Annotated in this window: 51 protein-coding genes and 1 pseudogene; 27 read left to right on the top strand and 25 right to left on the bottom strand. The window is 72.0% G+C overall.

Translation table 11 applies throughout. The features are described from left to right. Nucleotides 1–63 precede the first annotated feature (63 nt). Nucleotides 64–1,758, bottom strand: coding sequence for a bifunctional 3'-5' exonuclease/DNA polymerase (locus ACFWBF_RS04305; protein ID WP_385594924.1), 1,695 nt, complete (start codon nt 1,756–1,758; stop codon nt 64–66). A gap of 231 nt (nt 1,759–1,989) precedes the next feature. Here ACFWBF_RS04305 and ACFWBF_RS04300 point away from each other — a divergent pair, with 231 nt between their 5' ends. Continuing rightward, complete coding sequence (locus ACFWBF_RS04300; RefSeq protein ID WP_385594921.1) at nt 1,990–3,189, top strand: DUF2786 domain-containing protein; 1,200 nt, start codon at nt 1,990–1,992, stop codon at nt 3,187–3,189. A gap of 32 nt (nt 3,190–3,221) precedes the next feature. On the opposite strand, the gene tatA is transcribed toward ACFWBF_RS04300, so the two are convergent. Next, nucleotides 3,222–3,389, bottom strand: a complete 168-nt coding sequence (gene tatA / locus ACFWBF_RS04295) for a Sec-independent protein translocase subunit TatA (RefSeq protein ID WP_385222170.1) — start codon at nt 3,387–3,389, stop codon at nt 3,222–3,224. 122 nt (nt 3,390–3,511) lie between these two features. On the opposite strand from tatA, the gene ACFWBF_RS04290 reads away from it, so the two are divergent. Continuing rightward, complete coding sequence (locus tag ACFWBF_RS04290) at nt 3,512–5,581, top strand: FUSC family protein (RefSeq protein WP_385594918.1); 2,070 nt, start codon at nt 3,512–3,514, stop codon at nt 5,579–5,581. 119 nt (nt 5,582–5,700) lie between these two features. Further along, nucleotides 5,701–5,937 carry a DUF397 domain-containing protein gene (locus ACFWBF_RS04285; RefSeq protein ID WP_385594915.1) on the top strand — a complete coding sequence of 79 codons (237 nt, stop codon included), beginning with the start codon at nt 5,701–5,703 and terminating at the stop codon, nt 5,935–5,937. A 120-nt stretch (nt 5,938–6,057) separates the two neighbouring features. On the opposite strand, the gene ACFWBF_RS04280 is transcribed toward ACFWBF_RS04285, so the two are convergent. After that, complete coding sequence (locus ACFWBF_RS04280) at nt 6,058–6,567, bottom strand: ATP-binding protein (RefSeq protein ID WP_385594913.1); 510 nt, start codon at nt 6,565–6,567, stop codon at nt 6,058–6,060. A 343-nt stretch (nt 6,568–6,910) separates the two neighbouring features. Here ACFWBF_RS04280 and ACFWBF_RS04275 point away from each other — a divergent pair, with 343 nt between their 5' ends. The 6 genes and pseudogenes from ACFWBF_RS04275 to ACFWBF_RS04250 form a co-directional block, all read left to right on the top strand. Then, nucleotides 6,911–7,789: a helix-turn-helix domain-containing protein gene (locus ACFWBF_RS04275; protein ID WP_385594910.1), complete on the top strand. Its 879-nt coding sequence runs from the start codon at nt 6,911–6,913 to the stop codon at nt 7,787–7,789. An 89-nt stretch (nt 7,790–7,878) separates the two neighbouring features. Further along, nucleotides 7,879–9,336, top strand: a complete 1,458-nt coding sequence (locus tag ACFWBF_RS04270; RefSeq protein ID WP_385594907.1) for an aldehyde dehydrogenase family protein — start codon at nt 7,879–7,881, stop codon at nt 9,334–9,336. A 52-nt stretch (nt 9,337–9,388) separates the two neighbouring features. After that, nucleotides 9,389–11,476: a penicillin-binding protein 2 gene (mrdA, locus tag ACFWBF_RS04265; protein ID WP_385594904.1), complete on the top strand. Its 2,088-nt coding sequence runs from the start codon at nt 9,389–9,391 to the stop codon at nt 11,474–11,476. Nucleotides 11,477–11,590: 114 nt separating this feature from the next. Continuing rightward, nucleotides 11,591–12,103 carry a DinB family protein gene (locus tag ACFWBF_RS04260; protein WP_385594901.1) on the top strand — a complete coding sequence of 171 codons (513 nt, stop codon included), beginning with the start codon at nt 11,591–11,593 and terminating at the stop codon, nt 12,101–12,103. 76 nt (nt 12,104–12,179) lie between these two features. Beyond that, nucleotides 12,180–12,938: a MerR family transcriptional regulator gene (locus ACFWBF_RS04255; protein ID WP_385594897.1), complete on the top strand. Its 759-nt coding sequence runs from the start codon at nt 12,180–12,182 to the stop codon at nt 12,936–12,938. A gap of 131 nt (nt 12,939–13,069) precedes the next feature. After that, nucleotides 13,070–13,738: pseudogene (locus tag ACFWBF_RS04250) on the top strand (DedA family protein); the annotation flags it as partial. A 109-nt stretch (nt 13,739–13,847) separates the two neighbouring features. Here ACFWBF_RS04250 and ACFWBF_RS04245 read toward each other — a convergent pair. After that, complete coding sequence (locus ACFWBF_RS04245) at nt 13,848–15,479, bottom strand: threonine/serine exporter family protein (RefSeq protein WP_385594894.1); 1,632 nt, start codon at nt 15,477–15,479, stop codon at nt 13,848–13,850. A 191-nt stretch (nt 15,480–15,670) separates the two neighbouring features. After that, nucleotides 15,671–16,165 (bottom strand): inorganic diphosphatase, encoded by a 495-nt coding sequence (locus ACFWBF_RS04240; RefSeq protein WP_215011464.1) that lies wholly within the window; start codon nt 16,163–16,165, stop codon nt 15,671–15,673. A 173-nt stretch (nt 16,166–16,338) separates the two neighbouring features. On the opposite strand from ACFWBF_RS04240, the gene dacB reads away from it, so the two are divergent. The 7 genes from dacB (at nt 16,339) to ACFWBF_RS04205 (ending at nt 24,270) form a co-directional block, all read left to right on the top strand. Continuing rightward, entirely contained in the window at nt 16,339–17,772 is a 1,434-nt protein-coding gene (dacB, locus tag ACFWBF_RS04235; RefSeq protein ID WP_385594891.1) for a D-alanyl-D-alanine carboxypeptidase/D-alanyl-D-alanine-endopeptidase, read from the top strand. A 60-nt stretch (nt 17,773–17,832) separates the two neighbouring features. After that, the gene (locus ACFWBF_RS04230) at nt 17,833–18,978 is read left to right on the top strand and encodes a zinc-dependent metalloprotease (RefSeq protein WP_385594888.1); all 1,146 of its coding nucleotides are present in this window, start codon (nt 17,833–17,835) and stop codon (nt 18,976–18,978) included. Between the two features lie 244 nt (nt 18,979–19,222). Further along, entirely contained in the window at nt 19,223–20,311 is a 1,089-nt protein-coding gene (gene tilS, locus ACFWBF_RS04225; protein WP_385594885.1) for a tRNA lysidine(34) synthetase TilS, read from the top strand. Between the two features lie 65 nt (nt 20,312–20,376). After that, nucleotides 20,377–20,937: a hypoxanthine phosphoribosyltransferase gene (gene hpt, locus ACFWBF_RS04220; protein ID WP_385222208.1), complete on the top strand. Its 561-nt coding sequence runs from the start codon at nt 20,377–20,379 to the stop codon at nt 20,935–20,937. A gap of 212 nt (nt 20,938–21,149) precedes the next feature. Continuing rightward, nucleotides 21,150–23,180, top strand: coding sequence for an ATP-dependent zinc metalloprotease FtsH (ftsH, locus tag ACFWBF_RS04215; RefSeq protein WP_385594882.1), 2,031 nt, complete (start codon nt 21,150–21,152; stop codon nt 23,178–23,180). A 107-nt stretch (nt 23,181–23,287) separates the two neighbouring features. Beyond that, the gene (gene folE, locus ACFWBF_RS04210; RefSeq protein WP_385594880.1) at nt 23,288–23,896 is read left to right on the top strand and encodes a GTP cyclohydrolase I FolE; all 609 of its coding nucleotides are present in this window, start codon (nt 23,288–23,290) and stop codon (nt 23,894–23,896) included. Continuing rightward, nucleotides 23,893–24,270 carry a hypothetical protein gene (locus ACFWBF_RS04205; RefSeq protein ID WP_385594877.1) on the top strand — a complete coding sequence of 126 codons (378 nt, stop codon included), beginning with the start codon at nt 23,893–23,895 and terminating at the stop codon, nt 24,268–24,270. The genes folE and ACFWBF_RS04205 overlap by 4 nt, the downstream gene beginning before the upstream one ends. Nucleotides 24,271–24,289: 19 nt before the next feature. Here ACFWBF_RS04205 and ACFWBF_RS04200 read toward each other — a convergent pair whose 3' ends face one another. The 6 genes from ACFWBF_RS04200 to ACFWBF_RS04175 all read right to left on the bottom strand — a co-directional run bounded on the left by ACFWBF_RS04200 (nt 24,290) and on the right by ACFWBF_RS04175 (nt 29,209). Next, on the bottom strand, nt 24,290–24,775 hold the full coding sequence (locus tag ACFWBF_RS04200; protein ID WP_385594874.1) for a DUF3180 domain-containing protein: 486 nt from the start codon (nt 24,773–24,775) through the stop codon (nt 24,290–24,292). 52 nt (nt 24,776–24,827) lie between these two features. Then, complete coding sequence (gene folK / locus ACFWBF_RS04195; protein ID WP_385594871.1) at nt 24,828–25,436, bottom strand: 2-amino-4-hydroxy-6-hydroxymethyldihydropteridine diphosphokinase; 609 nt, start codon at nt 25,434–25,436, stop codon at nt 24,828–24,830. Beyond that, a complete protein-coding gene (gene folB, locus ACFWBF_RS04190; RefSeq protein ID WP_150209025.1) occupies nt 25,433–25,792 on the bottom strand; it encodes a dihydroneopterin aldolase in 360 nt (119 codons plus the stop codon). Before folB ends, folK begins: the two co-directional genes overlap by 4 nt. 132 nt (nt 25,793–25,924) lie before the next feature. Next, the gene (locus ACFWBF_RS04185) at nt 25,925–26,368 is read right to left on the bottom strand and encodes a nuclear transport factor 2 family protein (RefSeq protein WP_385594867.1); all 444 of its coding nucleotides are present in this window, start codon (nt 26,366–26,368) and stop codon (nt 25,925–25,927) included. Nucleotides 26,369–26,405: 37 nt separating this feature from the next. After that, nucleotides 26,406–27,278, bottom strand: coding sequence for a dihydropteroate synthase (gene folP / locus ACFWBF_RS04180; protein ID WP_385594864.1), 873 nt, complete (start codon nt 27,276–27,278; stop codon nt 26,406–26,408). 80 nt (nt 27,279–27,358) lie between these two features. Then, nucleotides 27,359–29,209: a phosphatidylglycerol lysyltransferase domain-containing protein gene (locus ACFWBF_RS04175; RefSeq protein WP_385594861.1), complete on the bottom strand. Its 1,851-nt coding sequence runs from the start codon at nt 29,207–29,209 to the stop codon at nt 27,359–27,361. 153 nt (nt 29,210–29,362) lie between these two features. Here ACFWBF_RS04175 and ACFWBF_RS04170 point away from each other — a divergent pair, with 153 nt between their 5' ends. Then, nucleotides 29,363–30,472, top strand: coding sequence for an alpha/beta hydrolase (locus tag ACFWBF_RS04170; protein ID WP_385594858.1), 1,110 nt, complete (start codon nt 29,363–29,365; stop codon nt 30,470–30,472). 158 nt (nt 30,473–30,630) lie between these two features. Here ACFWBF_RS04170 and ACFWBF_RS04165 read toward each other — a convergent pair whose 3' ends face one another. Continuing rightward, entirely contained in the window at nt 30,631–31,599 is a 969-nt protein-coding gene (locus ACFWBF_RS04165) for an ABC transporter ATP-binding protein (RefSeq protein ID WP_385594855.1), read from the bottom strand. A 175-nt stretch (nt 31,600–31,774) separates the two neighbouring features. Between ACFWBF_RS04165 and ACFWBF_RS04160 the strand changes: the two genes are divergently transcribed. From ACFWBF_RS04160 to ACFWBF_RS04145, 4 genes are all read left to right on the top strand, one after another. Continuing rightward, complete coding sequence (locus tag ACFWBF_RS04160) at nt 31,775–32,461, top strand: ABC transporter permease (protein ID WP_385594852.1); 687 nt, start codon at nt 31,775–31,777, stop codon at nt 32,459–32,461. Between the two features lie 2 nt (nt 32,462–32,463). Continuing rightward, on the top strand, nt 32,464–33,129 hold the full coding sequence (locus tag ACFWBF_RS04155) for an ABC transporter permease (RefSeq protein ID WP_385594849.1): 666 nt from the start codon (nt 32,464–32,466) through the stop codon (nt 33,127–33,129). 79 nt (nt 33,130–33,208) lie between these two features. Further along, on the top strand, nt 33,209–34,201 hold the full coding sequence (locus ACFWBF_RS04150; protein WP_385594846.1) for a glycine betaine ABC transporter substrate-binding protein: 993 nt from the start codon (nt 33,209–33,211) through the stop codon (nt 34,199–34,201). A gap of 98 nt (nt 34,202–34,299) precedes the next feature. After that, entirely contained in the window at nt 34,300–35,331 is a 1,032-nt protein-coding gene (locus ACFWBF_RS04145) for a hypothetical protein (protein ID WP_385594842.1), read from the top strand. Between the two features lie 39 nt (nt 35,332–35,370). Here the strand turns inward: ACFWBF_RS04145 and ACFWBF_RS04140 are convergent, their stop codons facing one another. From ACFWBF_RS04140 to ACFWBF_RS04130, 3 genes are read right to left on the bottom strand one after another with little or no spacing between them, the layout of a single operon-like run. Continuing rightward, entirely contained in the window at nt 35,371–35,535 is a 165-nt protein-coding gene (locus tag ACFWBF_RS04140; protein WP_385594838.1) for a hypothetical protein, read from the bottom strand. After that, nucleotides 35,532–36,482, bottom strand: a complete 951-nt coding sequence (locus ACFWBF_RS04135) for an arylamine N-acetyltransferase (protein ID WP_385594835.1) — start codon at nt 36,480–36,482, stop codon at nt 35,532–35,534. The genes ACFWBF_RS04140 and ACFWBF_RS04135 overlap by 4 nt, the downstream gene beginning before the upstream one ends. Beyond that, nucleotides 36,479–37,621: an NADH-quinone oxidoreductase subunit D gene (locus tag ACFWBF_RS04130; protein ID WP_385594832.1), complete on the bottom strand. Its 1,143-nt coding sequence runs from the start codon at nt 37,619–37,621 to the stop codon at nt 36,479–36,481. The genes ACFWBF_RS04135 and ACFWBF_RS04130 overlap by 4 nt, the downstream gene beginning before the upstream one ends. A gap of 31 nt (nt 37,622–37,652) precedes the next feature. Here ACFWBF_RS04130 and ACFWBF_RS04125 point away from each other — a divergent pair, with 31 nt between their 5' ends. Together ACFWBF_RS04125 and ACFWBF_RS04120 are read left to right on the top strand one after the other, a co-directional pair. Then, the gene (locus ACFWBF_RS04125; RefSeq protein ID WP_385594830.1) at nt 37,653–38,144 is read left to right on the top strand and encodes a PH domain-containing protein; all 492 of its coding nucleotides are present in this window, start codon (nt 37,653–37,655) and stop codon (nt 38,142–38,144) included. An 11-nt stretch (nt 38,145–38,155) separates the two neighbouring features. Beyond that, nucleotides 38,156–39,466: a PH domain-containing protein gene (locus tag ACFWBF_RS04120; RefSeq protein WP_385594827.1), complete on the top strand. Its 1,311-nt coding sequence runs from the start codon at nt 38,156–38,158 to the stop codon at nt 39,464–39,466. A gap of 7 nt (nt 39,467–39,473) precedes the next feature. Here the strand turns inward: ACFWBF_RS04120 and ACFWBF_RS04115 are convergent, their stop codons facing one another. Beyond that, nucleotides 39,474–40,004: an SRPBCC family protein gene (locus tag ACFWBF_RS04115; protein ID WP_385594822.1), complete on the bottom strand. Its 531-nt coding sequence runs from the start codon at nt 40,002–40,004 to the stop codon at nt 39,474–39,476. Nucleotides 40,005–40,068: 64 nt separating this feature from the next. Between ACFWBF_RS04115 and ACFWBF_RS04110 the strand changes: the two genes are divergently transcribed. Next, entirely contained in the window at nt 40,069–40,656 is a 588-nt protein-coding gene (locus ACFWBF_RS04110; protein WP_385594818.1) for a TetR/AcrR family transcriptional regulator, read from the top strand. 83 nt (nt 40,657–40,739) lie between these two features. Here ACFWBF_RS04110 and ACFWBF_RS04105 read toward each other — a convergent pair whose 3' ends face one another. Further along, a complete protein-coding gene (locus ACFWBF_RS04105; RefSeq protein WP_385594815.1) occupies nt 40,740–41,417 on the bottom strand; it encodes a response regulator in 678 nt (225 codons plus the stop codon). Nucleotides 41,418–41,450: 33 nt separating this feature from the next. After that, entirely contained in the window at nt 41,451–42,653 is a 1,203-nt protein-coding gene (locus tag ACFWBF_RS04100; protein ID WP_385594812.1) for a sensor histidine kinase, read from the bottom strand. Between the two features lie 106 nt (nt 42,654–42,759). On the opposite strand from ACFWBF_RS04100, the gene ACFWBF_RS04095 reads away from it, so the two are divergent. Further along, nucleotides 42,760–43,797, top strand: coding sequence for an SAM-dependent methyltransferase (locus ACFWBF_RS04095; protein WP_385594809.1), 1,038 nt, complete (start codon nt 42,760–42,762; stop codon nt 43,795–43,797). A 42-nt stretch (nt 43,798–43,839) separates the two neighbouring features. Here the strand turns inward: ACFWBF_RS04095 and ACFWBF_RS04090 are convergent, their stop codons facing one another. Continuing rightward, nucleotides 43,840–45,396: a M28 family metallopeptidase gene (locus tag ACFWBF_RS04090; protein WP_385594806.1), complete on the bottom strand. Its 1,557-nt coding sequence runs from the start codon at nt 45,394–45,396 to the stop codon at nt 43,840–43,842. 172 nt (nt 45,397–45,568) lie between these two features. Then, a complete protein-coding gene (locus tag ACFWBF_RS04085) occupies nt 45,569–46,693 on the bottom strand; it encodes a DUF5937 family protein (protein WP_385594803.1) in 1,125 nt (374 codons plus the stop codon). A 126-nt stretch (nt 46,694–46,819) separates the two neighbouring features. On the opposite strand from ACFWBF_RS04085, the gene ACFWBF_RS04080 reads away from it, so the two are divergent. Next, nucleotides 46,820–47,032, top strand: coding sequence for a hypothetical protein (locus ACFWBF_RS04080; RefSeq protein WP_385594800.1), 213 nt, complete (start codon nt 46,820–46,822; stop codon nt 47,030–47,032). A 12-nt stretch (nt 47,033–47,044) separates the two neighbouring features. Here ACFWBF_RS04080 and ACFWBF_RS04075 read toward each other — a convergent pair whose 3' ends face one another. Genes ACFWBF_RS04075 through ACFWBF_RS04055 form a run of 5 tightly spaced genes read right to left on the bottom strand, consistent with a single transcriptional unit; the run spans nt 47,045 to nt 52,507 of the window. Next, nucleotides 47,045–47,854, bottom strand: a complete 810-nt coding sequence (locus tag ACFWBF_RS04075) for a type III pantothenate kinase (protein WP_385594797.1) — start codon at nt 47,852–47,854, stop codon at nt 47,045–47,047. Nucleotides 47,855–47,857: 3 nt separating this feature from the next. Further along, on the bottom strand, nt 47,858–48,826 hold the full coding sequence (nadC, locus tag ACFWBF_RS04070; protein ID WP_385594795.1) for a carboxylating nicotinate-nucleotide diphosphorylase: 969 nt from the start codon (nt 48,824–48,826) through the stop codon (nt 47,858–47,860). A 2-nt stretch (nt 48,827–48,828) separates the two neighbouring features. Then, nucleotides 48,829–50,580, bottom strand: coding sequence for an L-aspartate oxidase (locus ACFWBF_RS04065; RefSeq protein ID WP_385594792.1), 1,752 nt, complete (start codon nt 50,578–50,580; stop codon nt 48,829–48,831). Then, nucleotides 50,577–51,569, bottom strand: coding sequence for a pantoate--beta-alanine ligase (gene panC, locus ACFWBF_RS04060; RefSeq protein ID WP_385594789.1), 993 nt, complete (start codon nt 51,567–51,569; stop codon nt 50,577–50,579). Before panC ends, ACFWBF_RS04065 begins: the two co-directional genes overlap by 4 nt. Next, nucleotides 51,566–52,507 carry a Rossmann-like and DUF2520 domain-containing protein gene (locus tag ACFWBF_RS04055; RefSeq protein WP_385594786.1) on the bottom strand — a complete coding sequence of 314 codons (942 nt, stop codon included), beginning with the start codon at nt 52,505–52,507 and terminating at the stop codon, nt 51,566–51,568. The genes panC and ACFWBF_RS04055 overlap by 4 nt, the downstream gene beginning before the upstream one ends. A gap of 98 nt (nt 52,508–52,605) precedes the next feature. Here ACFWBF_RS04055 and ACFWBF_RS04050 point away from each other — a divergent pair, with 98 nt between their 5' ends. After that, nucleotides 52,606–53,733 (top strand): threonine aldolase family protein, encoded by a 1,128-nt coding sequence (locus ACFWBF_RS04050; protein ID WP_385594783.1) that lies wholly within the window; start codon nt 52,606–52,608, stop codon nt 53,731–53,733. The last annotated feature ends 97 nt before the right edge of the window (nt 53,734–53,830 follow it).

Here is a 53,830-nt window from a genome sequence, read left to right as displayed (position 1 = left end):
AGATCGCGCTCGACCCGAAGTGGTTCGGCTGAGCGGGCGGGCGGCGGCCGCCGCCACCCCGGGTCACTTCGCGTCGGCGTAGCACTCCACGATCGCCGTCGTGAAGGGGAAGCGGACCGGGGTGTCGCCGAAAGCGATCCGGCCGGCCAGGTCGCCGGCGGTGCGGATGGCCTCGGCGACGGCTTCGGCCTCTTCCTGGGGGCAGTGCACGATCACCTCGTCGTGCTGGAAGAACACCAGCTCGGCCCGCATCCCGGCGGTGGCCTGGCGCAGGGCCGCGAGCAGCAGCAGGGCCCAGTCGGCCGCGCTGCCCTGGACCACGAAGTTACGGGTGAACCGGCCCCGGGCGCGGGTGTTGGTCGAGGCGTAGCTCGGGGTGTAGCCGGCGGTGTTGCCCGGGGTGTGGCCCTCGTCCCGTTCCTGCGGGATGCCCGCCTCGCCTTCCTCGGGGGCGTCGGCCGGCGGCGGGCAGGTCCGGCCCAGCCAGGTGCGTACGAGACGGCCCTCCTCGCCCGCCCTGGCCGCGTCGTCCACGTACGCGACGGCGAGCGGGAAGCGGCGGCGCAGCGCGGCCAGGTTCTTCAGGCCGTCGCCGGAGGTCTGCCCGTACACGGCGCCGAGCACGGCGAGCTTCGCCATGTCCCGGTCGCCGGAGAAGCCCTGGCGGGAGATGGCGGTGTACAGGTCCTCCGGGCGTCCGGCCACTTCCATGAACGCCGGGTCGCGGGAGATCGCGGCGAGGACCCGGGGCTCCATCTGGTCGGCGTCGGCGACGACGAGCCGCCAGCCGGGGTCGGCGACGACGGCCCGGCGGATCACCTTGGGGATCTGCAGGGCCCCGCCGCCATTGGTGACCCAGCGGCCGGTGAGGGTGCCGCCGGGGATGAACTCGGGGCGGAAGCGGCCCTCGTGGACCCAGTCCGCCAGCCAGGCCCAGCCGTGGGCGGTGTAGATGCGGTACAGCTTCTTGAACTCCAGGAGGGGTTCCACGGCCGGGTGGTCGAGGTCCTGGATCTCCCAGCGGCGGGTGGACTTCAGCTTGATGCCGGCCTCGGCGAAGGCCTTGACGACGTCGGCGGGGAGCTCGGGGCGCACCCGGCGCCCGAAGGCGTCGGAGATCCGGTCGGCCAGCTCCGCGAGCCGGCGGGGCTGCCCACCTCCCGCGTACCGCTCTCCGAGCAGGTCGGTGAGCAGGGAGCGGTGTACGTCGGCCCGCCAGGGCAGGCCGGCGCGGTTCATCTCGGCCGCGACGAGGAAGGCGGCGGATTCGGCGGCGGTGAGCAGCCGCATCCGGTCGGGGTGCGCGGTGGCGGCGAGCCGCTTCGCCTGGTCGGCGTGGACGGCGAGCAGCGCGTCGAGCGGCACCGGGGCGGGCCGGGGCTCGAACAGCGAGTCCTGGGTCCCGGGCGTGGCCGCGCGCTGCGGCGGGTCGGGAGGTACGGGCGCGCCGGTGAGGCGGGCCCAGGCGGCGGCGGCCGAGCGGGGCTCGCCGAAGCGGCCTTCGTGGCCGAGGAGCAGCAGCTCGGCGTCCTCGATGTCGTGGCACCGCTCGACGCGGGCGCCGGCGGCGAGCAGGCGGGGGTACACGGCGGCGGTGGACCGCCACACCCACCGCGTCCCGCCGGGTGCGGCGCGCACGGCCTCGGCGGGGTCCCGCACGCTGACGCGCGGGCCCGCGCCGTCCGCACCCAGGGGTGCGGCGTGCCAGGCCCCGTCGCCGTCCTCGGCGAGGGCCCACCGGGGGGTGTGCTCGCTCATGAGGGCGAGTCTCCCACCGGGGTACGACAGCCACCTTCCCGGCGCGGCTCAACCCCCTGGGGCCAGGCCCGGAACCCGCGCCTCAAACGCCGGCGGGGCTGGTTTCGGGCTGATGCCGCCCTGTGGCTCGCCGGCTCGCCGCCACGCCCGCAGGGCGATGTGAGGTTCCCGGTCCGCAGGTTCGACCTCGCGGATTTCCGGGGGGCGGCACACCGAGGCAAGCTGAGAGGCGTGACAGATCTTGCCGACATCGTCGACCGTGCGTGCGAAGCCGCCCTCTACAGCCAGGACGACTCCGCGCTGGATGCCGGGGCCTCGCTGCTCGCCGCCGACACCGGACGGTGGGCCGGCGTCGGGCAGGTGCTGCTCGCGCGCGGGGAGGGTTACGTACGGCAGGCCTGGGAGCGGGGGTGGCAGCCGGCCGACGTGCTGCGGCTCGTGCGGCGGGACCTCGGGCAGATCCACCTGGACGTCACCGGCGACCTGGTCGCCGGCGAGGCGCGGGCGTACGCGCGGCTGCCCGAGCGGTGGACCGACGCCGAGGTGTGGTGGGGGGACGACGAGCGGTACGGGGAGCGGCTCGCGGCCCGTGCGCGCGTCGACCGGTTCACCCTGGCGACGGCCGTCCTGGAGGTGTTCCGGCTGCTGATCCGGCTGCCCTCCATCGAGCCCGTCGGCCCGCTGCCGGGCGATCCTGTCCTCGCCCACGCCGCGCTGGAGCACGCGCACATCGAGCCGCGCATGCTCGGGCGGATCCGCGCGCTGCTCGCCAAGGCCGAGGCGACGACCTTCCCGGAGGAGGCGGAGGCGCTCAGCGCCAAGGCGCAGGAGCTGATGGCCCGGCACACGGTCGACGAGGCGCTGCTCGCCGCGAGCGGCAAGGGCCCGGCCCAGGTGCCCGGCGCATGCCGGATCGGGGTCGAGCCGCCGTACGAGGAGGCCAAGGCGGTGCTCCTCGACGCGGTGGCCGGCGCGAACCGGTGCCGGGCCGTGTGGAACAGCGGCTTCGAGTTCTCCACGGTGGTCGGCTTCGAGAGCGACCTGGAGGCGGTCGAGCTGCTGTACACCTCGCTGCTGGTGCAGGGCACGGCCGCGATGACGCGCGCCGAGGCCGGGCAGCGGGCGGGCGGACGCAAGCGGACGAAGACGTTCCGGCAGTCGTTCCTGTTGGCGTACGCGAGCCGGCTCGGCCAGCGTCTCGCCGAGACGGCCGAACACACCGCGGCCGAGGTCCCGGACAACCTGCCGGCGCTGGTGGCCCGGGACGTGGCCGTCACCTCGCGGGCGCAGGAGATGTTCCCGCGGACGACCACGACCCGGCTGCGCGGGGCCACCGACCTCGCGGGCTGGGAGGACGGCACGGCGGCCGCCGACCGCGCACACGTGGGCGGAAAGGCAAGCGCGAGCCGGCGTCCGCTGCCGGGGAGTTAGTCAGCCGGTTGCGCAGTTGGCTGGTCAGTTGGTCAGGGCTGGTTGTCCTCGCCCCGCAGCGCGCGGGACTCCGCCTTCAGGATGCGCGCCGACTTGCCGAGGGAGCGGGCCATGTCGGGCAGCTTCTTCGAGCCGAAGACGATGAGGCAGACGACGAGGAGGACGACCAGGTGCCAGGGCTGCAGGGCGTTGCGGAGCATGTGCGTACCCACCTTTTCGGGTGACCGTGGTGATCACCGTCCGATGATCGGCCTTATCGAAGCGCTTGTCACCAGACCTGTACAAATCTGAAGAAGTCCTGAAAACGGCTACGCTCGTCGCCATGAGCTGGCTGCGGGCGCTGAAGGACACCGCCCGCAGCGGCATGACCGTCGAGCGGACCCGCCTGGAGCCCCTCACCGCCCTGCGCGCCGCCGCCGGGCTCGCCATCGTGATCGCCGCCGGGCTGGCGTTCCTGGGGCCCGGTTCGGCGGCCAGTTCCGCCTTCGGTGCCTTCATGGCCGCCATCGCCACGTTCCAGAAGAGCTGGCGGCCGCGTCCCGTCCTGGCCCTGGCCGCCGGGCTGACGCTGGCCGTCTCCACCTTCATCGGCTACCTCGTCGGGTCCCGCGACACCGGCCTGTTCCTCGTCCTGCTCGCCGTCTGGGCCTTCGCCGCGAGCCTGATGTGGGCGGCCGGCCCCACCGCCGGGATGATCGCCTCCGGCAATGTCGCGATCATGCTCGTCACCGTCACCCTGCCGACCTCCGTGCCGCAGGCCGCCGGGCACGCCGCGATGATCGCCGCCGGCGGAGTGGTCCAGGCGCTGCTGATCGTCCTGTTCCCCGTCCGCCGCTGGGGCGCCCAGCGCGACGCCCTGGCCGACGCCCTCGCCGCCGAGGCCGACTACGCCCGGCGGCTGCGCCACGACCCCGTCGCGCACTTCGACCCGGAGCCGCTGATGCGGGCGCGGGCCGCCGCCACGGTCACCCGCCGCCAGGCCCGGCGGCGCCCGGCCGAGCTGCACGGGGCGCGCGGGCTCGCGGAGCGGATCCGCCCGGTGCTCGCCTCGCTCGCGGACCCCGCGGTCGGCGCCCCCGCCGAGGGGCCGGCGCGCGACCGGGTACGGGAACTGCTCGCGGCGGCCGGGTCGGTGCTGGACGCCGCCGCGCGGGCGATCCGGCACGGGGAGCCCGTACGCCTGCCCGGCCCGGACCTCGCGGTGCTGAAGTCCCCCGACACGGCGGACCTCCTCGACGGCGCGGCGCTGCGGGCCGCGCGCCGGCTCGCCGCGCTGCTGGACGACGTACTGGAGACGGCCGAGCCGGGCTTCGGGCGCACGGCCGACCCCGGCGAGTCGATGCTGCGGCCCACGCTGCTCGCGCTGGTGCCGGTGGTGCTGAAGGCCGTACGGGCCGAACTGCGGCCCGGCTCGCCCATCCTGCGGCACGCCCTGCGCGTCACCGCGGTGGCCTGCGCGGGCTACGTCATCGGCCACGCGCTGCCGCTGGGGCACGCCTACTGGGCCCCGATGGCCTCCGTCATGGTGATGCGGCCCGACTTCACCCAGACGTACTCCCGGGCCGTCGCCCGCTTCGGCGGCACCCTGGTCGGGGTGGCCGTGGCGACCGCCGTCGTACAGCTCGTGCAGCCGGGGATGTACCTGTCGGGCTTCCTCGCCGTGGTCAGCGCGGGCCTGATGTACGTACTGATGCGCACCGGGTACGCCGTCGCGCAGCTCTTCGTCTCCGCGTACGTGGTCTTCCTGCTCGGCATGGGCGGGGTCCGCTGGGACCAGACCGTGCCGGACCGGGTGGGCCTGACCCTGCTCGGCGGGCTCCTGGCGATGCTCGGGTACGCCCTCTACCCGGCCTGGGAGACCCCGCGGCTGCGCACCCGGCTGGCCGACTGGGTCGAGGCCCTCGGGGAGTACGCGGCCGCCGTGCTCGGGCAGTACGCCGACCCGGCCGGGGCCGCGCGCGGGGAGGTGCGCCGGGCGCTGCTGGCGTCCCGCGACGCCCGGATCGCCTGGCAGGACGCGCTGGACCGGGCCGCGGGGGAGCCGGTGCGCCACCGCGGCATCTCCCGCGCGGCCGCCGACGAGGCGGCCCACGCCCTGGCCGCGCTGGGCCAGAGCGTGATGCTGCTGGAGGCCCACCTCCCGGACCGCGCCCAGGCCCCGGTCCCGGGCGCGGCCGCCCTGGCCCGGGCGCTGCGCACGGCGACGCGGGAGGGCGCGAAGGCGGTGCGCGAGCGGCGGGTGCCGCGGTGGGACGGGGTCCGAGAGCTGTCGGGGGACTGGGGCGCCCCGGGGTCGGGGGTGCTGCGCGGGGCGGCCGAGCAGGTCCTGGAGTCGCTGGAGGAGGTCTCCCAGGCGCTGGGTCCGACCTCCCGCGCGGAGACCCGCCATTAGCAGTGCGCAGAGCTGTGATCAAGAGGGCACAGCGCGTGCACGTGCATCTGCCCATGCAGGCGCTTATGAACACAGCTATGATCCGGTGCAGTTGACATCTGCACTATCGGGGGCTTCCTGTGGACCACGCGTACAACGGGATGGCAGCTGCAGAACTCGACGGCGTGACCTGGCAGAAGAGCAGACACAGCAACTCGCAGGGTTCCTGCGTGGAGTTCGCGAAATTGCCTGGCGGTGACGTTGCCATGCGCAACTCGCGCTTTCCGGACGGTCCGGCGCTCGTGTACACGCCGGCCGAGATAGAGGCTCTGCTGCTGGGCGTCAAGGACGGCGAGTTCGACCACCTGACCGGCTGACAGGCCGGACCGGAACGGCGCCAAGATCAAGCCATGCACGTGCACTGGCCGGGACTGATCGAAATGATCAACCCCGGCCAGTTGTCGTATATATGGCTTCGTATATGGCTTTCGGTCTCGCTAGGCTTCCTGGAGCATGAACAGCGCCCAGACCACCTTGCCGGTCAGCCGTCCCGCGAGCGGGTGCCAGCCCCAGCTGTCGCTGTAGGAGTCCACGAGGAACAGCCCGCGCCCCGACTCCAGGTCGCAGTTCTCCTCGGTCCGCTCCGGCACGAACGCCCCGCCCGGCCGGTCCTCGCTGGGATCGCGCACCGCGCACACCAGCCGGGTGCTCCACCGCATCAGGTGCAGCCGTACGGGCGGCTCCGGCTCGCCGCCGCCGCGCGCGTCCTCAGGCAGGGCATGGCGGAGCGCGTTGGTGACGAGTTCGGAGACGACCAGGGCCACGTCGTCGAAGCGGTCGTCGAGGCCCCACTGGGCGAGCGTCGACCGGGTGAACGAACGGGCGCCCCGCACCGCCTCGTACCGGGCGGGCAGAGCGCAGGAGGCGGACCCGGAGACAGCCGTGGGGTCGACCGGGGGAAGCCCCTGCCGTAACGGCTCGAGCATGGTCGATCCATTCGTCCCCATGCGAGGCACTCCCGGGATTCGCGGACAGAGCGGCAACTCTGCCCAGAAAGAACTGCGGGGTGGGTCCCGCGCCGGCGCGAAGAGCACGCAGGTGCGCGGCACCATGGTTCCGAATGCGGAAGCCGGATGCAAGGGCAGATGCACGTGCACGCGCCGGACCTGTCCACTCCCGTGACGGTTCTTGCTCATTTCTTCCTACGCATACTTACGGACTTCTTTTCCGGGACGCCGGATTCCGTTACAGAACGAGTACGGACCGATGCGTTTTGGTGGCAGACTGCGGGCCCTGGGGCACGGGGGCCCCGCGACGCACACCACGCGCAGACCACGCGCAACCATTGCGATGGGGAGGGCAGGACTAGTGACCGCAGAAGCCAGCGGTTCTGTGGTGCGCCGCATCCTCCTGGGCTCACAGCTCAGGCGACTCCGAGAATCCCGCGGCATCACCCGTGAGGCGGCCGGCTACTCGATCCGCGCATCCGAATCGAAGATCAGCCGCTTGGAGTTGGGAAGGGTGAGCTTCAAGGCAAGAGACGTCGAGGACCTCCTCACGCTCTACGGAGTCACGGACAGCGCCGAGCGGGAGTCCCTCCTGGGGCTGGTCCGCGAGGCCAACGCGACCGGCTGGTGGCACAGTTACGGCGACGTGCTGCCCGGGTGGTTCCAGACGTACATCGGCCTGGAGGGCGCGGCCTCGCTCATCCGCATCTACGAAGTGCAGTTCGTGCACGGTCTGTTGCAGACGGAGGCCTACGCCCAGGCCGTCGTCAGCCGCGGCATGCCCGGCGCCACCCGCGCCGAGATCGACCGCCGCGTCGCACTGCGCCTGGAGCGCCAGAAGGTACTGGTCTCCGAGAACGCCCCGGTCTTCCACGCCGTGCTCGACGAGGCCGCACTGCGCCGCCCGTACGGCGACCGCGATGTGATGCGCGGCCAGCTCGAGCACCTCATCGAGGTCTCCCAGCGGCCGAACGTACAGCTCCAGGTCATGCCGTTCTCCTTCGGCGGCCACGCCGGCGAGAGCGGCGCCTTCACCCTGCTGCGCTTCCCGGAGTCCGATCTCCAGGACATCGTCTATCTGGAACAGCTCACCAGCGCCCTCTACCTCGACAAAGACGAGGAAGTGGGGCAGTACGGAAGGGCGATGGAGCGGTTGCAGGCAGACTGCCCCGACCCCGACAGGACCCGGGATCTCCTCCGTGGCCTGCTCCAACTGTCTTGAACCGCACGTAGTATGACGTCTGATCAGTGCATGACGACCGATCGGTCTCCGGTGCAGCGCACGGGTGCGCGCTCGCAGTAAGGGATGGCATGTCCATATTCGAGGACCTGGCTCACCAGTACATCGACGGCGAATGGCTGGCCGGCACCGGGTCGTGGGACATCATCGACGTCAACCCGTACAACGGGGAGAAGCTCGCGGCCATCACCGTGGCCACCGTCGAGCAGGTGGACCAGGCCTACCGCGGCGCCGAGCGGGCCCAGAAGGAATGGGCCGCCACCAGCCCCTTCACCAGACGTGCCGTCCTGGAGCGCGCCCTGCGGATCACCGAGGAGCGCGAGAAGGAGATCGTCGAGGCGATGATCGACGAGCTCGGCGGGACCCGTCCCAAGGCCGAGTACGAGGTCCACCTCGCCATGGAGTTCATCCGCGAGGCCATGCAGCTGGCCGTCCGCCCCGAGGGCCGCATCCTGCCCTCGCCGGTGGAGGGCAAGGAGAACCGGGTCCAGCGCCTTCCGGTCGGGGTCATCGCCGTGATCAGCCCCTTCAACTTCCCCTTCCTGGTCACCCTGAAGTCGGTCGCCCCGGCCCTCGCCCTGGGCAACGCGGTCGTCATCAAGCCGAACCAGAACGCCCCCGTCGTCGGCGGCGGGGTCATCGCCAAGATCTTCGAGGACGCCGGGCTCCCGGCCGGACTGCTCAACGTCCTGGTCACCGACATCGCCGAGATAGGCGACGCGATCCTGACCCACCCCGTCCCCAAGGTGATCTCCTTCGCGGGCTCCGACCGGGTCGGCCGGCACGTCGGAGCGGTCGCCGCCCGCCACTTCAAGCGCACGGTCCTGGAACTCAGCGGCAACAGCGCGCTCGTCGTCCTCGACGACGCCGACCTCGACTACGCGGTGGACGCGGCGGTCTTCAGCCGCTTCGTCTACCAGGGCCAGGTCTGCATGGCCGCCAACCGGATCCTGGTCGACGCGGCCGTGGCCGAGGAGTTCACCGAGAAGTTCACCGCGCGGGTGCGCGGCCTGAAGACCGGCGACCCGCACGAGGCCGACACCCACATCGGTCCGCTGATCAACTCCTTCCAGGCCGACGCCCTGACCGCCCTCGTGGACCGAGCGGTCGAGGAGGGCGCGCAGGCGCTCGTACGGGGATCTACGCGCGGCAACCTGGTCGAGCCGACCGTACTGGCCGGGCTCCCCGAGGACTCCCCGCTGCTGAGCCAGGAGATCTTCGGCCCGGTGGCGCTGCTGGTGGTCTTCGACGGCGAGGACGAGGCCGTACGCCTGACCAACGCGACCCCGTACGGGCTGAGCGGCGCCGTGCACACGCGGGACGTGGAGCGCGGGGTGCGCTTCGCGCAGCGGATCGAGACGGGGATGATCCACGTCAACGACTCCACGATCGGGGACGAGCCGCTGGCCGCCTTCGGCGGGGAGAAGGCCTCGGGCCTGGGCCGGCTCAACGGCGAGGCGACGGTGGAAGCCTTCACGACGCAGAAATGGATCTCCGTTCAGCACGGTCGGACCCGTTTCCCGTTCTAGACACCCCTAGACTCGGCCGGGTCAGGCAGGACGCGTCCCGGGGAGAGCCGAGTTGAGCAACATACCGGAGACCGGGCGGACGCCCCGGGTCCAGAACCGGCTCGTGATCATCCAGGTGGTCGCGTTCTCGCTGCTGCTGACCCTCGGCGGGCGCCTTTGGTTCCTGCAGATACGCAACGGCCAGGAATACACGGACGAGGCGAAGAACAACCACACCCAGCAGGTGGTCCAGCCCGCCGTGCGCGGCGCCATCCTCGACTCCCGCGGGGTCCCGCTCGCCGACAACGAGACCCGTCTCGTCGTCTCGGCCAGCCGCACCGACCTGTCGAAGATGCAGGACCGCGGCAAGGACGTCCTGACCCGGCTCGCCGGAGTCCTCGGCCTGAAGCCCGAGGACGTGGTCGACAGCGTCCGGCTGTGCGACGCCAAGACCCCCAAGCCCTGCTGGAACGGTTCCCCGTACCAGCCGATCCCCATCACCGCCGAGGCGACCACGGACCAGGTGCTGGAGATACGGGAGCACGCCGAGCAGTTCCCGGGGATCAGCGCGGAGCCCACCGCCCTGCGCCGCTACGCCGCCCCCGACCAGGCCAACACCTCGCAGGTGCTCGGCTACCTCTCGCCGGTCACCGACGCGGAGATCGCCAAGGCGAAGAACTCGGACTCGCCCTACCTGCGCTCCGACCAGGTGGGCCGCTCGGGCCTTGAGCGCACGTACGACAAGGAGCTGCGCGGCAAGGCGGGCATCACCCGCTACGAGGTGGACAACCTCGGGCGGGTCATCGGCCAGGCCCAGGCCGACAAGGCGCAGCCCGGCTCGAACATCGTGACCTCGATCGACGCGCGCGTGCAGGCGGTGGCCGAGCGCGAGCTGAACAACGCGATGCTCGAGGCGCGCGACACCTACGACAAGATCACGCACAAGAACTACGAGGCCGACTCGGGCGCGGTCGTCGTGATGGAGGCCAAGACCGGCCGGGTCGTCGCGATGGCGTCCAACCCGACGTACGACCCGAACGCCTGGGTGGGCGGCATCTCCGCCGAGGACTACGCGGGACTCACCGACAAGGAGTCCAACTACCCGTTGCTGAACCGGGCGATCCAGGGCCAGGCGGCCCCGGGCTCGATCTTCAAGGTGGTCTCCTCGACCGCGGCGGTCAATGCCGGGTACCCCTTCAACGCCCGCTACGGCTGCCCGAGCTCGTACTCGGTCGGCAGCCAGACCTTCACGAACTTCGAGTCCCAGGGCTACGGCGACATCACCATCGGCCGGGCGCTGGAGGTCTCCTGCGACACCGTCTACTACGGCATCGCGGACCGGGAGTGGAAGAAGGACGGCGGGATCAGCCCGAAGAAGGGCCCCGCCGACTGGTTCTTCAAGACGGCCCACGAGTTCGGCCTGGGCAAGCCCACGGGCATCGACCTGCCGAACGAGGTGACCGGCCGGGTCCCCGACCGGCAGTGGAAGAAGGACTTCTTCGAGGCGAACAAGGCCGCCTGGTGCCGGGACGGCAAGAAGGACGGCAGCTTCGCCGAGAAGATCGCCTACGAGAACTGCCGCCAGGGCAACCAGTTGCGCGAGGGCGACGCGATCAACTACTCGATCGGCCAGGGCGACACCCTCGTCACGCCGGTCCAGATGGCGTCGGTCTACGCGGCCATCGCCAACGGCGGCACCCTCCACCAGCCGAGCATCGGCAAGGCGGTCGTGAGCGCCGACGGCACCTCGGTCCGCGAGCTCGCGCCGAAGGAGCAGGGCCGGCTGCCGATGGACGCGAAGCTGCGCGACGACATCGACGGGGCCCTCGCGGCGGTCGCCACCACCGGCAGTGCCGCATGGCGCTTCGGCGGCTGGCCGCAGAAGCAGATCCCGATGCACGCGAAGACGGGCACGGCCGAGGTCCAGGGCAAGCAGACCACCTCGTGGTTCGCCTCCTACACCGAGGACTACGCGATCGTGATGACGATCTCCCAGGGCGGCACCGGCTCCGGGGCCTCCGGCCCGGCGGTCCGCAAGATCTACGAGGCGATGTACGGGCTGGACCCGACGGGCAGGCAGGACCTCTCCAAGGCCCTGCTCCCCAAGCCCGCCTCCGCGCTGCCCGCACTTCGCCCGGACGGGGAAAACGCCCCTCATTGAGGACAGGGGCTGACCGCAAGCCTGCGTAACGTGGTTCTTGTCAGCAGAGAGACACGCAAGCAGCACGCGAGCAGCACGCAAGCAGCGACACCGAAACAGAAGGTGGTTCAGGTCATGGCTCAGCTTTCCACTGAGGTTCCCGGCGACGAGCGCGGCACGCTCCTGTCCTTCGTCGAGGCCCAGCGCACGGCGATCCGCGAAACGCTGGAGGGGCTGACCGAGGAGCAGGCCGCGAGCCGCCCCAGCGCCAGCGAGCTCTCGCTGTCCGGCCTCGCCAAGCACGTGGCCGAGGTCGAGCTCAACTGGCTGCGGATGGCCCAGCAGCGGGAGAACGAGCGGCTGCGCACCCCGGAGACCCGGACCGAGGGCTTCCGGCTGGTCGGGGACGAGACCGTCCCGCAGGTCCTGGCCTTCTGGGACGAGGTCGCCCGCGAGACGGCGGAGTTCATCGCGGCCGCTCCCAGCCTCGACGACGTGTTCCCGCTCCCGCAGGCGCCCTGGTTCCCCAAGGACGGCAAGGTCTCCCTGCGCTGGATGCTCCTGCACCTGGTGGAGGAGTTCGCCCGCCACGCGGGGCACGCGGACATCGTCCGCGAGTCCCTCGACGGCACCCGCGCCATGGGCTGAAGGACGCCGGACTTGCACCTCACGCCACGTGAGGGACGACAGTGAGGGGCGTACCCGACCAGAGGAGCGGATGAAGATGGGCTACTCCGTGGGACAGGTCGCCCGATTCGCCGGAGTCACGGTGCGCACCCTGCACCACTACGACGAGATCGGGCTGCTCTCCCCGAGCGGCCGCAGCCACGCGGGACACCGGCGGTACGACGACGCCGACCTCGACCGGCTGCAGCAGATCCTGTTCTACCGGGAGCTCGGCTTCCCGCTCGAAGAGGTCTCGGTCCTGCTGGACGACCCGGACTCGGACCCGAGGGAGCACCTGCGCCGGCAGCACGCCCTCCTGTCCGACCGGATCGACCGGCTCCAGCAGATGGCCAAGGCCGTTGAGCACGCCGTGGAGGCAAGGAACATGGGCATCAACCTCACGCCCGAGGAGAAGTTCGAGGTCTTCGGGGAGTTCGACCCCGACCAGTACGCGGCCGAGGCCGAGCAGCGCTGGGGCGCCACCGACGCGTACAAGGAGTCCGCCCGCCGCGCGGCCTCGTACACGAAGGCGGACTGGCTGCGGATCCAGCACCAGGCGCAGGACGTCAACCGGCGGCTCGCCGCCCTGCTGGACTCCGGCGCGGCGGCCGACTCCGAGCAGGCCATGGACCTGGCCGAGGAGCACCGCGGCTGGATCAGCGGCAACCACTACGACTGCCCGTACGAGATGCACACCTGCCTGGGTGAGATGTACGTCGCCGACGAGCGCTTCACGGCGCACTACGACGCCGTCCGCCCCGGGCTGGCGGTCTTCCTCCGCGACGCGATCATGGCGAACGCGGTGCGCAAGGTGTAAGCGGAACGTTCCTCGCACGGCCCCCGCGGGTACCTGGAACCTGCCGGGGGCCGTATGCGTTCATAATTGGAACCACCCGTCGCGTTCGCCCGCACCGCCGACACCCCCCGATCCAGGAGATCCCGGAACTCGTGAATACGCTTGCGCTCGGCACTGAGTGGCTGTCCCCGGAGTATCTGATCGGGCAATTCGGTCTGATCGGCATCCTGGTCATCGTCTTCGCGGAGTCGGGTCTCTTCGCGTTCCTGCCCGGGGACTCGCTGCTGTTCACGGCGGGCCTGTTCGTCGCGAGCGGCACGATCTCACAGCCGCTGTGGCTCGTCTGCACGCTGATCGTGGCCGCGGCGATCCTCGGCGACCAGGTGGGCTACCTGATCGGCAAGCACTTCGGCCCGAAGATCTTCAACCGGCCGAACTCCAGGCTCTTCAAGCGCGAGAACCTCGACGCGGCGCACGACTTCATGGAGAAGCACGGTCCCAAGGCCATCGTGCTCGCGCGCTTCGTGCCGATCATCCGCACCTTCGCGCCGATGGTCGCGGGCGCGACGGCGATGAAGTACCGCACCTTCCTGACCTTCAACGTCATCGGCGGCGCCCTGTGGGGCGCGGGCGTCACGGTCCTGGGCTACCAGCTCGGCCAGTTCGAGATCATCAAGAACAACGTCGAGCCGATCTTCATCGTCATCGTCCTGATCTCCGTCATTCCGGTGATCTTCGAGGTGCTGAAGTCCCGCAAGGAGAAGAAGGCCGCGGCCGCCTCCGGCGGGCAGCCCGCGCCCGGCGACGACCCGCAGGCCCCGGGCCAGCGCGGCGGCCGCCACGCCAAGCGCTGAGCCCCGTACCGCCTGACCGTGAGCCCCGGAGACCCGCGAGGGTGTCCGGGGCTCACGCGTGTGTCCCCGCGGCGCGCTAGAAGCCGCGGGTGCGCTTGGCGGCCCGGCGCTTGGCGGCGCTCGTGGCCCCCGGGATCCGCATGAACAGCCGGGAGGTCTCCGAACCGAGGTTCACCCCGATCGCGATGGCCAGGGCGATCGCGGCGGCGTTCGTGAGGGAGCCGAGGCCTTCGTTGAGCCGGTTCTCGGCGATGAGCAGCAGCCCGTAGTACGTCGCCGAGCCCGGCAGCAGCGGGCCGATGGCCGCCGTCACGTACGGCAGGGCCGAGGCGAAGCGGTAGCGGGAGAAGAGCTGCCCGAAGAGGCCGACCAGCCCGGCCGCGACGGCGGTGGACGGCACCGGCGGGATGCCGCCGGCGTAGTGCAGGGCCCCGTACGTCACCCAGGCGACCCCGCCGTTCAGGGTCACGATCCACACGGTGGAGCGCTCCTGCTGGAGCAGGATCGCGAAGGTGAAGACCAGCACCATCGAGGCCGCGATCTGCAGCAGCGGCCGATGGGTGATCTGCAGGACCTCCTCCGGCCTCGGGGAGGCGTCGAACTGCAGGCCGACGTAGAGCACGACGAGGACGCCCATGATGATGCCGATGAAGAGGTACATCACCTCCAGCAGCCGGGCGGACGCGGTGATGTAGAAGCCGGTCAGGCCGTCCTGCACGGCCGCGACCAGGGCCCGCCCCGGCAGCAGCGCGAACAGCCCGCCGGTGATCACGGCGGAGGCGCGCACGTCGATCCCCGTCATGTTCAGCGCGACCCCGATCGCGGCGGGCGGCATGGCGGCGACCACGAACTGGTAGAACTCCGGCAGCCCGCGCCCCGCGCACAGCCAGGCGAGGCGGTCACCCAGGACCGCGCCGATCGCCGCTGCGAAGAAGACGAGGACCCCGCCGCCGACGAGCGTGGAGGCCGCCCCGGCGAGCAGTCCGGCGGCGGCCGTCAGCATCCAGCCGGGGTAGGGGTGGCGGTTGCGGCGGATCTCGGCGAGGCGGCGGTAGGCCTCCTCCAGCGAGATGTCGACCTCGTGGGCGCTGATGTCGTCCACCAGGCGGAACACGGCCGCGAGCCGGTTGTAGTCGGTACCGCGGCGGCGCACGGTCCGGTTCGCCGAGACCGGGTCGTCCACGAGCGAGGGCTGGTGGGTGATGGACAGCATGGTGAAGGTGACGGTGGGCTCGCAGCGGTCCAGCCCGTAGCTGCGGGCCACCGCGAACATCGCGGCCTCCACGTCCTCGGCGCCCTCGCCGCCCGCGAGCAGCAGCTCGCCGATGCGCAGGGTGAGGTCGAGTACGCGGCCCACGGCGGGCCCGGCCTCGGTCTGCTTCTGCACCGGCTCGGGCACGGGTCGTACGTCGACCGGCATGCGCAGCATCGTGCGCATGCGGTCCTGCCAGGGGGAGGCGACGGGGAGGCCCGGGCCGGGGGTGTAGGCGGGCGGGGACTGCGCGGCGCTGTAGGTGGCCGGGGTCGCGAAGGCGGAACCCTCCTCCGGCTCGGCGGGCAGCGCCGCCAGGCCGTCGGGGACGGCGAACTCCGAGGTCGGCTGGTCCTCCTCGGACGCGTCCGGCCCCATGCCCGGCGGAGGAGTGAAGGCGCTGTGTGCCTCGTCGGACGTGGGCTTCCTGTCCTCTGCCCCGTCGGCCTCCGCCACGCGTCCTCCACTCTTGCGACCACCAGCGGTATCAGTATGCGGAACCGTTTCCTCCCCAGCGTCCCGGGGCGGAGCCCCGGGGACGGAACGCGACAGCGGGCGGCACCCCCCGTCGGGGGTACCGCCCGCTGTCGCGCCCGTGCCGGAGGGGCCGGGGGGAAACCCCCGTCGGCCCCGCACACCGGCGGAGCCTAGTGGTGGCCGCCCTGGGCCTCGAGGCGCTTGTACGAGGCCTCGATCTCGGCCTCGGCCTCGGCGCGGCCGACCCAGTCCGCACCCTCGACCGACTTGCCCGGCTCCAGGTCCTTGTAGACCTCGAAGAAGTGCTGGATCTCCAGGCGGTCGAACTCGGACACGTGGTGGATGTCCCGCAGGTGCTCCACACGCGGGTCGGAGGCCGGCACGCACAGCAGCTTGTCGTCGCCGCCCGCCTCGTCCGTCATGCGGAACATGCCGATCGCGCGGCACTTGATGAGGCAGCCCGGGAAGGTCGGCTCGTCAAGGATGACCAGCGCGTCCAGCGGGTCGCCGTCCTCGCCGAGGGTGTTCTCGACGAAGCCGTAGTCGGCCGGGTAGCTGGTCGAGGTGAAGAGGCGACGGTCCAGACGGATCCGGCCGGTCTCGTGGTCGACCTCGTACTTGTTCCGCGAACCCTTGGGGATCTCGATGGTGACGTCGAACTCCACGTCCTGCTCCTCCATGATCAGCTTCAGCAGCCCGAATCGCTTCGAGACCGCATTTGATTCAATACGCGCGCGTCCGGCCCAGCCCTGCCGGGTGGGGTGCCATGCTCGCGGCAAGACGCAGTGGTTAAGTGTCCCTCACGCATATGTGTGATCGCGAAAGGGGCTGGTCCGAGGTGCCATTGGCCAAGACGTGGCAGCTCATCGCCGGGTCGGCCGTCGCCGGCCTCGCCCTTTCGGCGGTGGCGGTGGGCGCCGCCGGTCCTTGGGACTCCGGCCAGCGTAAGGCCGAGCGGGACAAGGCCGCCTCCTGGAGCCTCACGGGTGGCGCAGATCACGGCGCCGACGCGGCCGGAGCGCTCCCGCAGGCCGCCCCGAGCGCCCCCGGGGTGCTGGCCGCCGTCGGCCCCGGCGGCGCCGCGAAGGCCGGCGCGGTGGACCCCGGGGGGCTCGCCGCCGCGCTCCGGCCGCTGCTCGCGGACCCCGCGCTGGGGAACGTGCGCAGCGCCTCGGTGATCGACACCGCCACCGGGCAGGTCCTGTACGAGTCCGGGGCGCGGGAGGCCATGACCCCCGCCTCCACCATCAAGATCGCCACCGCCGCGGCCGCGCTCGCCGCCCTCGGGCCCGAGCACCGGATCCGGACCACCGTGACCCCCGGCGCCGGCCCCGGCCAGATCGTCCTGGTCGGCGGCGGCGACCCCTCGCTCACCGCGAAGAAGAAGGCCCCCGCCGGCCCCGGCGGCAGCCTCGTCGCCCTGGCCGCCGACACCGCGCAGGCCCTCAAGGCCGCCGGCACCGACACCGTGGGCCTCGGCTACGACGACTCCCTGTACACCGGCGCCGTCCGCCACCCGATCGGCCGCAACGACAACCTCGCCCCCGTCACCGCCCTGACGGCCGACGAGGGCCGCCCCGACGACTCCGCCTCCGGGCCGGTCGAACGCACCGAGGACCCCTCCGGGGACACCGCCCGCGCCTTCGCCGCCCTGCTCAAGGAACGCGGCATCAAGGTCACCGGCGAACCCGCCAGGGCCACCGCCCCGGCCGGCGCGGTCCCGCTCGCCACCACCCTCTCGACCCCGCTGGCCGGGCTCGTCGAGCGGATGCTGACCAACAGCGACAACGACATCGCCGAGGCGCTGGCACGCCAGACCGCCCTCGCCTCCGGCCGGCCCGCCGGCTTCGAGGGCGCCGAGCAGGCCGTCACCGACCGGCTCGCCTCGCTCGGCGTCGACGTCGCCGGCTGCCGCTTCGCCGACGGCAGCGGCCTGGCCCGTACCGACAAGGTCAGCGCCGGCCTGCTGACCGGCCTGCTCGCCAAGGCCGCCGACCCCCGGCGGCCCGAGCTGCGCCCCGTACTCACCGGGCTGCCCGTCGCAGGCTTCACCGGCACCCTGCGCACCCGCAATGCCGGCACCTCCCCGGCGGCCGGAGTGCTGCGGGCCAAGACGGGAACCCTGACCGGGGTCAACTCCCTCGCCGGAACCGTCGTGGACCCCTCCGGGCGACTGCTGGCCTTCGCCTTCCTCACGGCGAACAGCCCGGCCGCGGAAGGCGCCGAGAAGGCCCTCGACAAGCTGGCCGCCGCGGTCGCGACGACTCCCTGAGCACTGCCTGACGGCTTCCTGGGGGGTCCGCCCGGGGGCTGGTCCACGTACGGTTGACGCATGACGAGCATCGGTGGTGCGGAGATGGTCGACTGGAACCTCGCGGTGGCGACCGCGACCCGGCTCGTGCGCCCCGGCCCGGAGGTCAGCCGGGACGAGGCCCGGGCCGTCGTCGCGGAGCTGCGCAGGCACGCCAAGACCTCGGAACGGCACGTACGCGAGTTCACCCGGATGCTGCCCGAGAGCGGCGGCCTCCCCGACACCCCCGTCCTCGTCGTGGACCGGGCCGGCTGGGTCAAGGCCAATGTGGCCGGCTTCCGCGAGCTCCTGGCGCCCCTGCTCGGCAAGATGCAGGACCGCCGCGCAGGCACCCCCGGAGCGGCCGTGCTCGGCGCGGTCGGCGGCAAGGTCACCGGCGTCGAGCTGGGCATGCTGCTCAGCTTCCTGGCCTCCCGCGTACTGGGCCAGTACGAGACCTTCGCGCCGGTCACCCGCGAGCTGCCGGGCTCCCCGGCGGGCGGCGGCCGCCTGCTGCTCGTCGCGCCGAACATCGTGCACGTCGAGCGCGAGCTGGGGGTGAACCCGCACGACTTCCGGCTCTGGGTCTGCCTGCACGAGGAGACGCACCGTACCCAGTTCACGGCCGTCCCGTGGCTCCGCGAACACCTCGAGGGCGAAATCCAGACGTTCCTCGGCGCCACCGAGGTCGACCCGATGACCGTGCTGGAGCGCCTGCGCGAGGCCGCCCAGTCCTTCGCCGGCGCCCGGCCCGACGCCGAGCGGGGCGAGGACGGCCGCTCCCTGGTCGAGCTCGTGCAGACGCCCGAGCAGCGCGAGGTGCTGGCCCGCCTCACCGCCGTCATGTCCCTGCTGGAGGGCCACGCCGACTTCGTCATGGACGGGGTCGGCCCCGAGGTGGTGCCCTCGGTCGCCGAGATCCGGGAGAAGTTTCAGCAGCGCCGGGCCAGCGGCGCGGGCCGCCTCGACGCCGCCCTGCGCAAGCTGCTCGGACTCGACGCGAAGCTGCGCCAGTACCGCGACGGCGAGCGTTTCGTACGGGCCGTCGTCGGCCAGGTGGGCATGGACGGCTTCAACCGGGTCTGGACCTCCCCGAACACGCTGCCGACCAAGGCCGAGATCGCCAAGCCCGCGGACTGGGTCGCCCGTGTGCACCGCAAGGGGAGCGAAGAGAACTCAGGGAAGTGAAGTGGAGTGACACGAGGGGCGTAAACATGTCCCTCTGGGGGAAGCAGCGTCACCCGTCCGAGGGACCGTGGGCCGTGGAAGGGCGTGCGATGCTCGGGGAACGGCTCGGTTCTGTCACCATCGACGCACTCTGAGTGACAACCCCGCCCCGCGGCGGGGGCGTCGGACAGCACCCCCGGCACACCACCCGCATCACCCTCCCCAAGCCTCCGAGGCATCCGAACTCCACCGAAGGGCACCGGACATGGGTCCCCATCCTGCGGTCGCAGCGATACGCCTGGCGGTCCGCCGCGTACTCCACGACGTCCTGACCGACCTCACCGAGCTTCCCGCTCACGCATCCGCTTCCGCATCCACCGCCGCTTCCGGCGTCGCAGGCCGTGGCACCGACGGTCGCACCCCCGGCGGCACCCTGCCACTCGTGCTCGTCGCCTGCTCCGGCGGCGCCGACTCCATGGCGCTCGCCTCCGCCCTCGCCTTCGAGGCCCCCAAGCTCGGCATCCGGGCCGGCGGCATCACCGTCGACCACGGACTCCAGGCCGGCTCCGACCTGCGCGCCGCCGAGGTCGTCACCCGTATGACCGCGCTCCGCCTCGACCCGGTGGAGTCCGTCGCCGTGCGCGTCGGCCGCGACGGCGGACCCGAGGCCGCCGCCCGCGACGCCCGCTACGCGGCCCTGGACGAGGCCGCCGACCGGCTGGGCGCCGTCGCGGTGCTGCTCGGCCACACCCGCGACGACCAAGCCGAAACCGTCCTGCTGGGCCTCGCCCGCGGCTCCGGCATCCGCTCCCTCTCCGGCATGGCCGAGAAGTCCGGCGGCCCCGGCCGGACGAACCGCTACCGCCGCCCCTTCCTCCAGGTGGACCGCCAGACCGCCCGCAAGGCCTGCATGGTCCAGTCCCTGCCCGTCTGGGACGACCCGCACAACATCGACCCCGCCTACACGCGCTCCCGGCTGCGCCACGAGGGACTGCCCGCCCTCGAGAAGGCGCTCGGCAAGGGAGTCGTCGAAGCGCTCGCCCGCACCGCCCAGCTGTCCCGCGACGACGCCGACGCCCTGGACGCATGGGCCGCCGAGGCCGAGACCGGCGTACGGGACGAGGACGGCCGCCTGGAGTGCGCCAAGCTCTACGCCCTGCCCCCGGCCGTCCGGCGCCGCGTACTGCGCCGCGCCGTCGTCGCGGCGGGCTCCCCCGCAGGCTCCCTCTTCGCCCGCCACATCGAGGAAGTCGACCGGCTCATCACCGGATGGCGCGGCCAGGGCGCCATCAACCTGCCCGGCCGGGTCGAGGCCCAGCGGCAGGGTGGCAGACTTGTCATCCGGCAGGGCTGATTGGTGCTGAACACGGCTGAGTCCTCCGGGGGTACCCCCCGGAGCCCCGGCCGACAACGAAAGTGATGCGGGTGGACGAGAAGGACATGGGCAGCGACCTCCAGTCGGTGCTCATCACCAAGGAAGAGATCGACTCGAAGCTGGCCGAGCTGGCCGCGAAGATCGACGCGGAGTACGCGGGCAAGGACCTGCTCATCGTCGGTGTCCTCAAGGGCGCGGTGATGGTCATGGCGGACCTGGCGCGCGCCTTGTCCACCCCGCTCACCATGGACTGGATGGCGGTGTCCTCCTACGGCGCCGGGACCCAGTCCTCGGGAGTGGTCCGGATCCTGAAGGACCTGGACACCGACATCAAGGGCAAGCACGTCCTGATCGTCGAGGACATCATCGACTCGGGCCTGACGCTCTCCTGGCTGCTGTCGAACCTGGGCTCCCGCGAGCCCGCCTCCCTCGAGGTCGTCACGCTGCTGCGCAAGCCCGACGCCGCGAAGGTCGCCATCGACGTGAAGTGGGTCGGCTTCGACATCCCGAACGAGTTCGTCGTCGGCTACGGCCTCGACTACGCGGAGAAGTACCGCAACCTGCCGTTCGTCGGCACGCTCGCCCCGCACGTCTACGGCGGCTGAGGCGGCGGTACTCGGCGGGGGCGGCCGGACCGGCTGCCCCGGCAGGGGAACCCTGGAACGATTCCCGCCGTTGGAGCATGGGAAGGCGGGTCTGTCAGCCGTCCCACGAGGCCGCGGGTGACAATTCAGGGGTACATTCCGAAGAACAGTCTTTACTCACAGCAGCATTTACCTACGGGCAGGAGGGACGGGGTGCCTGGCGCCCCGTATGGATGGACGTGAAGCGATACTTCCGTGGGCCGGTCATGTGGATCGTGCTGGCCGTCCTCGCCGTGGTCGTGTTGATGAATGTCGTCGGCTCCGGCGGCGGCTACAAGACGGTGGACACCAGCGAGGTCGTCAAGGCGATCAACAGTGGCCAGGTGCAGAGCGCCGAGCTCACCACCGGCGACAGCCAGATGATCAAGGTCGAGCTGAAGAAGGACCAGAAGCTCGCCGACAATTCCGGCACCAAGTTCCAGGCCAACTACATCGGGGACCAGGGCGTCCAGCTCGCCCAGAACCTCCAGAGCAAGTACGAAGCCGGTCAGATCCCGGACGGCTACAAGGTCGCGCCGGACAAGACCAGCCCGTTCCTGAGCGTGCTGCTCTCGCTCCTGCCCTTCGTCCTCATCGTCGTCGTGTTCCTGTTCCTGATGAATCAGATGCAGGGCGGCGGCTCCCGAGTGATGAACTTCGGGAAGTCCAAGGCCAAGCTCATCACCAAGGACACCCCGAAGACGACGTTCGCCGATGTCGCGGGCTCGGACGAGGCCGTCGAGGAACTCCACGAGATCAAGGAGTTCCTCCAGGAGCCGGCGAAGTTCCAGGCCGTCGGCGCCAAGATCCCCAAGGGCGTGCTGCTCTACGGCCCGCCCGGCACCGGAAAGACCCTGCTCGCGCGTGCCGTCGCGGGCGAGGCCGGTGTTCCCTTCTACTCGATCTCCGGTTCCGACTTCGTCGAGATGTTCGTCGGTGTCGGTGCGTCGCGTGTGCGTGACCTGTTCGAGCAGGCCAAGGCCAACGCCCCGGCGATCGTCTTCGTCGACGAGATCGACGCCGTCGGCCGGCACCGTGGTGCGGGTCTCGGCGGCGGTCACGACGAGCGCGAGCAGACCCTCAACCAGCTGCTGGTCGAGATGGACGGCTTCGACGTGAAGGGCGGCGTCATCCTGATCGCCGCCACGAACCGTCCGGACATCCTCGACCCGGCACTCCTGCGCCCCGGCCGCTTCGACCGCCAGATCGCGGTCGACCGTCCGGACATGCAGGGCCGTCTGGAGATCCTCAAGGTCCACCAGAAGGGCAAGCCGGTCGCGCCGGACGTCGACCTCTCGGCCGTCGCCCGCCGCACCCCCGGCTTCACCGGTGCCGATCTCGCCAACGTCCTGAACGAGGCGGCGCTGCTGACCGCCCGCTCGGACCTGAAGCTGATCGACAACCACATGCTGGACGAGGCGATCGACCGCGTCGTGGCGGGCCCGCAGAAGCGGACCCGGATCATGTCGGACCGGGAAAAGAAGATCACCGCGTACCACGAGGGCGGACACGCCCTGGTCGCGGCGGCCTCCCCGAACTCCGACCCGGTCCACAAGATCACGATCCTGTCCCGCGGCCGGGCCCTGGGCTACACCATGGTCCTGCCCGACGAGGACAAGTACTCCACCACGCGCAACGAGATGCTCGACCAGCTGGCGTACATGCTGGGCGGGCGCGCGGCCGAGGAACTGGTCTTCCACGACCCGACCACGGGCGCGGCGAACGACATCGAGAAGGCCACCGCCACGGCGCGGGCCATGGTCACGCAGTACGGCATGACCGAGCGTCTCGGTGCGATCAAGTTCGGCGGCGACAACACCGAGCCGTTCCTCGGGCGCGAGATGTCGCACCCGCGGGACTACTCGGAAGAGGTCGCGGCGCTGGTCGACGAAGAGGTCAAGAAGCTCATCGAGACCGCGCACAACGAGGCCTGGGAGATCCTGGTCGAGAACCGCGACGTCCTCGACAACCTCGTCCTCGCCCTCCTCGAGAAGGAGACGCTGAACAAGGAGCAGATCGCCGAGGTCTTCTCGACGATCGTGAAGCGCCCGGCCCGCCCGGCGTGGACCGGCTCCTCGCACCGCACCCCGTCGACCCGCCCGCCGGTGCTCTCTCCCAAGGAGCTCCAGCTGACGAACTCGGCGAACGGAACCTCGGCCGCCACCCAGCCGACCGTCTCCGTGGAGAAGTCCCCGGAGCCCTCCCCGGAGGACCGCGCCGAGTAGGGCGACGGGCCGACGAGGTCCGGAATGGATGCCGCGCCCCCCGGGTTCTAGCCTGGGGGGCGCGGCACTTTCACGTGTCCGCGAGTGAACACAGGAACGAGGCAGAGATGACCGACCCAGTGACCCTGACCGGCGGCGAGGGCACGATCGGCGAGTTCGACGAGAAGCGTGCCGAGGCGGCCGTCCGAGAGCTCCTGATCGCGGTCGGCGAGGACCCGGACCGCGAAGGCCTGCTGGAGACGCCGGCGCGTGTGGCGCGGGCGTACAAGGAGATATTCGCCGGCCTCTACCAGAAGCCCGAAGAGGTCCTGACGACCACCTTCGACCTGGGCCACGACGAGATGGTCCTGGTCAAGGACATCGAGGTCATGTCGAACTGTGAGCACCACCTGGTGCCCTTCCACGGTGTGGCGCACGTCGGCTACATCCCGTCCACCGACGGCAAGATCACCGGCCTGTCGAAGCTGGCCCGCCTGGTGGACGTGTTCGCCCGCCGCCCGCAGGTGCAGGAGCGGCTGACCACGCAGATAGCGGACTCCCTGATGGAGATCCTCGACCCGCGCGGGGTCATCGTGGTCATCGAGTGCGAGCACATGTGCATGACCATGCGCGGCGTGCGCAAGCCCGGCGCGAAGACCATCACCTCGGCGGTCCGCGGCCAGCTCCGCGACCCCGCGACCCGCAACGAGGCCATGAGCCTGATCATCGCCCGTTGAGCCGCGTGCCGGGGGATACCGCCTGGGAGCCGCTGAGCGAGGACGTACGGCGGTGCCTGGAGGCGCTGCTGGCCGGGGACGCGCGGCGCGGCTACCGGGAGCAGCTTCCGTTCACGCTGATGAACCACGGAGCGTGCTCGTGCCCCTGCGTGTACCTGCGCGTGGACGCGGACGCCGTGGCGCCCGCGCCGGTGGCCGGGGGACAGGGCCCGGTGGTGGCGGACGGGGCACTGGTGACCGCCGAGGACGTCTACGTCGGCGAGGCGATGCTCTTCGCGTACGACGGCTTCCTCGCGGACCTGCAGTTCTGCCACTGGGAGGACCTGGGACCGCTGGAGCCGCCCCTGTGGGAGCGGCTGTCCGCCCGGGACTGACCCCGGCCCCGGCCTAGGCCTAGGCGCGGGCCGGGGCTTCCGGGGTGTCTTCGTCCTCCGGGAGCTTCAGAACGTGCTCCAGGAAGAGGGCGGCGGCGATGACGGCCGCGCCCGCCAGGACCGAGAAGCCGGCGTACCAGGCCTGGTCGCGGCGGGCGGGGACGTCGAGGGAGTCCGTCAGCAGGAAGACGCCCACCCCGCCGTACATCCCCGCCACGAGGGCCGCCACCAGGGCGCTGGCCTGCCCGAAGACCACGGCGCGGGCCGCCATCAGCGGCTCCACGCCCTTGGCGCCCGGTCGCCGCTCACGCTGGGCCCGCAGCCGGGCACGCAGGGACAGCGCGGTCGCGAAGAGCACCACCGCGATCACCGCGAGCACGATCGGCGCGGCCAGCGGCACCCCCGGCAGGCTGCCGTAGGCATTCCACAGCCGGGCACCCGCCCAGGACACGACCCCGGCGATCAAAAAGATGCCGGCCAGGACCGCCGGCCTCAGTTGCTTCACTTGCCCGTCCCCGCTCTTGGCACCACTCCGTCAGCAGTCCACAGGCTAACGACTACTCCGGCAGGCGGAGTTCCAGGTCGGGGCGCGTCGTGATGCCCGACAGGCCGATTTCGGCCAGGAGCGTGGAGACGGGGCCGTGGCCGGGGATCAGGGCCTCGGGGTCGATGTCGTGCCAGGGGGCCAGTACGAAGGCGCGCTGGTGGGCCCGGGGGTGCGGGAGGGTCAGGACCGGGTCGTCGGAGACCACGTCGGCGTACGAGACGATGTCGACGTCGATCGTGCGCGGGCCGTAGCGCTCCTCGCGGACGCGGTCGAAGGCCTCTTCGATGGCGTGGCCGCGCTCCAGGAGCGAGGACGGCGGCAGGGTGGTCTTGATGGCGACGACCGCGTTGAGGTACGAGGGCTGCGAGCCGGGGGCCACGCCCCAGGGCTCCGTCTCGTAGACGGGGGAGACGGCCTTGACCCGCAGGCCCGGGGTGTCACCGAGGGCGTCGATGGCGCCCTGGAGGGTCTCCAGGCGGTTGCCGAGGTTCGCGCCGAGCGCGACGACGGCCCATTTTGGGTTGGAGAGGGTGACATCCGCTGCGTCGACGGCCTCGACGACGGATGCGGGTACCGGCTGGACGGTGGGGTCGCTCTGGGCGTTCTGTCCGTTGTTCATGCGCGGCTCCGGGTGATCGTGATGGTCACGTCGTCGAAGGGGACGGTGATGGGCGCGTCCGGTTTGTGGACGACCACCTCCACCTGCGCCACCGCTTCGTGCTTGAGGCACTGCTGGGCGATCCGCTCGGCGAGGGTCTCGATCAGGTCGACGGGCTCTCCCTGGACCACGTCGACGACCTCTTCGGCGACGACCCCGTAGTGCACGGTCTTCGCCAGGTCGTCGTCTGCCGCCGCGGGGCGGGTGTCGATGTGCAGCACCAGGTCGACGATGAAGGTCTGGCCTTCCTCGCGCTCCCGGGGGAAGACGCCGTGGTGCCCGCGAGCCTTGAGGCCGCGCAGCGCGACACGATCCACGCGAATCACTCCTGCTTTCGTAAGTGCTTCCGGACCCGGGGCTTCCCCGGGGCCATGGGCCTGCGCCGAGTGCGGTCGGCGTCGTCCGTCCTCGAATTTACCTGCGAAACACCCCCGCCCCTGCCGGAGGGGTCAGGAGGGCTGCTCCTCGTCGTCCTCGTCGGAGTCCGTGAGGACGGGAGAACCGTGGTGGGACCAGAGCCGCCAGCCCTGCGATGTGCGTCGGAACACATTCGTGGCGACCACCAGCTGGCCGACCAGTGGGCCGAGCTCGCCCGCCTCCTCGGCGGGGCCGCCGCTGAGGATGTTCTCCGTGCAGGTCACCAGGGCGGTGTCACCGATGACCGTCACCTTGGTGTCGGTGAGGAAGAACTGGATGTAGTCGGTGTGGGACATGATCAGCGCGTACGAGCGCAGGACCTCGCCGCGGCCCGACAGGACGGGCCAGCCCGGGTGCACGCAGGAGATCTCGTCCTCCAGCCAGAGCGCCGACAGCGAGTCGAAGTCCCCCTGCTCCATGGCCTCGTAGAAGGCCGTGTTGACCTCTTCGACCGCTTCGATGTCGGTTTTGCTCACTGGGCTCCTTCGCGGTCGGGTTCTTGGTCGATGCGGCTCACAGAGCCCCTTCCACGGCGCGGGCCACCCGAACCGCGTCCGCGCTCGCCCGTACCTCGTGGACCCGTACCGCCCAGGCGCCCTGCTGGGCGGCGATCGCGGACACCGCGGCGGTGGCGGCGTCGCGCTCGCGGGCCGGCGGCGGCGCGGCGTCGGCGGCGCCGGCCAGGACCCGGCCGAGGAAACGCTTCCGCGAGGCGGCGACGAGCAGCGGGAAGCCGAGCGCGCGCAGCCGGGGCAGGTGGGCGACCAGGGCCAGGTCGTGCTCGGCGTTCTTGGCGAAGCCGAGGCCGGGGTCGACCAGGAGCCGCTCGGGGGCGATCCCGCCGCCGACCACGGCGTCGATACGGGCGCTCAGCTCGGCGGTGACCTCGCCGAGCACGTCGTCGTAGACGGCGAGGCTGTTCATGCCGTCGCTGAAGCCGCGCCAGTGCATGACCACGAACGGCACTTCGGCGGCGGCGACGGCCGGGATCATGCCGGGGTCGGCGAGGCCGCCGCTGACGTCGTTGACCAGCGTCGCGCCGGCGGCGACGGCCCGGGCGGCGACGGAGGCGCGCATGGTGTCCACGGAGACGACGACGCCCTCGGAGGCCAGGCCGCGCACCACGGGTACGACGCGGCGCAGCTCCTCTTCCTCGTCTACGCGGGAGGCGCCGGGGCGGGTGGACTCGCCGCCGACGTCCACGAGGTCGGCGCCCTGGACGACGAGGTCGAGTCCGCGCTTGACGGCCGCGGTGGTGTCGAACCAGCGGCCGCCGTCGGAGAAGGAGTCCGGGGTGACGTTGACGACGCCCATGACTCCGCAGCGGTCCCATTCCGGCAGACCTGTGACCCGGCCCCTGTCGGCGGCTCCGTGCTTCGTGTTCATGGGTCCAAGGGTAGGCCTGACCTGGATATGACAGGGCCCCGGAGCCTTTCGGCTGCCGGGGCCCCGGGATGGCTTTCCGCCTACGCGGCCTGCACCTCGCGCTCGGCCTGGACCGGGACCGGGCCCATGTGGGTGTGGGCGCAGGTACGGACCGGCTTGGGGCGGCGCCGGCTGGCGAACAGCCGGGGCAGGGCCAGCGACACGAAGCCCTCGGCCTGCATCACGGCGAAGCCGATGCGGGGCAGGTCGCGGGTCTGGCGGTAGACCATGAAGCGCGGCTCCCAGCGGGGGCGGAACTTCTCGTTGAACTTGTACAGCGACTCGATCTGGAACCAGCGGGAGAGGAAGACCAGCAGGCCGCGCCACATCCGCAGCACCGGGCCGGCGCCGATCTTCTCGCCGCGGGCGAGGGCCGCGCGGAACATCGCGAAGTTCAGCGAGACCTTCTCGATGCCCAGGGACGGGGCCTCCTGCAGGGAGGCCACGATCAGCAGCTCGTTCATGCCGGGGTCGGCGGCGCGGTCGCGGCGCATCAGCTCCAGCGACATGCCGTCGTTGCCCCACGGTACGAAGTGCAGGACGGCCTTCAGGTCGCCGTACGGGGAGGTGTCGCCCTCCTCGACGCGGTGCGCGGTGGCGATGTAGCAGTCGCCGTCGCCCTCGTCGCCGACCCGGCCCAGGGCCATGGAGAACCCGCGCTCGGTGTCGGTGCCGCGCCAGGCCTCGGCGGCGCCGCGCACCTGCTCCAGTTCGGTCGCGGTCAGCTCGCTGACGCGGCGGACCTTGGTGGTGTAGCCGTTGCGCTCGATGCGCTTGACCATCTGGCGGACGTTGCGCATGGGGCGGCCGGCGAGGGAGAAGTCCTTGACGTCGACGATGGCCTCGTCGCCGAGTTCCAGCGCGTCCAGACCGGTCTCGCGGGTCCAGACCTCGCCCCCGGTCTCGCTGCAGCCCACGACGGCCGGGGTCCAGGAGTGGGCCTTGGCCTCCTCCATGAACCGCTCGATGGCGCCGGGCCAGGCCTCGACGTCGCCGATGGGGTCGCCGGAGGCGAGCATCACACCGGAGACGACGCGGTAGGTGACCGCGGCCTTGCCGCTGGGGGAGAAGACGACGGCCTTGTCGCGGCGGAGCGCGAAGTGGCCGAGCGAGTCGCGGCCGCCGTGCTTGGCGAGCAGCTCGCGCAGCTTGGTCTCGTCGTCGGAGGTGAGCCGGGCCGCCGGGTGCTCGGGGCGGAAGGCCAGGTAGATGGTGGTCAGCGCGGTCAGCATGCCGAGGGCGCCCAGCGAGTAGCCGACGGTCCAGGACACCCGGCCGGCGTAGTCGACGGGTCCCTCGAAGCCGAAGAGCCCGTAGACGACGTGGCTGATCTGCTCGGAAATACCCGGATTGCCGACGACGCGGCCGGGGTGCGAGTTGACGATGACCAGACCGAGCCCGATGGAGCCGGCGCTCATCAGCACGAAGTTGGCCAGCGCCTTCCAGCGGCTGCGCGGGTCGGGCAGCGCCTTGAATTCACCCTGGTGGCGCAGGAGCAGCGTGAGGAGCACCGCCGCGATGACTACACCGAGGATCGAGTGCCGGTACGTAAACTGGGCCACGGCTCCGGCGGGCAGCAGGACCACTGCGGCCCGCCAGGCGCGGCGCTTGTGGCGCTTGAGGCCGTGCGCGAGCATCAGCAGCAGCACGCCCGCGCTGATGGAGAGGGCTGCGGCGAACGGCCCCAGAGAGCCGGGCAGCACCTCGGTGACCGCGTGGATTTTGCTGTGCCGGAATCGCGGGAAGACTCCCGCCGCGATGTCCAGCAGGCCGACGATCATGACGGCCGTACCTACCAGGCCCGGGACGGACTCCGGTCGTGGGCCGCGAAGGATTCGGCTGACCCGCTTCGGAACCTGTCCGGACTTATCGCCATCTATCCTGCTAGACATCGCTTCCCGTTGCTCCGCGAGAGATCATGTGGCCGAAGGCCGCGACAGCCTCCGGAGTGTGGTGCGTCCATTAGGACGACATCGAGGAGGAGCGGGTTCACTCTTCCGTCGAGAAAAAATCTAGTCCTGCCATAGAAAGTCGACTGACTGCTCATGGGTCTCACCAGTAATACGGTTCTGGCGCTGGCCATTGTCGCCGGTGTGCTGCTGTTCGCAGCCACGGTCTGGTTCTGGCCGCGGCTCTCGGGCCGCACCTGGCGCGCGCTGATCGGCCGTATCGGCCTCCTGCTGGCCACTCAGCTGGCGCTGTTCTCGGCGGTGGGGCTCGCGGCGAACAAGTCCTTCCTCTTCTACGGGTCCTGGGCCGACCTGCTCGGCCAGGAGACGTCCATCGGCAAGGTCATCGACCACTCGATGAGCAGCGAGGACATCAAGGTCGTCGACAAGCAGAAGCTGGACGTGCCCGGCGGCGGCAAGCCGCAGGTCGGGGGTCAGATCCTGAAGGTTGCCATAACCGGCCAGAAGTCGAAGATAACCAGCCCAGGCTACGTGTGGCTGCCGCCCGAGTACTTCCAGCCGCAGCACAAGGACAAGACGTTCCCCGCGTCCATCGTGCTGACCGGCTACCCGGGCACCGCCGAGAACCTGATCAAAGGGCTGAACTACCCGATGACGGCCTTCAAGCAGGCCAAGGCGGGCAAGATGAAGCCGATGATCCTGGTCATGCTGCGCCCCACCATCGCGCCGCCGCGTGACACCGAGTGCGTGGACATACCGGGCGGGCCGCAGACGGAGACCTTCTTCGCCGTGGACCTGCCGCAGGCCATCACGGACACCTTCCGGGTCGGCAAGAAGCCGCAGAACATGGGCTTCATCGGGAACTCGACGGGCGGCTACTGCGCCCTGAAGATCGCCGCGCACTACCCGCAGACCTTCGGTGCCGCCGCGGGCCTGTCGGCGTACTACGACGCGGCGGACGACCCGACGACCGGTGACCTGTTCCACGGGGACGACAAGCTGAAGAAGCGTGCGGACGTCCTGCAGAGCATCGATCACAAGACCCCGACCGGTACGTCCTTCCTCGTCACCAGCAGCGAGAAGGGCGAGCCGAACCTCTCCGACACCAGGAAGTTCATCAAGAAGGTCAAGAGCCCGGACCGGGTCTCGTCGATCATCCTCGACAGCGGTGGCCACAACTTCAACACGTGGCGCCGGGAGATCCCGCCGATGCTGGTGTGGATGAGCGGGCGCATCCAGGCCTGAGCCTGGGGGGCCGGCGGCGCTCCTGCGTCCTGTCGGTGGATCCCGATTCACCCCGATCCCCCGATCCGCCCCGATCCACCCCGTTTCGCCCAGGGCCGGCCCTCGTGGCCGGCCTTCGTGGTTTCCGGGGTCCCGCACTCCCGCTCCCGCTCCCGCGGTCAGGCCTCTTGCAACTGGGCCCGGCGCAGTGCCCGGTGCACGCCCTCCGGGGTGAGTACGCCGACCAGCGCGCCGGAGGCCGGGTCCGTGACCCCGATCCGCCCCGAGTCCTCCTGCAGCAGCGCGGCGAGCGCCTCGCGCAGCGAAGCCCCGAGCGCCACCGACACGGCGGGGTTCTTGTCCCGCGGCGCCGGAGCCGTCAGGTCGGCCGCCTCCACCGGGGTGACCGCGAGCCGCTTCAGGCCCCGGTCGGCGCCGACGAAGGAGGCCACGTACTCGGTGGCGGGGGCGGCGAGCACCACGGCCGGGCTCGCGAACTGCTCGATGGTGCCCGCCCCGTAGACCGCCATGCGGTCGCCGAGCCGGATCGCCTCCTCCAGGTCGTGCGTGACGAGCAGGATCGTCTTGCGCACCGTCTTCTGGAGCGTCAGGAACTCGTTCTGCAGCCGCTCGCGCACCACCGGGTCCACCGCGCCGAACGGCTCGTCCATCAGCAGCACCGGCGGGTCCGCCGCCAGCGCGCGGGCGACGCCGACGCGCTGGCGCTGCCCGCCGGAGAGCTGCTCCGGGTAGCGGCCCCCGTGGACGGCCGGGTCCAGCCCCACCAGTTCGAGCAACTCGGCGGCCCGCGCCCGGGCCTTGGCCTTCGGCGTGCCGAGGAGCTGCGGCACGGTCGCCGTGTTCTCCAACACCGTCTTGTGCGGGAACAGCCCGACCTGCTGGATCACGTACCCGATGCGGCGGCGCAGTTCGACCGGATCGGCCGCGGCGATGTCCTCGCCGTCCAGCAGGATGCGGCCGGAGGTCGGCTCGATGAGCCGGTTGACCATCTTCATCGTCGTGGTCTTGCCGCAGCCGGACGGGCCCACCAGCGTGACCAGCTCGCCCTCCGCCACCTCGAAGGACAGGTCCGCGACGGCCGTCGTCCCGTCGGGGTACCGCTTGGTCACTTGCTCGAATCGGATCACCTCGCCATCTTTCCCTACCCGCCCGCCCCCATGGGCGAAGGGTTTGTAAGGGGAGTGTTGCGTGCCTGCGAACGATTCCGGCCATTGTCGGTGGCGGGGGTTATGGTCACTCGTGGCCGCGCATGCGGCTACAACGTACGTTCGATGACAGGTCTGGCGACAGGGGGTGAGCGGCATGGCCGGGCAGAGCTGCCTGGTGGCGAACGACTGGATCTGCTGGGAGTACGTCACCTCCCGCTCCCAGGAACTCACCGATGCCACCGTCGAACACGTCTGGATCACCGGCCTGTCGGTGCTGATCGGCCTCGCCGTGTCCCTGCCGCTCGCGCTGCTGGCCCGCCGCGGCCGCCGCTGGGCGGCCCCCGTGCTCGGCGTCACGACGCTGCTCTACACGATCCCCTCGCTCGCCATGTTCTCCCTGCTGCTGCCCGTGTTCGGGCTTTCCGCGACGCTGGTGGTGACCGGCCTGGTGCTGTACTCGCTGACCATCCTGGTCCGCAATGTGCTGGCCGGCCTGGAAGCCGTCCCCGAGGAGGTACGGGAAGCCGCGCGCGGCATGGGATACGGCCCCGGACGGCTGCTGTGGCAGGTCGAACTGCCGCTGGCACTGCCCGCGCTGCTCGCCGGGGTGCGGATCGCCACCGTGTCCACGGTCGCGCTGACCACGGTGGGCTCCATCGTCGGCAAGGGCGGTCTCGGCAATCTCATCGCCCCGGCCGTGAACAGCTCCTTCAAGGCCCAGGTGCTCACCGCCTCGTTGCTGTGCGTACTGCTCGCGCTGGTGGCGGACCTGCTGCTGCTCGGCATACAGCGGCTGCTGACGCCGTGGACGCGGGTCGCCCGCAGCGCCGGGGGGTCCTGAGGATGGGTGTCGTGGGAGGGGCCTGGGACTGGCTGGCGAACGGCGCCAACTGGTCCGGCGAGAGCGGCGTCTGGCACCGGCTCGGCGAGCACGTGTACGTCAGCGGGATCGCCCTGGCCATCGCCTGCGCGGTGGCGCTGCCCGTCGGCCTGTGGCTCGGCCACCTCGGCAAGGGCGGGGCCCTCGCCGTCAACGTCTCCAACATCGGCCGGGCCGTCCCGGTGTTCGCGGTGCTGGCACTGTTCATGGTCTCGCCGTTGCGCAACGCGGGGTACGTGCCGACCATCTCCGCCCTCGTGCTCTTCGCCATCCCGCCGCTGCTGACCAACGCCTACGTCGGGATGCGCGAGGTGGACCGCTCCGTGGTGGAGGCCGCCCGGGGCATGGGGATGTCGGGCGGTCAGCTGTTCTGGCGGGTGGAACTGCCGCTCGCGCGCGGCCTGGTGATGACGGGGCTGCGCTCGGGGGCCGTCCAGGTCATCGCCACCGCCACGATCGCCGCGATGGTCGGGCAGGGCGGCCTCGGCCGGATCATCACGGCCGGCTTCAACACGTACAACACCGCGCAGGTCGTCGCGGGCGCCCTGCTGGTGGCGGCGCTGGCCCTGCTGGTGGAGGGCGCGCTGATCGCGGCGGACCGGCTGTTCCTCCGGCCGGCGGCCCGCTGACGTCGGGTCGTCCGGTCGTCCTCTTCCCCGTCCCCTCTCCTCTTACCTCCTCTTCTCTTCAGCCTGAAGGAGCACAAACATGAGCAAGTCCACGCGCGTCCTCGGCGTTGCCCTGTGCGCGGTGGCCCTGACCGTCTCGCTCGCCGCGTGCGGCGGCGACAGCCTGGAGAAGAGCAAGGACGGCGGCGCCCCGGCGCCCGCGTCCGGTTCCGCGGAGGGCGGCAAGGGCGGCAAGCTGGTGATCGGCGCGGCCGGGTTCACCGAGTCGGACGTGCTCGCCGAGCTGTACGCGCAGGTCCTGAAGGGTGCGGGCTACACCACCTCGATCACCACGGTCAGCAACCGTGAGCTGTACGAGCCGTCCCTGGAGAAGGGCGAGATCGACGTGGTCCCGGAGTACGCGGCCACGCTCGCGGAGTTCCTCAATGCCAAGGTGAACGGCTCGAAGGCGCCCACCGAGAAGCCGGTCGCGTCGAGCGACGTGGCGGCGACGGTGGCGGCCCTGGAGAAGCTGGCCGGTCCGCTGGGCCTGAAGGCGCTCCCGGCCGGTGAGGCGATCGACCAGAACGCCTTCGCGGTGAGCAGGGAATTCGCGCAGAAGAACAACCTCAAGACCCTTTCCGACCTGGGTAAGTCCGGTCTCAAGGTGAAGATCGCGGCGGCCGACGAATGCGCCGTCCGCCCCTTCTGCGCCCCCGGGTTGAAGAAGACATACGGAATCGACATTTCCGGTATCGACCCGAAGGGCGTCGGCACCCCGCAGGCCAAGCAGGCGGTCAAGGACGGCGTCGACCAGCTGGTGCTGACCACGACCACGGACGCCGCCCTCGACAGCTACGGCCTGGTGCTGCTGGAGGACGACAAGAAGCTCCAGAACGCCGACAACGTCCTGCCGGTGGTCAACGCCAAGGACGCGGGCGCCCCGGAGATCGCGGCCGCGCTCGACAAGCTCACCAAGGTGCTCAGCACCGCGGACCTGGTCGAGCTGAACCGCAAGGTGGCCGCGGAGCGCGCGAAGCCCGCGGATGTCGCGAAGGCCTACCTGGAGTCCAAGGGCCTGCTCAAGAAGTAGCCGTTGCGGGGTTGATGGAGAATTGTGGGGTAACTGCTCGGGAACGAATTGCCGGACGGCTACCCCACTCCCGGCCCACGCCCTGTAAATTTCAGGCCATGCCCCGTGGACGCCACCGCAATCCCGAACCCCTGCACCGGCTGCTCACGCCGACGACCGTTGCCGGTGTGTCCGTCACCAGCGCCGGCGCGGCCTGGCTGCTCGCGGAACCGATGGCGCTGCGCCTGCTCGTGGCCCTGACCGCGGCCGCCGGGATCGCCGGCGCCGTCGTCATGCGCTCCTGGGACCGCTCGGCCGGCCGCCGGGTGGCGGAGCTCGCGCGCGAGCGGGTCAAGGACGAATGGCGGACCGAGGAGCGAATAGCCGAGCTCGAGTCCGACCTCGAAGAGGCACGGGTGCTGCGCGGCAAGCTCGACGCCAAGCTGCGGGCCAAGCGCGTCGAACTCGCGGGCCTGCGCGGCGAGCACGCGGCCCTGCTGCGCCGGTACGCCACCGCCGAGACCGAGCGCGCGAGCGCCCTGGAACGGCGCCGACTGCTGGCCATCGAGGCCGCGGCGGCCCCGGCGGCCGCCGCGCCCAAGGAACTTCCGCCCGTCTCCGAAGAGCGCACCTCCGCCGGTGCGCCCACCGCGGTCGGCTACGCCCGCGCCCACGCCGCCCTGACGGCGCTGGCCCGCAAGGCCGAGGCGGCCGCCCCGGCTCCGGCGGGACCGGCCGCCCTGTCGGCGGCTCCGGCGGCCCTGGCCCTGGAGGCGCACTCCCGGCCCGCGCCGGGCGGCGGTGGCCCGGCCGCCGCGGTCCCCGCGCGCCGGCTGGCGGCCACGGTGGCCCCGTACTCCCCGCAGCGCCGGCCGGCGTCCCGCGTCGAGGGCGGCTTCGACTTCTTCGGCACCAAGACCGCGGAGCAGGCCCGTGCGGTCATCGAGTCGGTCCAGAACGAGGACCTGGCCGACGTGGTCGGCGCCGAGGTCCTCGCGGTCCACAAGGCCGAATCCGCCCCGGGCGCCGCGGAACCGGAGTTCAAGCAGGCCACCGCCGAACACCGTGCGGTGGGCCAGGTCATCGACCTGACGGCCCACGACGAGACGGAACCGATCGACGTGGCCCAGCTCCGCACCGCGATCTCCTAGCCCCCGCGTGCAGGTGACGCCCCCGTACCGGCCACAGCACTAGAACAGCGGTAGCTGCCCCGGGTGCTGCGGCAGTACGAAGCCGTCCAGTACGGGCGCCGACGCGCCGAGCACCACCCGGGCCCGCGAGCCGGGGCAGGACACCAGGTCGCCGCGGGAGCGCCCGGCCGGGGGGTCGTGGCGGGCGATGCGGCCGGCGGTCACGGCGCAGTCGCGGCCGCATGCGGGGCAGGCCCGGCGGGGGGAGTGGGACATGCCCCCAAGTCTGCCCTGCCGCCACCCGTGTCCGCCCCGCCGGCGCCCCTGCCCGCCTTGCCGGCCAGCCACGCCTCGTGCGCCCGCCCCACCCGGGCCCACAGCGCACCCCGGTCCGCCGCGGTGAGATCGTCGAGCCGGCGCCCGAAAACGGCCTCGATGACGCGGAAGAACTCCCCTGGCGACTCCAACTCCCGCTCACTGGTGCCCCGTACCGGGTCGAGCCGGCTCAACACCCGCCCCCGCAGCGCGTCGACACCCCGCTCGTCGCGCCGCAGCAGCGCGAGGGTCCGTACGAAACCGGACTCCGCGGAGGTGGACATCCGCAGGTGCTCGGCCTCGAACTCGGCCATGTCGGCGGGCCCCGCGTGGAAGTTCATCACCGGTGCGGACCCGGCGTCGTTCACGTACCGCCAGCCGGCCACCGGACCGCCCAGCTCCTCCAGCCGGTACGTGAAGGCGCCCTGCCGGTAGGTGCCCGCGCGCAGCGGCAGCGGCTCGTGCGGCCCGTCGCCGAGCCCGGTGTCGACCATGTACGCCGCGCCGTCCACCCGTACGGTCAGCGCGAGGTGGTCGCCCGTCGCGTCGCGCCGCTCCCGCTCCGCCGCGAGGTGCACGGCGGCGAAGTGCCGGGTCACGTCGTAGCCGAGGGCGCGCAGGAGCACCGAGAAGGCGCCGTTGAGGTGCAGGCAGTACCCGCCGCGCCCGGCGGCGATGCGGCGCACGGACAGCTCGGGGTCGATGCCGGGCGGCCGGCCGAGCTGGATGTCGAGGTTCTCGTACGGGATGCGTTCGAGGTGGGCCCGCTGGAGCGCGAAGAGCGCCTCGGCGGTGGGGCGCGGCGGTTCGGCGAACCCGAGCCGCCGCAGATAGCCGGCGAGGGGCGCGGAGATCACTTGTCGATGTCTCCGACCACGAAGAACAGCGAGCCCAGGATCGCCACCATGTCGGCGACGAGCTGGCCCGGCAGCAGGACCGACAGGGCCTGGATGTTGTTGTACGAGGCCGAGCGCAGCTTGAGCCGGTACGGGGTCTTCTCTCCCTTGGAGACCAGGTAGTAGCCGTTGATCCCGAGGGGGTTCTCGGTCCAGGCGTACGTCTCGCCCTCGGGCGCCTTCAGCACCTTGGGCAGGCGCTGGTTGATCGGCCCGGGCGGAAGCTCGGCCATCCGGTCCAGGCAGGCCACGGCCAGGTCGAGGGCGTTGTGGGTCTGGTCCAGCAGGACCTCGAAGCGGGCCAGGCAGTCGCCCTCGGTGCGCGTGACGACCTGGAGGACGTCCTGGAGTTCGCCGTAGGCGAGGTACGGCTCGTCGCGGCGCAGGTCGAAGTCGACGCCGGAGGCGCGGGCGATGGGGCCGGAGACCCCGTACGCGTGCACCGCCTCGGCGGACAGGACGCCCACCCCGCGGGTGCGGCCGCGGAAGATCTCGTTGCCGCGGACCAGCTTGTCGTAGACGTCCATGCGGGTGCGGACGTCGGCGATGGCGGCGCGGGCCCGGCCGAGCCAGCCGGCCGGGAGGTCCTCCTTGAGGCCGCCGACGCGGTTGAACATGTAGTGCATGCGGCCGCCGGAGATCTCCTCCAGGACGGCCTGGAGCTCCTCGCGCTCGCGGAACGCGTGGAAGATCGGGGTGATCCCACCCAGTTCGAGCGGGTACGAGCCCAGGAACATCAGGTGGTTCAGCACCCGGTTCAGCTCGGCGAGCAGGGTCCGCATCCACACGGCCCGCTCCGGCACCTCCATGCCGAGCATCCGCTCGACGGCCATGACCACGCCGAGTTCGTTGGAGAACGCGGACAGCCAGTCGTGGCGGTTCGCGAGCATCACGATCTGCCGGTAGTCGCGGGCCTCGAAAAGTTTCTCGGCGCCGCGGTGCATATAGCCGACGACCGGCTCGGCGCTGACGATCCGCTCGCCGTCCAGGACGAGGCGCAGGCGCAGGACGCCGTGCGTGGAAGGGTGCTGCGGGCCGATGTTGAGCACCATGTCGGTGCTCTCCGCCGCGCCGCCGATGCCGACCGTGGTCTCCGTCATGCGGGCATTGTCGCAGCCCTAGTCTGGGGGCATGGAAACCGGGACGAACAGTGAGACGGGCGGGCCCGAGTGGGTGGGGCTGCCGGGTGGGCTGCTCACCATGCGGCGGCTGCTGCTCGTGGTCTGGACGGGCCTGCTCACGGTGGTGACCGCCGTCCTGCCGGGGCTGCTCGTCGGGCCCGCGTGGGCCGCCGTGGGGGCCTGCTGGCTCGCCGTCGCGGTCTGGTGCTGGGTGCTGCTCGGCCGGAACTGGCGGTCCTGGCGGTACGCCGAGCGTGCCGACGACCTGCTGATCAGCCGGGGCGTGCTGTGGCGGGAGGAGACCGTGGTCCCGTACGGCCGGATGCAGCTGGTCGAGGTGACCTCGGGCCCGCTGGAGCGGCGCTTCGGGCTGGCCTCCGTACAACTGCACACGGCGGCCGCGGCCACGGACGCCCGGATCCCCGGGCTGGTGCCCGCCGAGGCGGAGCGGCTGCGCGACCGGCTGACCGAGCTCGGCGAGGCAAGGTCGGCGGGGCTGTGAGCCAGGGGCCGGTGAGCCAGGGGCCTGTCCGCGACGGCGAGCGGCGGCTGCACCCCCTCACCCCGCTGCGCCGCGCCTGGGTGCCGATCGCCGCGACCGTCGGCGTGATCGCCCAGCAGGGCGAGAACGTGACCCGCTGGATAGTGGACCTCTCCGCCGTCCTGCGGGTGCTGGGGGTCGCCGCGCTGATCCTGGTCTTCGGCGCGTACGGATTCCTCAGCTGGTGGTTCACGCACTACGCCGTCACCGACACCGAGCTGCGCATCCGCAGCGGTCTGCTCTTCCGCCGCACCGCGCACATCCGGGTCGACCGGATCCAGGCGGTGGACGTCACCCGGCCGCTGCTGGCCCGCGTCGCCGGGGTCGCCAAGCTCCGGCTCGACGTGATCGGCACCGAGGACAAGGACGAGCTGGCCTTCCTGAGCGAGAAGGACGCGGTCGCGCTGCGCGCCGAACTCCTCGCGCGGGCGGCCGGCTTCGCCCCGGCGGAGGCGGCCGCGCTGGGCGAGGCCCCCGAGCGGGAGCTGCTGCGCGTGCGCCCCCGGGACCTCGTGGTCTCGCTCCTGCTCAGCATCGGCGTCTGGGCGGCGGTACTGGGCGCGCTCGCCGCCCCGGTGGCGGTGTGGTGGGTCAGCTCCAACCCCTGGGCCGCCCTCGTCACCCTCCTGCCGGTGCTCGGCGCGGTCTGGACGGGCACCGTCGGCCGCTTCCTCGCGGAGTACGACTGGACGGTCGCCGAGTCCCCCGACGGGCTCCGGCTCGACCACGGACTCCTGGACCGGGCCCACGAGACGGTGCCGCCCGGGCGCGTGCAGAGCGTACGGATCGTGGAGCCGCTGCTGTGGCGGCGGCGCGGCTGGGTCCGGGTGGAGCTGGCGGTGGCCGGCTCGAAGAACGACGTCCTGGTCCCGGTGGCCTCCCGGGCGGCGGCGCACGCGGTGGTCGCCCGGGTCCTGCCGGGGGTGGACCTCGCCGGGCTGGAGTTCACCCCGTCCCCGCGGGCGGGGGCGCGGTGGGTGGTCCCGGTGTGGTGGAAGGGGTACGGCCTGGCCGTCTCCCCGGACGTGTTCGCGGCCCGCCACGGGCGCCTGTGCCAGCGTACGGAGATCGTCCCGCACGCCAAGGTGCAGAGCGTCCGTCTGGGCCAGGGCCCCTGGGAGCGCGCCCGCGGCGTCGCCGACGTACACGTGGACACCGGCGCCAACGGCACGGTCACGGCCCGGCTGCGCCCCTCGGCCGAAGCCGCCGTGCTCCTGCACGCCCAGGCGGGCCGCTCCCGTACCTCCCGGGCGTCGGCCCGCCCGGACCGCTGGATGACCTGACGGATTCCTACTGGCGCCGGGACCTCGAAGGTCGGCCGGCTTCCGCTGGCCCACGGGTCCGGCGGCCGAAGACGAGGCGCAGCAGGCGGACCCGGGCCGACCAGCGGGCCGGGTGGGGCAGGTGGTTCGTGGCCTCGCGCTGGATGTTGTCGAAGGCGTCCTGGAGCAGGGCTTCGTGTAGCCAGCGGATCACCAGGGGCCACATCAGGAGCATCTTGCCCTCCAGGCGTCCCGCGGCGGTGTGGGAGATCCGGCAGCGGGCCGGCCCCTCGGGGGTGATCAGGAATTCGTGGTACCCGCTCATGCCGAGCCCGGGAGCGAAGGCGAACCGGACCCTTCTGCCCGGTTCGTGAGCGGCGACCGAGTAGCGGATCCTGCCGTGCCCGCCGCTCGAACCGACCGTCAGACCCGCGTCGAGGCTCAGCGGGGACCAGGCCGGGGTGGGCCAGATCGGGTCCTGCGGGGAGCCCAGCCGGTCGAGGAGGGCGCCGACCTCGGCGGCGGGCGCGTCGATGATGCGCTGCTGGAAGTTCTGCACGTCGTCTCCTTGCCCCAGCCTCCATACGGAGGCGTATGGAATGACCGTACGGTAGCGTATGGACGTGGATCAAGGGCGACGACGGCTTACGGCGGACGACTGGGCGGCGGCAGCGCTCGACGCGATCGGCGAGCGCGGGCTCGGCGCGGTCGCCGTGGAACCGCTCGCTGCGCGGCTGGGCACCACCAAGGGCAGCTTCTACTGGCACTTCACCAACCGCGACGCGCTCATCGAGGCGGCCCTCGCGCTGTGGGAGAGCCGGTTCACCGAGGCCACCATCACGATGCTGGCCGCCGAGCCCGACCCCAGGGCCCGGCTGCGGACCCTGCTCACGCGGGTGACCGGGGGCGCCGGACGGGGCGCCGCGGCGGCGAACCTGCTCGCGGCGGCCGACCACGAGCTGGTGGCGCCGGTGGTGCGACGGGTGGTGCAGCGACGGCTCGACTACACGATCGAGCTCTTCCGGGAGATCGGCTTCCCGCCGGCCGTCGCGGTCCAGCGCGCGATGCTCGGCTACGCCGCGTACGTCGGCCACGACGAGCTGGCGACGCGGCTGCCCGGCGTGCTCCCTCTCAGCAGCGACGGCGAACTGGCCGGCTACATCGACTCGGTGCTCGACCTCCTCCTGCAGGGCGCCCCCGCCCGCCCCTGAGCCGGTGTGCCGCCGCCGCCCGGGGCGAGCGACAGCACGACGGGCAACCCCCGGCGATGTGTCAGTTCGTCGTCAGTTCGTCGTCACGCACCGGGGTTGCCGCCCGCGCGGACCAGGCCCGTCTCGTAGGCGAGCACCACGACCTGGACCCGGTCGCGCAGGTTCAGCTTGGTCAGGATCCGGCCCACGTGGGTCTTGACGGTGGCCTCCGACAGCACCAGCCGGGCCGCGATCTCACCGTTCGACAGGCCCTGGGCGACCAGCAGCATGACCTCGCGCTCGCGCTCGGTCAGCCGCTCGACGTCCTTGTTCTGCGGCTCCCGCGTGGTGCTCGGCAGCATCGGGGCGAAACGGTCCAGCAGGCGCCGGGTCGTGGACGGAGCCACCACGGCGTCGCCGCTGTGCACGGACCGGATGGCCGCCAGCAGCTCGCCCGGCGGGACGTCCTTGAGCATGAAACCGCTGGCACCGGCCTTCAGCCCGGAGAAGGCGTACTCGTCGAGGTCGAAGGTGGTCAGGATGATGACCTTGGGGTGTTCCTCCGGCTCGCAGATCCGGCGCGTGGCCTCGACCCCGTCGAGCCTGGGCATGCGGACGTCCATCAGCACCACGTCCACCTTGGTGGCCCGCAGCACCTCCAGCGCCTCAAGACCGTCCCCGGCCTCGGCGACGACGTCCATGTCCGGCTGTGCGGCGAGCACCATCCGGAAGCCGGTACGCAGCAGGACCTGATCGTCGACCAGCATCACTCGGATGGACATGAATTACCTCTTCTGAGTCTTCTGCGTCTTCTACTACGTCTTTTTGAGCGGGAGCAGAGCGCTGATCCGGAAGCCGCCGCCCGGGCGTGGGCCCGCGTCCAGGGTTCCCCCGACCATACCGATGCGTTCGCGCATGCCGATCAGCCCGTGTCCGGCGCCGTCCGCGCCGCCGTCCTCGTACATCTCGTGCGGGGAGCCCCGGCCGTCGTCCTCGACCAGCAGGCCGAGCCCGTCGTCGAAGTAGACCAGCCGGACGCTCGCCTTGGCGGCGGGGCCGCCGTGCTTGCGGGTGTTGGTCAGGGCCTCCTGCACGATCCGGTACGCCGTCAGCTCCACGCCGCTGGGCAGCCGGCGCGGGGTGCCCTCGACCTCGAAGTCCACCGTGAGCCCGGCCGCCCGTACCTGCTCGACCAGGACCTCGATCTGCTCGACGTCCGGCTGAGGCACGTAGTCCTCGGACTCCTGCGGTTCGCCGGTGCGCAGGACGCCCAGCAGGCGGCGCATCTCGGCCAGCGCCTGGCGCCCGGTGCCGGAGATGGTCTGCAGGGCCTCTTTGGCCTGTTCCGGGGCCACGTCCATCACGTACGCGGCGCCGTCGGCCTGGACCACCATCACCGAGACGTTGTGCGCGACGACGTCGTGCAGCTCGCGGGCGATCCGGGCGCGCTCGGCGGCGACGGCCACCTTGGCCTGGGCCACGCGCTCCTTCTCCAGGCGCTGGTTCCGCTCGATGAGCTGGGCGTAGTAGGCCCGGCGGGTCCGCAGGGAGTCGCCCATCACCCAGGCGAGGACGAAGGGGACGATCATGAAGAGGGTGAAGAGGACGTTGTCGACGGTGTTGGTGCCCTTGTCCACGCCGTACCGCAGGAAGTACAGCGGGGCGGCGATCAGCCCCCAGCCCAGGGCCGTACGGGAGACCCAGCGCGGGACCTCGCTGGCGGCGACCGTGAAGAGGATCACGAACATCGCGACGTCGTAGAACCCCGCGACGATGCCCAGCGCCAGCTGGTAGACCCCCGCTCCGAGGGTGAGCCAGAACATCGCCTGCGTCCACTTGCGGCGCAGCGCCACGGCGGTGCTCAGCGCGATCACCACGGGGACGGCAGCGAACTTCAGCCTGGTGCTGAGCCCGGACTCCGCAGCGACGTTCAGCATCGAGAACCCGAACAGGAGGACAGCCCAGAAGCTGTCGACGCCCGTCGGGTGTCTGCGGAGGAAGTCGTAGAGGCGTTGCACGTAACCCAGAGTAGGGAACGGAGATAGGTGCTGGAGTCAACCACAGGTGCGATCCGGTCCGAGGGGGTGTACTCCCCAAGGTGGACGTGAGCTTAGCCTTTCAGCGATGAGCACTCAGGGTGAATGCGTAGGTCCGGCGGCTCCCGCGGGCCCTCCGGTCCGGTGGCTGACCGCGATGGAGCAGGCGCTGTACGGGCCGGGCGGTTTCTACGTACGCCCTGGCGGGCCGGGCCCGGCCGGGCACTTCCGGACCTCGGTGCACGCCTCGCCGCTGTACGCGGGGGCGGTGGCCCGCCTCCTGCTGTGGGTGGATGCCGAGCTCGGCCGCCCGCAGGAGCTGGACCTGGTCGACGTCGGGGCCGGGCGGGGGGAGCTGCTGTCCGGGGTACTGGCGGCGCTGCCCGCGGAGGTGGCCGCGCGGGTGCGGGCGTACGGGGTGGAACGCGCGGGGCGGCCCGACGGACTGGACGGGCGGATCCGCTGGGTGGCCGAGGCGCCCGGGGGGACGCGGGGGCTGCTCTTCGCGAACGAGTGGCTGGACAACGTACCCCTGGAGATCGCCGAGGACGGGCGGTACGTCCTGGTGGCGCCCGACGGCACGGAGAGCGCGGGCGGGCCGGTGCGCGGCGCCGACCTGGCGTGGCTGGAGCGGTGGTGGCCGGGCCCCGGCCGGGTGGAGATCGGCCGGGCGCGGGACGAGGCGTGGGCGGGGGCCGTCGCCACCGTCGAGCGGGGGCTCGCGGTGGCGGTGGACTACGCGCACGTGCGGGGGGCGCGGCCGCCGTACGGGACGCTGACGGGCTTTCGCGCGGGGCGGGAGGTCGCGCCGGTGCCGGACGGGAGCTCTGATGTGACCGCGCACGTGGCGCTGGACGCGTGTGCGGGGCCGGGTGCGGTGCTGCTCGCTCAGCGGGAGGCTCTGGCCGCGCTCGGCGTGTCGGGCGCGCGGCCGGCGCTGGCGCTGGCGTCGACGGACCCGGCGGCGTACGTCCGGGCCCTTGCCTCCGCCGGCGAGGCGGCCGAGCTGACCGCCCGCGGCGGCCTGGGCGACTTCGGCTGGCTGGTGCAGCCGGTCGGGGTCGCCCCCTGGCCCGGAACCACCGGGCTCCGCCCACCCCCGGTCCTCAAACGCCGGACGGGCTGAAATTGCCCTGCGGGCAACCCAGCCCGTCCGATCGGGGTTCCGCTACTGCTTCGCCTCGTGGTCGTGGCCCTCGCGGAGGCCGCCGCCGGCGCCCGTGGAGCCGTCCGTCGGCTTCGGGACGACCGGCTGCGCCAGCGGAGCGAGGTCGTACGCGTAGTGGCCCACCGCGTTCGCGATGACGTCGACGTTGATGTCGAGCGCCTTCTGGTCGATGTTCGCGATCGTGTCGCCCTTGCCGTGGTAGTTCACGTCGTAGGCGACCCCGGCCTGGCCGCCGAACTTGGTCGCCTGGGCCTGCGTCTTGATGCCCTCCGCGCCCGTGTCCGTACCGCCGGACGGGATCCCCGCCTCGATGAACGGGCCGTAGTCCGAGCGGCCGGTGAAGTCCGAGCCCTCGTGCGGGATGTTCCGCGCGTCGAGGAAGTCGGTGATGCCCTTCTCCAGCTGCGCCGAGCCCTCCGGGCCGGGGCCCGAGCCGACGTGGTCGGAGTCGTCGCCGTCGTAGACGAAGTACGCGGCGTTCGGCGAGGCGATCATGTCGAAGTTCAGGTAGAGCTTGATCTGCTTCTTCTGCTCCGGCGCCAGCCCGCCGACGTACGCCTCGGAGCCGAGCAGACCGAACTCCTCCGCCGACCACCAGGCGAACTTGACCTTGTTCTTGATCTTCGTCTGGCTGCTCGCGAGCCGCTGCGCGACCTGCAGGATGCCGGCCGAGCCGGAGCCGTTGTCGTTGATGCCGGGGCCCGCCGAGACCGAGTCGAGGTGCGCGCCGAGGAAGACGGTGTTGTTCTCGTCGCCGCCGCGGGTCTCCGCGACGACGTTGTACGTCTTGCGGTTCTCGCGGAACTCGCGGATGTCCAGGGTGACCTCGACCGGGCCGGCCGCGGCCTCGGCGGCGAGCTTCTCGCCCTCCTCCTGGGAGAGGCCGCCGGTGGGGACCTTGCCCGCGTCCGGCTCGCCCAGGGTGCCGTTCAGGGCGCCCGCGGTGTTGTTGTAGATGATCGCGCCGACCGCGCCCGCCGCCGCCGCGTTGGCCTGCTTGACCGCGAAGGTGCAGCCGCCGCGCTTGATCAGGGCGATCCGGCCGGTGAAGGCGCCCGCGGCGAAGTCGCCGGGCTCGCAGCCGTTCGTGTTGTCCGCGTCGACGGGGGCGACGGCGATCCGCGCCTTCACGCCGTCCGCCGGGCCGCTCGCGGTGTACGTCATCAGCTTGATCGGGACGTCGCGGCCGGCGGCCCCGTTCACCGTGAGCTTCTCGGCGACCGTCTCGACGTACACGAAGTCGAACTCGTTCTTCGTGACCTTGTAGCCCGCGGCGCGCATCACGGCCTCGACGTACTGCGCGGACTGCACGTGGCCCTTGGAGCCGGCCACGCGGGTGCCGTTGTTGTAGTCGGCGATGGCCTGCAGGACCTTCAGGTGGTTGTTGGCGCCCTTGCCGGTCGCCTCCTTGACCAGCTTCTTCGCCAGGGCGTCGCCCCGGGCCGCGTCGCTCTGCGGGGAGCCGGTGGCTCCGGCCGGTCCGGCGAGCAGCAGCGGGGAGACGAGGGCCGCGGCCGCCAGGGCGGCGGTTGCTGCGGCTATACGACGTGAGGGCATGAAGGTCCTTCCACGAAAGTGCACGGACAGGCGTGAGCAGTACGTGTGACGCGGGGGGAGCGGTGGACGCACGTTAGACAGCAAATGGCCGCCCTGACCAGAGTTTTCGCCGATTCCGGTTTATGAATTCCTTATATCGGAGCATCTGCGCCGTCGGAATCCGGCCACAGCGCTAGCGCAGGATGCCCTCGATGAAGTCCGACCCGATCCGGGCCACCACGGACAGGTCCAACTGGTGCTGGGCGTACCGGCCCTGACGACGCGTGTGCAGCAGGCCGGCCTTCTTCAGCACCGCCAGGTGGCGGGAGACCTCCGGCGCGGTGATCCCGTACACGGCGGCCAGCTCGCTGGTCGTGTACGGGGCGCGCGCCAGGCTCCGGCACAGCATCATCCGCATCGGGTGGGCCAGGGCCTCCATCCGCCGCTGGAGCAGCTCCACCGAGCCCGGCGCGGCGGCCAGTTCGGGGGAGTCGAGCGGATAGTGGACCACGGGGCGCCAGCCGGGTGCGTGCAGCACCAGCAGGTGCGGCCAGCCGAAATTGGTCGGCACGAAAACCAGGCCGTCGCCTATTCGCGGATCGGTGGCGGTCGCGTTGCCGTTGACCATTTTGTCGGCGGTGATCGTGGTGTGCTTCTCGTCGACGCTCAGCGCCGCCGAGACCTCCTTGAGCGCGGTCGCAAGGCCCTTGCGGCGCAGCACCTCGGTCTTGTGGCGGGCGTCGGCGCTCTGGCGGGGCTCGATGCGCTTCCACGTCTGCGCGAAGAACGCCTCGTCGCAGTCCTCCAGCAGCCGCCGCAGCCACACCCGGACGCCGGCGGGGTCGTCCAGCAGCCGGACGGAGAACTCCAGTTGCCGCGGTCCGCGGGCGGCGGCCGTCTCCAGCGCCTTGGCGCGTGCGCGCGGGTCGTGCAGCGGGGAGGGCCCGCCGCCCTCGTTGTACAGGGCGAGCCAGCAGTGCTCCAGGGCGGCCATCACGAACCGGTCGTCGTCCAGCCGGTCGAGTACGTCGAGCTCCCCGGCCAGGGTCGCGGCGGGCAGGCCGGTGCCGCCGGGGAGCCCGGCGAAGGGCATGAAGATGTCGGCGAAGGAGCCCCGCCACATGAAGTCGGCTTCCAGCAGCCGGTCCGCGAGGCAGGGGTCGAGCCCGGCGGTGGTCGCGGTGGTCCAAGAGACGAGCCCGGGGTGGTGCGCGGGCTGCGAGAGCGCGTGCAGGGTCATGCAGAGCTCCGCGAGCGGGGAGGGCGCGAAGGCGATCCGCTCGGCGGGGAGTCCGGCGATGTCGATGGTGACGCTCATCGCCCCATTCTGTCGCGGCCCGCCGACGGCGGCGGCGCGGGCCCGGCCGGACGGCCCAACGGACGTCGTTTGACGCGGAGCGTCAATCGTCGCGCGCCCCGCGCCGGGCGGGTCCAGGGTGGATACATGACCGCGATCGAGCAGTACCTCATCGACACGTACCGGGCGTCCCAGCAGGGTGCCCCGATGCCCCCGCCACCGGGCCGCGACGACGTGGCCGTCCTGCGCGCGGCCCGCTCGTACGAACAGTTCCACGCCGTCCTGGACGGCCGCCCGGCCCGCCACCCCTGGCGCTCGGCCCTCCAGCGCCTGGCGGGCCGCCGGCACCGCCCCTGCTAGGCCGGGGGGGGGTTATTCGAAGTTCGGCGCGTTGCGCTCGTAGACCAGACGCAGGCCGATCAGGGTCAGCCAGGGTTCGTGGTCGTCGATCACCGAGGCTTCGCCGAGGACGATCGGGGCCAGGCCGCCGGTGGCGATGACGCGCACGTCGTCCGGGTCGCCGCTCGGGCCCGCGAGCTCCTTGGCCATGCGCGCGACGATCCCGTCGACCTGGCCCGCGAAGCCGTAGACCACGCCCGACTGCATCGCCTCGACCGTGGACTTGCCGATCACGTTGCGCGGGCGGGCCAGCTCGATCTTGCGGAGCTGGGCGCCCCGTACGCCGAGGGCCTCCATGGAGATCTCGATGCCGGGGGAGATCACGCCGCCCACGTACTCGCCCTTCGCGGACACCGCGTCGAAGGTGGTCGCCGTACCGAAGTCGACGACGATCGCCGGGCCGCCGTAGAGGTCGACGGCCGCGACCGCGTTGATGATGCGGTCCGCGCCGACCTCCTTCGGGTTGTCCATCAGGATCGGGACGCCCGTCTTGATCCCCGGCTCCACCAGGACCGCCGGCACGTCCCCGTAGTACCGGCGGGTGACCTCGCGCAGCTCGTGCAGCACCGAGGGCACCGTCGAACAGATCGCGATGCCGTGGATGCCGTCGCCCAGCTCGCTGCCGAGCATCGGGTGCATGCCCATCAGGCCCTGCATCAGCACGGCCATCTCGTCGGCCGTGCGACGCGGGTCGGTCGAGATGCGCCAGTGCTCGACGATCTCGTCACCGTCGAACAGGCCCAGGACCGTGTGGGTGTTGCCCACGTCGATGGTGAGGAGCACGGCTTACACCGCCTCGCGCAGATCGAGGCCGATGTCCAGGATCGGGGAGGAGTGGGTCAGGCCGCCGACCGCGAGGTAGTCGACGCCCGTCTCGGCGTACGCGCGGGCGTTCGCCACGGTCAGGCGGCCCGAGGACTCCAGCACCGCGCGGCCGTGGACCAGCGCCACGGCCTCCTCGGTCTCGATGGGGGTGAAGTTGTCGAGCAGGATCAGGTCCGCGCCCGCCGTCAGGGCCTCCCGCACCTGCTGGAGGGTGTCGACCTCGACCTCGACGGGCAGGTCGGGGAACTGCTCGCGCACGGCCTTGAACGCCTCCGCGACACCGCCCGCCGCGATCACGTGGTTGTCCTTCACCAGCGCCGCGTCCGACAGCGACATCCGGTGGTTGACGCCGCCGCCGCAGCGCACCGCGTACTTCTCCAGGCAGCGCAGGCCGGGGGTGGTCTTGCGGGTGTCGCGGACCTTGGCCTTGGTGCCCTCCAGCTCGTCGGCCCACTTGCGGGTCGCCGTCGCGATGCCCGACATCAGGCACAGCAGGTTCAGCGCGCTGCGCTCGCCGGTGAGCAGGGCGCGGGTGCGGGCCGTGACCGACAGCAGCACCTGGCCGGCCTCGACGCGGTCCCCGTCCTCGGCGTGCCGCTCGACCTCGAACGCGTCGGTGCACACGATCGAGAGGACCGCTTCGGCGACGCGCAGGCCGGCGACCGTGCCCGCCTCGCGCGCGGTGAAGTCGGCCGTCGCTACGGCGTCCTCGGCGACGGTCGCGACGGTGGTCACGTCGACCCCGCCGTCCAGGTCCTCGGAGATCGCCATGTGGGCGATGTCCTCGACCTCGACGGGGTCCAGGCCGGCGTCCTCCAGCAGCTGGGCCAGCGCCGGGTCGAGCCCGGTCTCCTCGCCGTCGCCGCAGGCGCAGTCGTCGCCGCAGCCGCCGTCGTTCTGGTCGATCAGGGGGAGTTCGGGGGTGCTCACGGTCACTGCTCCTGGCTGTGGGTACTGAGGGGACTGAGGGGGTGGAGTACGGAAGGGAAGTCCGCGGAGTCGGTGGGGATGACGACCAGCGCCCGCCTCTCGGTGGCGGACAGCCGTACGACGAGGTGGCGGCGCCACGCGGCGTCGTCGCGGTCGGGGTGGTCCTCGCGCCAGTGGCAGCCGCGGGTCTCCGCGCGCCGCTGGGCGGCGGCGACCAGCACCCGGGCCACGCACAGCAGGTTCGTGGCCTCCCAGCTGTCGACCCCGGGTTCGGCGGTCTTGCCGTGCGCCTCGAGGTTGTTCAGCGCGGTGGCGTACAGGGCCTCCAGCGCCTCGGCGGCCGTGCGCAGCGACTCGGCGGAGCGGAGCACGCCCGCACCGGCGGTCATGATGCGCTGGATCTCGTACCGCGCCTCGCCGGGCTGGAGCGGGCCGGTCGCCGGGACCGGGATGCCGGGGCCGCTGCCGGCGGGGGCGTGCGCCACGATGTCGTCGGCGATGCGTTCGGCGAAGACCAGGCCCTCCAGCAGAGAGTTGGAGGCGAGCCGGTTCGCGCCGTGCACGCCGGTGCAGGCGACCTCGCCGCAGGCGTACAGGCCGGGCACGGTGGTGCGGCCGTGCAGGTCGGTCCGTACGCCGCCGGACGCGTAGTGCGCGGCGGGCGCGACGGGGATGGGCTCGGTCACCGGGTCGATGCCGTGCGAGCGGCACGCGGCGAGGATGGTCGGGAAGCGCTGCTCCCACATCTCGGCGCCGAAGTGGCGGGCGTCGAGGTACATGTGCTGCGCGCCCTGTTCCTGCATGCGGCGCATGATGCCCTTGGCGACGATGTCGCGCGGGGCCAGCTCGGCGAGCTCGTGCTGGCCGACCATGAAGCGGACGCCGTCCGCGTCGACGAGGTACGCGCCTTCGCCCCGGACGGCCTCCGACACCAGGGGCTGCTGCCCCTCGGCGTCGGCGCCCAGGAACAGCACCGTCGGGTGGAACTGCACGAACTCCAGGTCGGAGACCTCGGCCCCGGCGCGCAGCGCCAGCGCCACGCCGTCGCCGGTGGACACCGACGGGTTGGTGGTGGCGGAGAAGACCTGCCCCATGCCGCCGGTCGCCAGGATCACGGCGGGCGCGTGGACCGCGCCGACGCCGTCGTGCTGGCCCTCGCCCATGACGTGCAGGGTGACGCCCGCGGTACGGCCGTGCGCGTCCTGGAGCAGGTCCAGTACGAGCGCGTTCTCGACCGTCTCGATGCCAGCCGCCTGCACGGCTTCGACCAGGGCCCGGGAGATCTCGGCGCCGGTGGCGTCGCCGCCCGCGTGCGCGATCCGGCGGCGGTGGTGGCCGCCCTCGCGGGTGAGCTCTATCTCGCCGGTCTCGGCGGAGGTGTCGAAGACCGCGCCGGCCGCCATCAGCCGGCGCACCGCGTCGGGACCCTCGGTGACCAGGAGCCGCACGGCCGTCTCGTCGCACAGGCCCGCGCCCGCCACCAGGGTGTCGTCCAGGTGCTGCTCGGGGGTGTCGCCGTCGCCGAGGGCCGCGGCGATGCCGCCCTGGGCCCAGCGGGTCGAGCCGTCGTCGAGCCGGGCCTTGGTGACCACGACCGTGCGGCGTCCCGCGGCGGCGCAGCGCAGGGCCGCGGTCAGGCCGGCGACGCCGGATCCGACGACGATGACATCGGCGTCGAGGGACCAGCCGGGGGCGGGGGCGTGCAGCCGTATGCCGGTGCTTCCGGTGGCGGGGCCGCTGCCTGGGGTGCTCACGAGTGCGCTCCGAACTCCAATGGGATGTTGTCGATCAGCCGGGTCGTGCCCACCTTCGCGGCGACGGCCAGCACCGCCCGGCCGGTGAAACCGGGCCCGGCGTCGGTGAAGTCCTGCGGGTCCACCAGGGCGAGGTAGTCCAGTGCGAGCGGCGGGTCGTAGCGGCCCGCCTCGTCCAGGACGTGCCGCGCGGCGGCCCGTACGGCGTCCGGCAGTCCGGCGCCCGCCGCCGAGACGGCGTGCGCGTCGGCGGAGGCCCGGATCTCGCCCAGCCTGGCCAGCGCGCTGGCCCGCTCGTCGCTGGCCGGGGCCGCCTCGGCGCGCGCCCGCAGCGCGGCCTGCGCGGCCAGCCGGTCGCGGCCGGCGAACAGGGCCCGCGAGAGCGCCAGGGCCGTGCGGCGCTCCAGCTGCGAGAGGTAGCGGTTGCGCGAGGACAGCGCGAGCCCGTCCTCCTCGCGGACGGTCGTTACGCCGACCACCTCGACGGGGAAGTTCAGGTCGGTCACCATCCGCCGGATCAGCGCCAGTTGCTGGGCGTCCTTCTGGCCGAAGAGGGCCAGGTCGGGGCGGGTGAGGTGGAGAAGTTTCGCGACGACGGTCAGCATGCCGTCGAAGTGGCCGGGGCGGGTGGCGCCTTCGAGGCGCTCGCCCATCGGGCCGGCGCTGATCCGCACCTGGGGGTCGCCGCCGGGGTAGACCTCGTCGACGGCCGGGGCGAACACGGCGTCGGCGCCCGCCTCCCGGGCGATCGCGAGGTCGGCGTCGAGGGTGCGGGGGTAGCGGTCGAGGTCCTCGTTCGCCCCGAACTGCAGGGGGTTGACGAAGACGGTGACGACGACCTGCCCCTCGGGCCCGGCCTGGTCGCGGGCCGTGCGGATCAGGGTGGCGTGGCCGTCGTGCAGGGCGCCCATGGTCATGACCACGGCCCGGCGGCCGGTGCGCGGGAGCCGGTGCAGTTCCTCGGCGGTGTGCAGCAGCAGGTCGGTCACCGGGTCCCCCCGTCCAGGTCCGTGTCCGTGTCCGGGGCTGTGTCCGGGTCCGGGTCCGCGAGGACACCGAGCAGGTCCTCGGCGAGTTCCGGCTTGAGCAGCCCGTGCGCCAGCGCCCGGTCGGCCGTGGTGCGGGCCATCGCCAGGTACCCGGGGACCGTGGCCGGGGCGTGCCTGCGCAGCTCCGAGATGTGCGCGGCGACCGTACCGGCGTCGCCGCGGGCCACCGGGCCGGTCAGGGCGGCGTCGCCCGAGCGCAGGGCGTTGTCGAGGGCCGCGCCGAGGAGCGGGCCGAGCATCCGGTCGGGATGTTCCACGCCCGCCTTGGCGAGCAGTTCCATGGCCTGTGCGACCAGGGTGACCAGGTGGTTCGCACCGAGGGCGAGGGCCGCGTGGTAGAGCGGACGGTTGACCTCCGCGATCCACTCGGGCTCCCCGCCCATCTCGATGACCAGCGCCTCGGCGGCGAGCCGCAGCTCGTCGGGGGCGGTCACGCCGAAGGAACAGCCGGCCAGGCGCTGCACGTCCACCTCGGTACCGGTGAAGGTCATCGCCGGGTGCAGGGCCAGCGGCAGGGCGCCCGCGCGGCGCGCGGGGTCCAGCACGGCGGTGCCGTAGCGGCCGGAGGTGTGGACGATGAGCTGCCCGGGGCGCACGGCGCCCGTCTCGGCGAGGCCCTCGACCAGCGAGGGCAGCGCGTCGTCGGGGACGGTGAGCAGCACGAGGTCGGCGTACTCCAGGACCTGCGCGGGCGTCACGACCGGCACGTCCGGCAGCATCCGGGCGGCACGCCGCCGGGACGCGTCGGAGACGCCGGACACGGCTACGGGCCGGTGCCCGGTCTGCTGCAGGGCGCGGGCCAGCGCGGGGCCGACCCGCCCGGCCCCGACGACGCCGACGGTGAGCCGGGCAGGGCGCGGCTGCTGTGATGAGTTCACGCGGGGTGGGCCTTCCGTTCCAGTCCGCGGGGGGTACCGGACGATACGTCGCCATGCTAGCTCCTGGGTGTCCTGCCCGGTCGGCGATGATCGGAGGCATGACGGACGACACGGATCTGGACGAGCTGCGTGCGAAGCGGCTGGTGGCGGCGGGGCGGGCGGCCGAGCGGAGGCTTTCGGGCAGCCTGCGCGAGGACACGGTCGGCGAACTGCTCGCCGGGCTGACGGCGCCGGATCCGGACGAGCCGGCCGACCTGTACGGCGACGGGGTCGTCGCCCGCCTGGAGCGGCGGGTCGCGGAGCTGCTGGGGACGCAGGACGCGGCGTTCTTCCCGACGGGGACGATGGCCCAGCAGGTCGCGCTGCGCTGCTGGGCGGGCCGGACCGGCAACCCGGTGGTCGCGCTGCACCCGATGAGCCATCCGGAGCGGTGGGAGGCGGGCGCGCTGTCGGTCGTCTCCGGGCTGCGGACCGTCCACCCGACGACCGAGCCGCGCCAGCCGACGCCGCAGGAGGTCCGGGAGCTTCCCGAGCCCTTCGGCACGCTGATGCTGGAGCTTCCGCTGCGGGACGCCGGTTTCCTGCTGCCCGCCTGGGAGGAGCTGGAGGAGCTCGTGGCCGCCGCGCGGGAACGCGACGCGATCGTCCACTTCGACGGGGCCCGGCTGTGGGAGTCGACGGTGCACTTCGGCCGCTCCCTGGCGGAGGTCGCGGCGCTGGCCGACTCGGTCTACGTCTCGTTCTACAAGTCCCTGGGCGGGCTGAGCGGGGCCGCGCTCGCGGGGTCCGAGTCGCTGGTCGCGGAGGCGAGGGTCTGGCGGCACCGGTACGGCGGCCAGATCTTCCGCCAGTTCCCCGCGGCGCTGTCGGCGCTGGCCGGGCTGGAGGCGGAGCTGCCGCGGCTCCCCTCGTACGTCGCGCAGGCGCGGGTCGTCGCGCAGGCCCTGCGGGAGGCGTTCGCGGCGGCGGGGGTGCCGTGGTGGCGCATCCACCCGGAGGTGCCGCACACGCACCAGTTCCAGGTGTGGCTCCCGTACGAGGCCGACCGCCTCACGGACGCGGGCATCCGCCTGGCGGAGGAGACGGGCACGGTCCTCTTCCGCCGGTGGTCCGCCGACGGCCCGCCGGGGGTTTCGATGACGGAGGTCGATGTCACCTCCCCGGGCCTCACCTGGACCCCGGAGTCCACCAGAGCCGCCGCCGCGGCCTTCCTGGCCCGCCTCTAGTGCTGTGGCCGCACTAGTGCTGTGGCCGGAAAGGTTCACCGAGTCGCGGCGCCCGGCACGGCACCTCGCCGTGTTGTCGGACCGCGCAAGTACGTCC

It is taken from the genome of Streptomyces sp. NPDC060028, assembly GCF_042736725.1.
Lineage (GTDB): Bacteria > Actinomycetota > Actinomycetes > Streptomycetales > Streptomycetaceae > Streptomyces.
Note: the sequence above shows the minus strand (reverse complement) of the source record. Positions and strands in the feature narration are given on the sequence as shown.

Excerpts from the sequence above, each read along its gene's own strand:
- ACFWBF_RS04305 (WP_385594924.1), bottom strand. The coding sequence starts at position 1,758 with ATGAGCGAGCACACCCCCCGGTGGGCCCTCGCCGAGGACGGCGACGGG.
- tatA (WP_385222170.1), bottom strand. The coding sequence starts at position 3,389 with ATGCTCCGCAACGCCCTGCAGCCCTGGCACCTGGTCGTCCTCCTCGTC.
- ACFWBF_RS04290 (WP_385594918.1), top strand. The coding sequence starts at position 3,512 with ATGAGCTGGCTGCGGGCGCTGAAGGACACCGCCCGCAGCGGCATGACC.
- ACFWBF_RS04280 (WP_385594913.1), bottom strand. The coding sequence starts at position 6,567 with ATGGGGACGAATGGATCGACCATGCTCGAGCCGTTACGGCAGGGGCTT.
- ACFWBF_RS04275 (WP_385594910.1), top strand. The coding sequence starts at position 6,911 with ATGGGGAGGGCAGGACTAGTGACCGCAGAAGCCAGCGGTTCTGTGGTG.
- ACFWBF_RS04270 (WP_385594907.1), top strand. The coding sequence starts at position 7,879 with ATGTCCATATTCGAGGACCTGGCTCACCAGTACATCGACGGCGAATGG.
- ACFWBF_RS04260 (WP_385594901.1), top strand. The coding sequence starts at position 11,591 with ATGGCTCAGCTTTCCACTGAGGTTCCCGGCGACGAGCGCGGCACGCTC.
- ACFWBF_RS04255 (WP_385594897.1), top strand. The coding sequence starts at position 12,180 with ATGGGCTACTCCGTGGGACAGGTCGCCCGATTCGCCGGAGTCACGGTG.
- ACFWBF_RS04230 (WP_385594888.1), top strand. The coding sequence starts at position 17,833 with ATGACGAGCATCGGTGGTGCGGAGATGGTCGACTGGAACCTCGCGGTG.
- tilS (WP_385594885.1), top strand. The coding sequence starts at position 19,223 with ATGGGTCCCCATCCTGCGGTCGCAGCGATACGCCTGGCGGTCCGCCGC.
- hpt (WP_385222208.1), top strand. The coding sequence starts at position 20,377 with ATGCGGGTGGACGAGAAGGACATGGGCAGCGACCTCCAGTCGGTGCTC.
- ftsH (WP_385594882.1), top strand. The coding sequence starts at position 21,150 with ATGGACGTGAAGCGATACTTCCGTGGGCCGGTCATGTGGATCGTGCTG.
- folE (WP_385594880.1), top strand. The coding sequence starts at position 23,288 with ATGACCGACCCAGTGACCCTGACCGGCGGCGAGGGCACGATCGGCGAG.
- folK (WP_385594871.1), bottom strand. The coding sequence starts at position 25,436 with ATGAACAACGGACAGAACGCCCAGAGCGACCCCACCGTCCAGCCGGTA.
- folP (WP_385594864.1), bottom strand. The coding sequence starts at position 27,278 with ATGAACACGAAGCACGGAGCCGCCGACAGGGGCCGGGTCACAGGTCTG.
- ACFWBF_RS04175 (WP_385594861.1), bottom strand. The coding sequence starts at position 29,209 with ATGTCTAGCAGGATAGATGGCGATAAGTCCGGACAGGTTCCGAAGCGG.
- ACFWBF_RS04170 (WP_385594858.1), top strand. The coding sequence starts at position 29,363 with ATGGGTCTCACCAGTAATACGGTTCTGGCGCTGGCCATTGTCGCCGGT.
- ACFWBF_RS04160 (WP_385594852.1), top strand. The coding sequence starts at position 31,775 with ATGGCCGGGCAGAGCTGCCTGGTGGCGAACGACTGGATCTGCTGGGAG.
- ACFWBF_RS04155 (WP_385594849.1), top strand. The coding sequence starts at position 32,464 with ATGGGTGTCGTGGGAGGGGCCTGGGACTGGCTGGCGAACGGCGCCAAC.
- ACFWBF_RS04150 (WP_385594846.1), top strand. The coding sequence starts at position 33,209 with ATGAGCAAGTCCACGCGCGTCCTCGGCGTTGCCCTGTGCGCGGTGGCC.
- ACFWBF_RS04145 (WP_385594842.1), top strand. The coding sequence starts at position 34,300 with ATGCCCCGTGGACGCCACCGCAATCCCGAACCCCTGCACCGGCTGCTC.
- ACFWBF_RS04130 (WP_385594832.1), bottom strand. The coding sequence starts at position 37,621 with ATGACGGAGACCACGGTCGGCATCGGCGGCGCGGCGGAGAGCACCGAC.
- ACFWBF_RS04125 (WP_385594830.1), top strand. The coding sequence starts at position 37,653 with ATGGAAACCGGGACGAACAGTGAGACGGGCGGGCCCGAGTGGGTGGGG.
- ACFWBF_RS04105 (WP_385594815.1), bottom strand. The coding sequence starts at position 41,417 with ATGTCCATCCGAGTGATGCTGGTCGACGATCAGGTCCTGCTGCGTACC.
- ACFWBF_RS04095 (WP_385594809.1), top strand. The coding sequence starts at position 42,760 with ATGAGCACTCAGGGTGAATGCGTAGGTCCGGCGGCTCCCGCGGGCCCT.
- ACFWBF_RS04090 (WP_385594806.1), bottom strand. The coding sequence starts at position 45,396 with ATGCCCTCACGTCGTATAGCCGCAGCAACCGCCGCCCTGGCGGCCGCG.
- ACFWBF_RS04085 (WP_385594803.1), bottom strand. The coding sequence starts at position 46,693 with ATGAGCGTCACCATCGACATCGCCGGACTCCCCGCCGAGCGGATCGCC.
- ACFWBF_RS04080 (WP_385594800.1), top strand. The coding sequence starts at position 46,820 with ATGACCGCGATCGAGCAGTACCTCATCGACACGTACCGGGCGTCCCAG.
- ACFWBF_RS04050 (WP_385594783.1), top strand. The coding sequence starts at position 52,606 with ATGACGGACGACACGGATCTGGACGAGCTGCGTGCGAAGCGGCTGGTG.